The sequence below is a fragment of the Roseibium litorale genome, assembly GCF_014842915.1.
In the GTDB taxonomy this organism is placed as follows: Bacteria; Pseudomonadota; Alphaproteobacteria; order Rhizobiales; family Stappiaceae; genus Roseibium; species Roseibium litorale.
This window is the reverse complement of record NZ_JACYXI010000001.1, coordinates 735543-791965: the sequence shown is the minus strand read 5'-3', so window position 1 is coordinate 791965 and position 56423 is coordinate 735543. Positions and strand designations below refer to the sequence as shown.

The 56423-nt window shown below is 58.6% G+C and carries 53 protein-coding genes and 1 tRNA gene (2 of these 54 cut by a window edge); 29 read left to right on the top strand and 25 right to left on the bottom strand.

Annotation, left to right across the window (positions count from 1 at the left end):
• The 3 genes from dnaG to IG616_RS03870 all read left to right on the top strand — a co-directional run.
• Positions 1–597 carry the final stretch of a DNA primase gene (gene dnaG / locus IG616_RS03880; protein ID WP_192146539.1) on the top strand. It extends 1419 nt beyond the left edge of the window, so the window shows 597 of its 2016 coding nt (coding positions 1420–2016); its start codon lies beyond the left edge, outside the window; its stop codon occupies positions 595–597.
• Positions 598–1018: 421 nt separating this feature from the next.
• Positions 1019–3019 (top strand): RNA polymerase sigma factor RpoD, encoded by a 2001-nt coding sequence (gene rpoD, locus IG616_RS03875; protein ID WP_192146537.1) that lies wholly within the window; start codon positions 1019–1021, stop codon positions 3017–3019.
• A gap of 192 nt (positions 3020–3211) precedes the next feature.
• Positions 3212–4342, top strand: coding sequence for a DUF930 domain-containing protein (locus IG616_RS03870; RefSeq protein WP_192146535.1), 1131 nt, complete (start codon positions 3212–3214; stop codon positions 4340–4342).
• A gap of 17 nt (positions 4343–4359) precedes the next feature.
• Here the strand turns inward: IG616_RS03870 and IG616_RS03865 are convergent, their stop codons facing one another.
• Positions 4360–5508 carry an amidohydrolase gene (locus IG616_RS03865; RefSeq protein ID WP_192146533.1) on the bottom strand — a complete coding sequence of 383 codons (1149 nt, stop codon included), beginning with the start codon at positions 5506–5508 and terminating at the stop codon, positions 4360–4362.
• Between the two features lie 184 nt (positions 5509–5692).
• Between IG616_RS03865 and IG616_RS03860 the strand changes: the two genes are divergently transcribed.
• On the top strand, positions 5693–6082 hold the full coding sequence (locus tag IG616_RS03860) for a DoxX family protein (RefSeq protein ID WP_192146531.1): 390 nt from the start codon (positions 5693–5695) through the stop codon (positions 6080–6082).
• Positions 6083–6170: 88 nt separating this feature from the next.
• Here IG616_RS03860 and IG616_RS03855 read toward each other — a convergent pair whose 3' ends face one another.
• Entirely contained in the window at positions 6171–6773 is a 603-nt protein-coding gene (locus IG616_RS03855; RefSeq protein WP_192146529.1) for a LysE family transporter, read from the bottom strand.
• An 89-nt stretch (positions 6774–6862) separates the two neighbouring features.
• On the opposite strand from IG616_RS03855, the gene IG616_RS03850 reads away from it, so the two are divergent.
• The 3 genes from IG616_RS03850 (at position 6863) to IG616_RS03840 (ending at position 9452) form a co-directional block, all read left to right on the top strand.
• A complete protein-coding gene (locus IG616_RS03850; protein WP_192146527.1) occupies positions 6863–7750 on the top strand; it encodes a LysR family transcriptional regulator ArgP in 888 nt (295 codons plus the stop codon).
• A 102-nt stretch (positions 7751–7852) separates the two neighbouring features.
• A complete protein-coding gene (locus IG616_RS03845; RefSeq protein WP_192146525.1) occupies positions 7853–8263 on the top strand; it encodes a ketosteroid isomerase-related protein in 411 nt (136 codons plus the stop codon).
• 91 nt (positions 8264–8354) lie between these two features.
• Positions 8355–9452, top strand: coding sequence for an NAD(P)/FAD-dependent oxidoreductase (locus IG616_RS03840; protein ID WP_192146523.1), 1098 nt, complete (start codon positions 8355–8357; stop codon positions 9450–9452).
• A gap of 402 nt (positions 9453–9854) precedes the next feature.
• On the opposite strand, the gene IG616_RS03835 is transcribed toward IG616_RS03840, so the two are convergent.
• Positions 9855–11114: a hypothetical protein gene (locus IG616_RS03835; RefSeq protein ID WP_192146521.1), complete on the bottom strand. Its 1260-nt coding sequence runs from the start codon at positions 11112–11114 to the stop codon at positions 9855–9857.
• 309 nt (positions 11115–11423) lie between these two features.
• Positions 11424–11912 carry a cytochrome b gene (locus tag IG616_RS03830; RefSeq protein ID WP_192146519.1) on the bottom strand — a complete coding sequence of 163 codons (489 nt, stop codon included), beginning with the start codon at positions 11910–11912 and terminating at the stop codon, positions 11424–11426.
• Positions 11913–12147: 235 nt separating this feature from the next.
• On the opposite strand from IG616_RS03830, the gene IG616_RS03825 reads away from it, so the two are divergent.
• Positions 12148–12735: a GNAT family N-acetyltransferase gene (locus IG616_RS03825; protein ID WP_192146517.1), complete on the top strand. Its 588-nt coding sequence runs from the start codon at positions 12148–12150 to the stop codon at positions 12733–12735.
• A 69-nt stretch (positions 12736–12804) separates the two neighbouring features.
• Here IG616_RS03825 and IG616_RS03820 read toward each other — a convergent pair whose 3' ends face one another.
• Entirely contained in the window at positions 12805–13593 is a 789-nt protein-coding gene (locus IG616_RS03820) for an SIMPL domain-containing protein (protein WP_246476075.1), read from the bottom strand.
• 116 nt (positions 13594–13709) lie between these two features.
• Complete coding sequence (locus tag IG616_RS03815; RefSeq protein WP_192146515.1) at positions 13710–14801, bottom strand: AI-2E family transporter; 1092 nt, start codon at positions 14799–14801, stop codon at positions 13710–13712.
• A 475-nt stretch (positions 14802–15276) separates the two neighbouring features.
• Here IG616_RS03815 and IG616_RS03810 point away from each other — a divergent pair.
• Positions 15277–15352 (top strand) — tRNA-Ile (locus IG616_RS03810).
• A gap of 91 nt (positions 15353–15443) precedes the next feature.
• Here the strand turns inward: IG616_RS03810 and IG616_RS03805 are convergent.
• The 4 genes from IG616_RS03805 to IG616_RS03790 form a co-directional block, all read right to left on the bottom strand.
• Positions 15444–15917, bottom strand: coding sequence for a GNAT family N-acetyltransferase (locus IG616_RS03805; protein WP_192146513.1), 474 nt, complete (start codon positions 15915–15917; stop codon positions 15444–15446).
• Between the two features lie 170 nt (positions 15918–16087).
• The gene (locus IG616_RS03800; RefSeq protein WP_192146511.1) at positions 16088–18451 is read right to left on the bottom strand and encodes a glycoside hydrolase family 31 protein; all 2364 of its coding nucleotides are present in this window, start codon (positions 18449–18451) and stop codon (positions 16088–16090) included.
• Positions 18448–19749 carry a TRAP transporter large permease gene (locus tag IG616_RS03795; protein ID WP_192146509.1) on the bottom strand — a complete coding sequence of 434 codons (1302 nt, stop codon included), beginning with the start codon at positions 19747–19749 and terminating at the stop codon, positions 18448–18450. The genes IG616_RS03800 and IG616_RS03795 overlap by 4 nt, the downstream gene beginning before the upstream one ends.
• Positions 19750–19779: 30 nt before the next feature.
• Positions 19780–20283: a TRAP transporter small permease gene (locus IG616_RS03790; protein ID WP_192146507.1), complete on the bottom strand. Its 504-nt coding sequence runs from the start codon at positions 20281–20283 to the stop codon at positions 19780–19782.
• 257 nt (positions 20284–20540) lie between these two features.
• Between IG616_RS03790 and IG616_RS03785 the strand changes: the two genes are divergently transcribed.
• From IG616_RS03785 to uxuA, 4 genes are read left to right on the top strand one after another with little or no spacing between them, the layout of a single operon-like run.
• A complete protein-coding gene (locus IG616_RS03785) occupies positions 20541–21521 on the top strand; it encodes a TRAP transporter substrate-binding protein (protein ID WP_192146505.1) in 981 nt (326 codons plus the stop codon).
• 46 nt (positions 21522–21567) lie between these two features.
• A complete protein-coding gene (locus tag IG616_RS03780) occupies positions 21568–23358 on the top strand; it encodes a glycoside hydrolase family 2 protein (protein WP_192146503.1) in 1791 nt (596 codons plus the stop codon).
• Complete coding sequence (locus tag IG616_RS03775) at positions 23355–24086, top strand: FCD domain-containing protein (protein ID WP_192146501.1); 732 nt, start codon at positions 23355–23357, stop codon at positions 24084–24086. Before IG616_RS03780 ends, IG616_RS03775 begins: the two co-directional genes overlap by 4 nt.
• Positions 24087–24121: 35 nt before the next feature.
• Entirely contained in the window at positions 24122–25276 is a 1155-nt protein-coding gene (uxuA, locus tag IG616_RS03770; RefSeq protein ID WP_192146499.1) for a mannonate dehydratase, read from the top strand.
• Between the two features lie 94 nt (positions 25277–25370).
• Here the strand turns inward: uxuA and IG616_RS03765 are convergent, their stop codons facing one another.
• The gene (locus IG616_RS03765; protein ID WP_192146497.1) at positions 25371–26207 is read right to left on the bottom strand and encodes an amidohydrolase family protein; all 837 of its coding nucleotides are present in this window, start codon (positions 26205–26207) and stop codon (positions 25371–25373) included.
• Positions 26208–26557: 350 nt separating this feature from the next.
• On the opposite strand from IG616_RS03765, the gene IG616_RS03760 reads away from it, so the two are divergent.
• From IG616_RS03760 to IG616_RS03740, 5 genes are all read left to right on the top strand, one after another.
• Positions 26558–26887 (top strand): L-rhamnose mutarotase, encoded by a 330-nt coding sequence (locus tag IG616_RS03760; protein WP_192146495.1) that lies wholly within the window; start codon positions 26558–26560, stop codon positions 26885–26887.
• Positions 26877–27950, top strand: a complete 1074-nt coding sequence (locus tag IG616_RS03755) for a Gfo/Idh/MocA family protein (RefSeq protein WP_192146725.1) — start codon at positions 26877–26879, stop codon at positions 27948–27950. The genes IG616_RS03760 and IG616_RS03755 overlap by 11 nt, the downstream gene beginning before the upstream one ends.
• Before the next feature lie 354 nt (positions 27951–28304).
• Complete coding sequence (locus tag IG616_RS03750) at positions 28305–29045, top strand: SDR family oxidoreductase (RefSeq protein ID WP_192146493.1); 741 nt, start codon at positions 28305–28307, stop codon at positions 29043–29045.
• Positions 29046–29069: 24 nt separating this feature from the next.
• Positions 29070–29909 carry a fumarylacetoacetate hydrolase family protein gene (locus IG616_RS03745; protein ID WP_192146491.1) on the top strand — a complete coding sequence of 280 codons (840 nt, stop codon included), beginning with the start codon at positions 29070–29072 and terminating at the stop codon, positions 29907–29909.
• A gap of 79 nt (positions 29910–29988) precedes the next feature.
• Complete coding sequence (locus IG616_RS03740) at positions 29989–30447, top strand: IclR family transcriptional regulator domain-containing protein (protein WP_192146489.1); 459 nt, start codon at positions 29989–29991, stop codon at positions 30445–30447.
• Positions 30448–30725: 278 nt separating this feature from the next.
• Here the strand turns inward: IG616_RS03740 and IG616_RS03735 are convergent, their stop codons facing one another.
• From IG616_RS03735 to IG616_RS03725, 3 genes are read right to left on the bottom strand one after another with little or no spacing between them, the layout of a single operon-like run.
• Positions 30726–31250, bottom strand: a complete 525-nt coding sequence (locus tag IG616_RS03735; protein WP_192146487.1) for a flavin reductase family protein — start codon at positions 31248–31250, stop codon at positions 30726–30728.
• Positions 31250–32140 (bottom strand): aldo/keto reductase, encoded by an 891-nt coding sequence (locus IG616_RS03730; protein ID WP_192146485.1) that lies wholly within the window; start codon positions 32138–32140, stop codon positions 31250–31252. The genes IG616_RS03735 and IG616_RS03730 overlap by 1 nt, the downstream gene beginning before the upstream one ends.
• Complete coding sequence (locus IG616_RS03725; RefSeq protein WP_192146483.1) at positions 32140–33294, bottom strand: LLM class flavin-dependent oxidoreductase; 1155 nt, start codon at positions 33292–33294, stop codon at positions 32140–32142. Before IG616_RS03725 ends, IG616_RS03730 begins: the two co-directional genes overlap by 1 nt.
• A gap of 103 nt (positions 33295–33397) precedes the next feature.
• Here IG616_RS03725 and IG616_RS03720 point away from each other — a divergent pair, with 103 nt between their 5' ends.
• The 4 genes from IG616_RS03720 (at position 33398) to IG616_RS03705 (ending at position 36295) form a co-directional block, all read left to right on the top strand.
• Positions 33398–34108, top strand: a complete 711-nt coding sequence (locus tag IG616_RS03720; protein WP_192146481.1) for a GntR family transcriptional regulator — start codon at positions 33398–33400, stop codon at positions 34106–34108.
• Positions 34109–34118: 10 nt separating this feature from the next.
• Positions 34119–35243 (top strand): Gfo/Idh/MocA family protein, encoded by a 1125-nt coding sequence (locus IG616_RS03715; protein ID WP_192146479.1) that lies wholly within the window; start codon positions 34119–34121, stop codon positions 35241–35243.
• A 246-nt stretch (positions 35244–35489) separates the two neighbouring features.
• Positions 35490–35885, top strand: a complete 396-nt coding sequence (cueR, locus tag IG616_RS03710) for a Cu(I)-responsive transcriptional regulator (RefSeq protein ID WP_192146477.1) — start codon at positions 35490–35492, stop codon at positions 35883–35885.
• A gap of 92 nt (positions 35886–35977) precedes the next feature.
• The gene (locus IG616_RS03705) at positions 35978–36295 is read left to right on the top strand and encodes a c-type cytochrome (protein WP_343072333.1); all 318 of its coding nucleotides are present in this window, start codon (positions 35978–35980) and stop codon (positions 36293–36295) included.
• 31 nt (positions 36296–36326) lie between these two features.
• On the opposite strand, the gene IG616_RS03700 is transcribed toward IG616_RS03705, so the two are convergent.
• Positions 36327–36551, bottom strand: coding sequence for a hypothetical protein (locus tag IG616_RS03700; RefSeq protein ID WP_192146473.1), 225 nt, complete (start codon positions 36549–36551; stop codon positions 36327–36329).
• Positions 36552–36797: 246 nt separating this feature from the next.
• Here IG616_RS03700 and IG616_RS03695 point away from each other — a divergent pair, with 246 nt between their 5' ends.
• Both IG616_RS03695 and IG616_RS03690 read left to right on the top strand, forming a co-directional pair.
• On the top strand, positions 36798–38120 hold the full coding sequence (locus IG616_RS03695) for an NAD(P)/FAD-dependent oxidoreductase (RefSeq protein WP_192146471.1): 1323 nt from the start codon (positions 36798–36800) through the stop codon (positions 38118–38120).
• A gap of 31 nt (positions 38121–38151) precedes the next feature.
• A complete protein-coding gene (locus IG616_RS03690) occupies positions 38152–39447 on the top strand; it encodes an NAD(P)/FAD-dependent oxidoreductase (protein WP_209007250.1) in 1296 nt (431 codons plus the stop codon).
• Between the two features lie 4 nt (positions 39448–39451).
• Here the strand turns inward: IG616_RS03690 and IG616_RS03685 are convergent, their stop codons facing one another.
• The 4 genes from IG616_RS03685 to IG616_RS03670 form a co-directional block, all read right to left on the bottom strand.
• The gene (locus tag IG616_RS03685) at positions 39452–40147 is read right to left on the bottom strand and encodes a GNAT family N-acetyltransferase (RefSeq protein ID WP_192146467.1); all 696 of its coding nucleotides are present in this window, start codon (positions 40145–40147) and stop codon (positions 39452–39454) included.
• Entirely contained in the window at positions 40144–40647 is a 504-nt protein-coding gene (locus tag IG616_RS03680) for a MarR family winged helix-turn-helix transcriptional regulator (protein ID WP_192146465.1), read from the bottom strand. The genes IG616_RS03685 and IG616_RS03680 overlap by 4 nt, the downstream gene beginning before the upstream one ends.
• A gap of 148 nt (positions 40648–40795) precedes the next feature.
• Complete coding sequence (locus IG616_RS03675) at positions 40796–41947, bottom strand: fumarylacetoacetate hydrolase family protein (protein ID WP_192146463.1); 1152 nt, start codon at positions 41945–41947, stop codon at positions 40796–40798.
• A gap of 155 nt (positions 41948–42102) precedes the next feature.
• The gene (locus IG616_RS03670; RefSeq protein ID WP_192146461.1) at positions 42103–43455 is read right to left on the bottom strand and encodes a TadE/TadG family type IV pilus assembly protein; all 1353 of its coding nucleotides are present in this window, start codon (positions 43453–43455) and stop codon (positions 42103–42105) included.
• 175 nt (positions 43456–43630) lie between these two features.
• Between IG616_RS03670 and IG616_RS03665 the strand changes: the two genes are divergently transcribed.
• The 3 genes from IG616_RS03665 (at position 43631) to ettA (ending at position 47199) form a co-directional block, all read left to right on the top strand.
• Positions 43631–44677, top strand: a complete 1047-nt coding sequence (locus tag IG616_RS03665) for a Gfo/Idh/MocA family protein (protein ID WP_192146459.1) — start codon at positions 43631–43633, stop codon at positions 44675–44677.
• 72 nt (positions 44678–44749) lie between these two features.
• Positions 44750–45412, top strand: a complete 663-nt coding sequence (locus tag IG616_RS03660) for an FAD-binding oxidoreductase (RefSeq protein ID WP_192146457.1) — start codon at positions 44750–44752, stop codon at positions 45410–45412.
• A gap of 137 nt (positions 45413–45549) precedes the next feature.
• Positions 45550–47199, top strand: a complete 1650-nt coding sequence (ettA, locus tag IG616_RS03655) for an energy-dependent translational throttle protein EttA (RefSeq protein ID WP_192146455.1) — start codon at positions 45550–45552, stop codon at positions 47197–47199.
• 63 nt (positions 47200–47262) lie between these two features.
• Here ettA and IG616_RS03650 read toward each other — a convergent pair whose 3' ends face one another.
• A complete protein-coding gene (locus tag IG616_RS03650; protein ID WP_192146453.1) occupies positions 47263–48600 on the bottom strand; it encodes a pectate lyase family protein in 1338 nt (445 codons plus the stop codon).
• A 291-nt stretch (positions 48601–48891) separates the two neighbouring features.
• On the opposite strand from IG616_RS03650, the gene IG616_RS03645 reads away from it, so the two are divergent.
• The gene (locus IG616_RS03645) at positions 48892–49449 is read left to right on the top strand and encodes a pyridoxamine 5'-phosphate oxidase family protein (protein ID WP_192146451.1); all 558 of its coding nucleotides are present in this window, start codon (positions 48892–48894) and stop codon (positions 49447–49449) included.
• Positions 49450–49492: 43 nt separating this feature from the next.
• On the opposite strand, the gene IG616_RS03640 is transcribed toward IG616_RS03645, so the two are convergent.
• Complete coding sequence (locus IG616_RS03640; protein WP_192146449.1) at positions 49493–50257, bottom strand: hypothetical protein; 765 nt, start codon at positions 50255–50257, stop codon at positions 49493–49495.
• Positions 50258–50419: 162 nt separating this feature from the next.
• A complete protein-coding gene (locus IG616_RS03635) occupies positions 50420–51757 on the bottom strand; it encodes a hypothetical protein (RefSeq protein ID WP_192146447.1) in 1338 nt (445 codons plus the stop codon).
• Between the two features lie 207 nt (positions 51758–51964).
• On the opposite strand from IG616_RS03635, the gene IG616_RS03630 reads away from it, so the two are divergent.
• Positions 51965–52588, top strand: coding sequence for an MOSC domain-containing protein (locus IG616_RS03630; protein WP_192146445.1), 624 nt, complete (start codon positions 51965–51967; stop codon positions 52586–52588).
• Here the strand turns inward: IG616_RS03630 and IG616_RS03625 are convergent.
• From IG616_RS03625 to IG616_RS03615, 3 genes are all read right to left on the bottom strand, one after another.
• Positions 52527–53870: an alpha/beta hydrolase family protein gene (locus IG616_RS03625; protein WP_192146442.1), complete on the bottom strand. Its 1344-nt coding sequence runs from the start codon at positions 53868–53870 to the stop codon at positions 52527–52529. The two genes, IG616_RS03630 and IG616_RS03625, sit on opposite strands and share 62 nt — an antisense overlap.
• A 225-nt stretch (positions 53871–54095) precedes the next feature.
• The gene (locus IG616_RS03620) at positions 54096–54419 is read right to left on the bottom strand and encodes a DUF2293 domain-containing protein (RefSeq protein ID WP_192146440.1); all 324 of its coding nucleotides are present in this window, start codon (positions 54417–54419) and stop codon (positions 54096–54098) included.
• A gap of 111 nt (positions 54420–54530) precedes the next feature.
• Positions 54531–56423, bottom strand: partial view of a putative bifunctional diguanylate cyclase/phosphodiesterase gene (locus tag IG616_RS03615; protein WP_209007248.1) — the 3' portion only. The gene runs 96 nt beyond the window's last position; 1893 of the gene's 1989 nt are visible here — the last part of the coding sequence; its start codon lies beyond the right edge, outside the window — the gene reads right to left on this strand; it ends in the stop codon at positions 54531–54533.

Sequence of the window (56423 nt, the reverse complement as noted above, 5' to 3'; positions counted from 1 at the left end):
TACGGCATGGAGCGTTTGATCTGCGGGCTTTGCGTGCATTATCCGCAGCTTCTCGACAGGCATCTGGAACGGCTGGCAACCGTCCGTTTTTCAGACGCGCTTCATGGAAGGTTCCGGGACGCGCTCTGCCTCTTTGCCCAGAAAAGCGACGGTGCAGGAGCTGCCGCCGCTGATGTTGCGGCCAGCCTGGACGATAGTCTTCAGGCCCTCATGCGGGAGATGATGGAAGATGCCCGTCCCGGGTCCGCGCGGGGCGGGTCTTTTTCGGCGTTGACCCAGCGCTTTCCCTTGCTCCGCAGTGCGCCGCCCGAGGACTTTCTTGAAGCCGTGTTCATGCATTTTCTCGACATGCTTGAGTTGAACACATTGGAGGCCGAGCTGGAAGGGGAGATGGCTGCAGCCGAACTCGACCTGAACGAAGAGAGCTGGATGCGGGTTCAGGCGATGAGCCAGGATCTGAACCGCCGCCGCGAGGAATGCATGCGGGAAGAGGCGGAACTGGCGGAACGGGCCAAGAAGATCCGCTCTGCTCCGCAAAGGTCTGAGCCTTCCTTTGCGGAACTGCCAAGCCCCGAAGGGGCTGAGGTGCCGTTCTGAGCATCTGGAAGGCTGTTCCAGCTCAAAAAAACTTAGCCGATCTAATTGACGATTCGCGAATCACACTTGCGAATCGGCTGCGTCGAGCTAAATAGAAGCTTTACAGCGAAAAGAGCCGCGAGAGGTCATGGGACCGGCGGCAAGAAGTCTTGTTACCGCTGTGGACCCGAATTTGAAACTCTTCGGACTGCAGCAGCAATCCGGGAAGCAGCATACCCGTGGGAAGGACGCGAGGAAAACTGGCGCCGGGTCGTTTTTTTCACGGTTAATTGGGACTTAAGGGACACGGCTTACAACTCATCTCGCGATTCTTATCATCAGACGGCTGCGCGGCGTAAAAGCTTGCGCGCTGGAGATGGTGCGGGGGTAAGCAAATTCAGACGCGCCGCGAATGGGGTCATTCGCGATTGTGGAGCAGAATATGGTAGCGAAAGCGACACAGGCAGACGACACTCAGGACAACAACGCAGATGGTCCGGACGGGCCTTTGCTCGATCTGTCGGATGCTGCTGTCAAAAAGATGATCAAGACCGCAAAGAAGCGCGGTTATGTCACCTATGACGAGCTGAATGAGGTTCTCCCCTCAGACCAGAACACATCCGAGAAAATCGAAGACATTATGTCCATGCTCTCTGACATGGGCATCAATGTGATCGATGCAGAAGAAGCAGATGAGGCCAACGCCGACGACGATGTCGAAGGCGGAGATCTGGTCGCAAGCAGCGGTTCTGCTGTCACCAAGGCAACCACGGCAAAAGAGCCTACGGACCGGACCGACGATCCCGTGCGCATGTATCTGCGTGAGATGGGGTCTGTCGAGCTGCTGTCGCGCGAAGGCGAAATTGCGATCGCGAAGCGCATTGAAGCTGGCCGCGAGGCAATGATCGCGGGGCTTTGCGAGAGCCCGCTGACCTTCCAGGCCATCATCATCTGGCGTGACGAGTTGAACGAAGGCACCGTTCTGCTGCGTGACATTATCGATCTGGAAGCAACCTATGCCGGTCCGGATGCCAAGGGCGGCCCGGTCGTTGCGAATGACGATGACGAGGACGCGGCACCGAGCGGTCCACGCGCGGCCAATGATGCCGGTCCGGACGGCGAGAACAGTGCTGAAGGCGAGGAAGACGGTGACGACGAGGACGAGTTCGAGTCCAACGTCTCCCTGTCCGCCATGGAAGCCGAACTTAAGCCGCAGGTTCTGGAAACCTTCGACCGCGTTGCTGAAAGCTACAAGAAGCTGCGCCGTCTGCAGGACCAGCTGGTGGAAAACAAGCTGGCCAACAAGACGCTCAGCCCGTCCCAGGAACGCCGCTACAAGAAGATCCAGGAAGAGCTGGTCGTCGACGTCAAGAGCCTATCGCTGAACCAGAACCGTATCGACGCCCTCGTTGCCCAGCTCTACGACATCAACAAGCGCCTGATGGGCTATGAAGGCCGTCTGCTGCGCCTGGCCGACAGCTACAATGTCGACCGGACCGACTTCCTCAAGCAGTATCAGGGGGCCGAGCTCGACCCGAACTGGCTGCGCAAGGTTGCGAACCTCTCCACCCGCGGGTGGAAGAACTTCGTTGCCAAGGAAAAGGACAACATCCGCGATCTGCGTCAGGAAATTCAGACGCTGGCGACCGAAACCGGTCTCGAGATCACGGAGTTCCGCCGCATCGTCGCTATGGTGCAGAAGGGCGAGCGCGAAGCCCGCATCGCCAAGAAGGAAATGGTCGAGGCAAACCTGCGCCTCGTGATTTCCATCGCCAAGAAGTACACGAACCGCGGCCTGCAGTTCCTCGACCTCATTCAGGAAGGCAATATCGGCCTGATGAAGGCCGTGGACAAGTTCGAGTACCGCCGCGGCTACAAGTTCTCCACCTACGCGACCTGGTGGATCCGTCAGGCGATCACCCGTTCGATCGCCGACCAGGCCCGCACGATCCGTATTCCGGTGCATATGATCGAGACGATCAACAAGATCGTCCGCACCTCGCGCCAGATGCTGCACGAGATCGGCCGCGAGCCGACCCCGGAAGAGCTGGCCGAAAAGCTGCAGATGCCGCTGGAAAAGGTTCGCAAGGTTCTGAAGATCGCCAAGGAGCCGATCTCTCTGGAAACCCCGATCGGGGACGAGGAAGATTCGCACCTGGGCGATTTCATCGAGGACAAGAACGCCGTTCTTCCCATCGATGCGGCCATTCAGTCGAACCTGCGTGAAACCACGACGCGCGTTCTCGCCTCGCTCACCCCGCGTGAAGAGCGCGTGCTGCGCATGCGTTTCGGCATCGGCATGAACACCGACCACACGCTGGAAGAAGTCGGCCAGCAGTTCTCGGTGACCCGTGAACGTATCCGCCAGATCGAGGCGAAGGCGCTGCGCAAGCTGAAGCATCCGTCCCGGTCCCGCAAGCTGCGGTCGTTCCTGGACAGCTGATCCGGCACGAGCCAGTTCTGAAATGAAGAAGAGCCCGGTGGATTATCCGCCGGGCTCTTTGTCTGATGAAGGGCGTGCACTTCATAGAGCTCCCAATTTTGCCTCAATGCAGATATTCATGGTCCAATGGATGAACGCGGACCGATGATGGACAGGGACCCGGCAAACTGGGTGCGGATAGGTGGGGGAGTGATGATCTCCCTTGTCCTTCATGGTCTCGTCGTTGCAGCGCTGCTGACCAAGGTTGACTGGCAGCTTCCCGATATGCGGGAGGAACAGCAGACGGTGGACGTGGTTCTTGTGCCTGAACCTGAGCCCGAACCTCAGCCAGAGCCTGAGCCGCAGCCGGAAGAAGCAGCCGCGACCGAGCCCGAGCCTCTGCCTGAACCAGAGCCTGAACCGGAGCAGCCGCAGGCCGAAGAGGAAGCAGCCCCTCAGCCCGCCTCTGATCCCGAGCCCGCCCCCCAGGCAGAAGAGATGCAGGAGCCGGAAGCGCAGCAAGCCGAGCCGCAGCAGCCCTTGCCTGTGCTGCAACCCGTTTATGAATATGCCGACAAGGACAATGGATCCGAGCAGGCGCAGGACGGGGCGGAAGAACCAAGCGAGCAGGAAACCGAGGTTGCTCAGGAGCCTGAGGAACAGGCCGAGCCCAATGGGGAGGAGACCGCCGAGGCAGAGCAATCTGAAACCCCTGAGGTGACCGAGACCCCGGAAGAGCCTGAGACGGCAGAAACCGAAAACGTGCCAGAGGTTCCGGAAGAGGTGCAGGAGGCTGAAAGCCTTGCTGCCGGTCCGGAGGCACAGGCAGAAGCCTCGTCTGAGGCAGAAGCCATTCCGGCAGGACCGGAACCGTCAGACGTTGCGCCGAGTGACTTTGGCACTGTCGGCCCGATTGCGAGCCTGAGTGCGCCGCCACCGAAGCCTGCGAAGCCCAAGGGCATACCCAATGGGGGCTCAGGCAATCTGATCAAGGCCCGGAAGATCTATTCGGACGCTCTGTCGGACGATCCGCGTGCCTGGACGGCCATGGCGGGGATGAGCCGGGATGAGCGGGCCAACATGCTGTGCATGACCGAACTGCGTGATCAGTTGCGGCGCGCCAGCCCGCCTTGGCGGCCGGAGGCGCTGCCTGTCCTGCATCTGGATACTGGCACGGTGCTGCAAGCGGACAGGGCGGCATTTCGGTCCGCCGGGCAATGGTATGACCTTGCCGTCCGCTGTGAGGTCAACAGCCGTGTCACACGAGTTGTCGACTTCGGCTACCGGGTCGGCGCTCCCGTTCCGCGCAGCCAGTGGCGGCAGCGCAAGTTCCCGGAACTCTGACCGGTCAGTTCGCAGTCTCAGCCCAGCTGGTTCCTGATCGCTCTGAGGAAGACCCTGGCCCCGACCGGGATCAGTTGTTCCGGGAAGTCGTAATCCGGATTGTGCAGGGCGGGGTGGTCTTCGCCTGCCCCCAGGAAGAACATGGCCGCTGGGCAAAGCGTGCGGAAGCGTCCGAAATCCTCTGAAGCGCGCATCGGCAGGTCCGCCGGACCAAAGGGAACCCCTTCGTCTGAAAGTGCTTGTTCCAGAACGGCAACGGCTTCCGGCGCATTCTCGCAATGGTGAAAGACATCGTGATAGGAGAAGGAAAGCTCAAGGCCGTGCTCCCTGGCTGATTGTTCTGCCAAACGTTCGGCGGTATGGCAAAGGCTGGCCATTCCATCATCCGTGAGCGTGCGCAAGGTTGCCCAGATCTCTCCATCTCCCGGAGCAATACCGAAGGCTTCCTTGCCAAGCCAGGCATGGGTGATTGTCACCAGGGTGAAATCCGCATCTGCCTGCGTTCCCTTGGAAAGGGCCGAAAGCGCCGGCATCAAGGCTGCTATTGCAGGCATGGGAGAGATGCCGGTATCCGGCTGGGACGCGTGGGCCGTCTTGCCTTTGAAATGAAGCTTGAGACCGCGGGATGCGCAATTGACCGGGCCGGTTTTCAGCCCTGCAAATCCGAGCGGCAGGCCAGGCAGGTTATGCAAGGATAGAGCAAGGTCGGGATGCAGATCTTCAAAGGCCGGATCGGCCAGAACAGCTGCTGCGCCTGACCCATCTTCCTCAGCCGGTTGGAAAAGCAGCACCACCCTGCCTTTTGCCGGGCGCTGGCGGTGAAGGGCCAGAGCAATTCCTGCCAGAGTGGTCATGTGGCCGTCGTGGCCACACAAGTGCCCTTTGCCCGGAAATTCCGAACTGTAGGAAAGTCCTGTCTTTTCCTCGATCGGCAGGGCGTCCAGTTCGCAGCGGATGAGGAGTGCCGGGCCCGTCTCTGCGCCCTCAAAGACAGCTGCCACGCCGTGGCCTCCAAGACCGGTGACAAGCTTGTCCGGCTGGCAGGACTTCAGCGTCTCTGTCATCCGGACCGCCGTCCATTCCTCCTGACCTGACACTTCGGGATGGCGATGGAGGTTACGCCTGAGGGCGGCAAGCTGATCGAGATCTTCTTGAGAAAAAGGCATGACACCGTCTCTTCTTGGCGAAGGGGGCAGTTATCCGGAAACGGTTGCCGCGCACAAGTGCTGCCAAAACCCGCAAACAGCTGTTGGGGGAATGCTATTTTCGCTTGGAGCGGCATCAACTGCCCGCTAAATTTGGAGGCAGACGCGAACTTGTTCAAATTACAACCATGAAAGACTGTTCCTCATGACCTTTCTCGCTCCGTTTTCTCCGTTCTTGCTGAGCGCCCTGCGCATTGCGTCCGGTCTTTTGTTTCTGCAGCACGGCACGACGAAGTACCTCAGCATTCCCGCGACCAAGATGTCCGGGATCGCTCCCACGACCATGGCAGGAGCTGCCGGTTTGATCGAACTGATCTGCGGCGGTCTGATCGTGATCGGGCTTTTTACCCGCCCGGCTGCTTTCCTGGCTTCTGGCACGATGGCGGTGGCCTATTTCATGGTGCATGCGCCGGGTAATTTCTATCCGATCCTCAATGGCGGTGAGCTGGCGGCCCTCTATTGCTTCGTTTTTGTCTACCTGGCAGCTGCGGGTCCCGGACCGATCAGCGTTGACAAGGCCATCGGCCGCGCCTGATAGCGTTCCCGGCTGTTTTGCGAAAGCCCCCGTTCCGGATAGCCGGAGCGGGGGCTTTTATCTTGTTCCGGGCTTCAAACAGGTCTCATCAGTCCGAAACAAGCAGGCTTGCCGCAAGACACATCATAATGACGGAGATAATCAGGTCGAGCACCTGCCAGGCCCGGGGACGGGCAAAGATAGGCCGCAGCAGCTTTGCGCCATAGCCGAGCGTGAAAAAGAAGATGAAGGAGCCTAGCACCGCGCCAACTGCGAAGAGCGCTTCTTCCCCCGGATAACGGCTGGCGATAGAGCCGATCAGCAGAACCGTGTCCAGATAGACATGGGGGTTGAGATAGGTGAGCGACAAGACCACGAGGAGTGTCGAACCAAGGCTGGAGACGGTTGCGCCCTTCGGGTCCAGCCGTTCACCGCCCTTGATAGCCGTCCTCAGGCTGCGCAGGCCATAGATCAGGAGGAAGGCCGCGCCACCGAAGCGCAATATGGGCTCGATCCACGGCAGAAGGCGTGAAATTGCGGCAAGGCTCGTCACCCCGAGCGTGATCAGAAGCGCGTCGCTTAATGCGCAGGTCAGGCAGACCCAGAACACATGCTCGCCGCGCAGTCCCTGCCGCAGCACAAAGGCGTTCTGAGCGCCAATGGCGGCGATCAAACTGAGCGAAAGAAGAAATCCGGAAAATGCGGTGGTCACGTTTGGCTCCTTGAGAGGGACGCCTTTTGACTAGAGGAAGGAAGTGAATTAGAAAAATTCAAAATCCTTCTTCTTTATTAGAGCTTCTAATGAATCTGGATCCGGCGCAGCTACAGGCTTTTTCCGCAGTTCTGCGAACAGGCGGCTTTGAAAAGGCGGCGCAGGCTCTTGGCGTGACCCAATCGGCTATCTCTCAGCGCATACGGTTTCTGGAAGAGCGCCTCGGCTGTATTCTCATCATACGTGGACACCCTTGCACGCCAACCGAGGCAGGCGTCCGTTTGCTCCGGCACACGGAAGATCTGGAGCTGCTTGAACAAGCACTGAAGGCCGACATCGGTCTGGATGACCTTCCTGGCACATTCACCACTCTGCGGATCGCGGTGAACGCCGACAGTCTGGCCACCTGGTTCGTTGAGGCCTTGTCACAGGTCGGCGGGCTCTTGTTTGATGTCGCCATTGATGATCAGGACCACAGCGCCGGTCTTTTGCGGCGCGGTGAGGTGAGGGCAGTGGTAAGCGGAGATCCCTCGCCCGTGCAAGGATGCGATTGCTGTCCCTTGGGCTCATTGCGGTACCGGGCAACAGCCAGCCCTGCCTACATGGCCAGATGGTTTGATCAAGGCGTGACGCCCGACGCGCTTCAAAAAGCGCCGATGCTGACCTATAGCGCGAAGGATGCTCTGCAGAGCAACTGGATCCGGCAGGTTTTTGGGCTCAACATGACCCCGCCAACGCACTGGATCGCTTCCACCCACGCCTTTGTTGATGCGGCAGCCGTAGGACTGGGCTGGGGCATGAACCCGGAACCACTGGTGCGGCATCATCTGACGGAGGGAGCTCTCGTGGAGTTGTGCCCCGGCCAGGCATATGATGTTCCCCTTTTCTGGCATGCCAGCCGCGCAGCGGACAGGCTCCTGAAACCTTTGACGCAGGCGGTGCGGACCTGCGCGGCAAAGACACTTGTTCCGGGATAGCAGCCAGGAAGATGCAGACCTTTGAGGGACTTGCGGATGAGGCAAGAAGGCGGCAAATTCCGCCGAAAATTTCCTCTCCGGATCATGCTGACAGGATCACACATGTCCCAGACTACGACGCTTGCTCTCCTCGAGCGCTATTACACTGCCTTCAATGCCGGTGACACGGCCGCCATGGAGGCGCTGGTTAGCGATGACATTGCTCATGACGTGAATCAGGGAGAGCGGCGCAGCGGCAAGGCCCTGTTTGCGGAGTTCAATGCGCATATGACCCGCTGCTACAAGGAAGAGCTGACGGATCTGGTTCTCTTTGCCAATGAGGATGGCACCCGGGCTGCTGCCGAATTCATTGTCAACGGCACCTATCTTGCAACCGACGAAGGCTTGCCGGAAGCCGCAGGGCAGACCTATCGTCTGCCAGCAGGAACCTTCTTCGATGTGAAGGACGGTAAAATCGCGCGGATCACGACCTACTACAATCTTGAAGACTGGATTGCACAGGTCGGCGCCTGAGCAGATTTGAGGCTGGAAGGCACAGCGGGTTGTAACCGCTGTGCCTCCCGTTAAACTGGTGGCAGTCTTTCTCTCTTGCTCCCGGTTCATCATGAAGATCATTATTGTCGGTGCTGGCATCGCTGGCCTTTCAACCGCTTGCGCGCTTACCCGCCGGGGTGCCGAAGTCACCTTGCTGGAACAAGGGCAGATTCCGAATCCTCTGTCTGCTTCGGGGGACCAGCACCGGATCATCCGCAGGGCCTATGGGGCTCAGGGCGGATATCAGCGGCGCATTGGGGAGGCCTATGCAGCCTGGGACCGGCTTTGGGACGGCCTGGGTGCTCGTCATCTCGCGGACACGGGGTTTCTGCTTCTCTGCCGCCAGCCGGGAGACGAGGCTGAGGGGATGCGCGACGGACTGATCGCCGGCGGCTACGCCTTTGAAGATTTCAGTGCAGCTGAGACGGCACAACGGTATCCGTTTCTTGACGGGGAAAGCCTTCGTTACGGAACCTACAGCCCGGAAGGCGGTGTTCTGTTTTGCCAGAAGATCGCAGCTGGTCTGCGCGATTGGCTGGCGGCGCGCGGCGTTGACGTTCGGACGGATACCCGCGTGGCTTCGCTCGATGCAGAGGCCGGGCGTGTTCATCTCGAAAGTGGTGAAGACCTGCTGGCGGATAAGGTCGTGGTCACTGCTGGCGCGTGGGCGCTCGGGCTTATGCCGTCACTGTCGCAGAGCTTGACGACCTATCGCACAGCCGTTGCCTATCTGACCCCGCCATCAGACCTCCAGGCACATTGGGAGACCGCTCCTGTGATCCTCTCGACGGGCGGTCCGGTCGAGGGGTATGTCATTCCTCCGGTCGCCGGAACCGGACTCAAGGTCGGGGCTGGTCTTCACAAGCGGCTGGGGCAGCCGGATCAGAACCGGGTCCCGGAGCCTTGGGAAGGGCTGTCCCTGCGCAATTTGATGGCACCTCCTTTTTCGCGCATTGAGGAGTATAAGGTCGCGGATGTGGTGACCTGTGCCTACACTTTCACAGCAGATGAGCATTTCTTTGTGGAGGAGACCGGTAAGGCGGTCGTCGTGTCGGCCTGCTCCGGGCACGGCTACAAATTCGGCGCGGTTGTTGGCGAGAAGATTGCGGAGGGCCTTCTCGAAGGGACTATGGACGTTCAGCGGGTCTGGCTGGAAGCCCGTGATTGAGATTGCTGCAGGTTCTCCGTTTGGGGCCTGAGCTCGACAGGGCGAAGGACAGGTTTTTGACGTCCGGATTGGCATCAGAGGACGGCGTTCGGGCCTCACATCCTCAGTGCTGGAAGATCCTCAATACGATGCTGGCCGCTGGCTGTTTGAAACGAAAAACCCGGCGGATTGCTCCGCCGGGTTTGGACAAATTCACTGTCCGGACATGAAAAGATTTGCAAAAAAGATCTAGAAAATAATTTCTTGTGTCCGGGTAATCTGCCCATCCATGCAAGCGGTGCAAGACAAACATCTAACCCTTCAATGAGTAGATATTGCCAGACGTGTCTGGAAACAGAATGGCAAAAAACTGGCAAAAATCCGGTTGGCTGAGTTGCCTGCAGATTGTGCAATCTGTCAGTGTCAGAAGTGACCGGACCGGTCCCTGAAAGCCTGCCGGTTTGCTTTCAGTCTTCTGACCACGATCTCGTTGCCACAGCGCTGGGCGCAGTGAATGGAGTCGGTGAAAAAGCCATCAACGGTTTCGGCACCGTCTAAAGTGCGTCCACTTTGATAGAATTCCTGCTCGGCTACTCTTGCCTGCATTTCGCGCACCTTGCAGCGGGCCCAATCCATCTGGCCAATCTTGCGGTCGAGTTCGCTAATGCATCGTTCCAGAATATAGTTAGCCTGCTGGATATCGCCGCTTTCCTTGTGCCATTGGGCCAAGTAAACGCGGTAAAGAACCTGATGCTCGAGAATACCTGTAGTGTCAGCTTTTTCCGCCAAGGAACTAATGTTGTTCAGATCTGAGGTATGGGCAATGCCAAGCTCCAGCTTAAGCCTGACCTTGTTCATCTCGATCAGATTCCCAAAGTCCACCAGACATGTGTTCTGGTCCTTAAACAGTCGAGAGATTTCCAACGCGCTGTCTTGGAGACCAATAAGTTGATCGGGTGGAGCATTCAGAAACTCTTCTTGATACCGCCGGACCAAATGAAACTTCATCGCTTCTGTGGCGACGGGATAATTGTTTCGAGTTTCCGGAACGCGGACGCTGTCTAGAATGAATTTGTAGCCCAGTTTGTTGCCGGACTGATAGGCCGCATAGGCCGTTGAGGCAAGCAACTCCATCGTTGCGGTATCTGCAATATCTGGATGAAGGCTAAACAGTCCCGAATTCAGAGAGGAGATCAGAAGCTGGCCGTTTTTTTCCGCTACATCGGAATTGCCCCTGACACGCTCCCGGCGGATCGCCGAGATTATAATGGCGCCCAAGGCCTCCGCATTGTTGAGATCCTCAAGTCTTTGCCCATGCTTTGCAGCAAGCTCTTCCAGCATCTCTCTGCGGCCAGCCTTGGATTGTTTCAGAACTGGCGCCGGCTGGCTTTTGCGGCGCTCTTTTCTGTACTCATCATAAAGCTCGGTCAGGCGGTTTGTTTCCGCGCCGGACCGGCTCAATATCTTGCAAAGCAAACGGAACTTAGCCCCGGACAGACCGGCCTTGCCATTCAGGATCTTGTTCCAGTGACTGCCGTCGATTTCGGTGAGGGACTGTATATATTCCCAGCGGCCAAGTCCGCTCTCATATGCACGTTCATTGATGAGAGTATCTATCGCGGAAACGACGTCGGTAGTTAAATCAAGATCTGTACCCGCATTCGCGAAAATCTTGTTCACCATCGCCCCCTGGCAGCTCCGGCAGGGTTGCCGAAGACATCGCCACTTCCCTGAAAACGCTTCGCAAAAGTCTGCGTTTCTGCCTTGTTTTAGCTGCGCTACACGCCGTTTACCGGAAAGGGCCTTGCCGGTTTTGTTTTCCAGCAAGGGGGCCGACATCATGATTCTTTACAGCTAACTAGTTTTCACTAGAGCGAATAGCATTTCCCGTCAAGATGGTGTGAGTTTGTAGTCTATGAAGCCCAGAAGTGGTCCTACGCAATTGGAAGCCATATGCTGAGAGCGGCACGCTATTAAAGGTAAAATTTCTTGTCACATCATGCGTTTGAGGATGCCGTCCTTTAGGACAACTTGATGCCATAGAGTTGCGCCAACGTGGATCACGATGAGTAGGATGAAGACGGGCTTCATCAGCTCATGAAACTCTCCGGCCAGATGAATATCAAGAAACCATGCGGCCAGACCTGTCAGTGGTGTTATCAGCAAGAGAGCATAGAACAGGACGTGGGTCCATTTTGCGGCTTGCTCCTGCCAAGCGCTTGAGGGCAGTGGTGTTGGGACGCCTTGTCTGTGTCTGATGCCCAGGCGCAAGACTGTGAGGAGCAGGATCGCGACACCGCCGTAAATATGCGCATTGCCGAGAATGGTGTCCAAAGGCGACAACGTCCGTCCGTCACGCAAGGCGCGTCCCAACTGGCCAATCGCTTCGCCGAAAATGAGCTGGAATACCACCAGCGCCGCTATGAGCCAGTGAAGAACAATATGGAGGCGGCTATAGGCGGCTGGCTGTGTCGGCGACATGGCTTGCTTTCCCTTGAAGATCTGTTGCGTTCCGGACATTTGATCACGATGCATCGTATTCTGATCTTATCGCAGATTGATGTCGATTGAAGAATCCGTGCTCCGTAGTCTGGCAGGATCCGATCTCAGGTATGCGGAAAGCACATATCTGGTAGGTGCTGCTCAGACACCCGGAGAGGTTGATTTTTAACCCTCACACCATGATGCTATGCGCGGGCAGGAGTGGGAGTGAAATATGCCAATAAATATCAAGGTCCTGAAAGATGAGGACCTGAGAACGGCTTTGCCGGATCTGGCGCGCCTGCGCATCGAGGTTTTCAAAAGCTGGCCCTATATCTACGATGGGTCGATGGAGTATGAGCAGCGCTATCTGCAGCGCTATGCGCACACTGATGGCGCTGTGATCGTCGGTGCCTATGATGATGGCCAGCTTGTGGGGGCAGCTACTGGCGAGCCACTGGAAAAAGAAGTCATCCAGTTCCGCCGCCCTTTCGAGGAAAACCGGCTCGATCCGAAAAAGATCTTCTATATGGCGGAGTCCCTTCTCTATCCGGCTTATCGGGGCAAGGGAATCGGACACCAGTTCTTTGATCTACGTGAGGCCCACGCCCGTGACCTCGGCTATGAAACCGCTGCTTTTTGTGCCGTTGTCCGCCCGGACGTGCATCCCTTGAAGCCTGCCGACTATCTGCCGCTGGACCCGTTCTGGGCCAAGCGCGGCTACAGCAAGCTGGAAAATGGCATTGTCTATTTCCCCTGGCAGGATGTGGGTGAGAGCGAGGAAACGGAAAAGCCGATGCAGGTCTGGATCCGCCAGCTTTGATCAGAAGAAAGCAAAAAGCCGCTGGAATGCATTCCCGCGGCTCTTTCGGTTTGTCGTGTCCGGACCTGTTTAGTCCGCCAGTTCCCAAACGATGGTGACCGACGCCGAGAGGGTTTCCTGCCCGGCTTCCACCGGGATTGCACCGTCGCTTGCAAAAGCCATTTTCTCGGCACGCATATAGAGCGGTTGCGGCATGGAAGCTCCGCCCTCGGAGATCGATAGGATCTTGCCCAGTTTCACCCCTGCGGCTTGCGCATAAAGGCTGGCGCGGGATTTGGCGTTCTCCACGGCTGCCTTTCGGGCTTCATCCATCTTCTTGTCCGCATCGCTGACCTGGAACGAGATGCCGTTGACCTCGTTGGCTCCGGACTGCACCACCGCATTCAGAATTGGCCCGAGCTTCGCCAGATCCCGGATATTGACGGTTACACCGTTGGCAACCTCGTACCCGGCGATTGCCGGAGGCTGATTTTCCCGGCCCTTTTGCTGTTCATAGCGGGGAAAGATGGAGAAGCCGCTGGTCTGGATGTCCTTGGCTTCGATGCCGGCTTTCTTGATCTCGGCAATCACCTCAGAGATGGCCTTGGTGTTCTCATCAAGAGCCTCTGGGGCGGTCTTGGCAGGCGTGACGACCCTTGTCGTAACCACAGCCATGTCAGGCGCCATGGAGAGTTTGCCTTGCCCCGTGATCGATATGGTTGCGACGGGGCCTTTTCCGGACGCTTCGGCCAAAGCGGGAAGGGGGGCTGCTACTGGCACTGCCAAAGCACCCAGAAACAGCATCGCCATGGGAAAGCGCAGAAAGCGTCGTGCAGTAGACGGTGCGGGTACTAAGGCTGGTGCAAACGAACGGCTCATGATTCCTCCAGTAGAAATACAAGGTCTGATTGCATGAATTTGGAATGTGATTGCGGCGCGGCCATGACGCTCCTGTTCATCCGGTATTCAGGATACCGGATAATTTCCTTTCGGGATCAGACCTTTGCCTGAACCTCGCTGATGAGGCTGCCGCCGGATGGTCTTGCGGGGTCTCCGATGTTCCCATTGGCAGACAAAAGCACGGCAACTGGCCGTGTGCTTTCAAACTTCGAACAAATGATCATAAGGACGACGGTCAGCGGAACACAGATGACCATGCCGACCACTCCCCATATCGTTCCCCAGAACGAAAGACTGAGCATGATCACCAGGCCCGACAGGTTCAGGCTGGACCCCATCAGGCGTGGTTCGATCAAATTGCCGAGGATGAATTGGGCAAAGCCCAGACCGAGAGCGATCAATACGAATGGGCCGAGCGTGTCGTAATAGGCCAGCGCCAGCAGGCTGGGGAAAATCACGCTGATCAGTGAGCCGATGGTTGGAATGAAATTCAGCAGAAAGGCGATAAAGCCGAAGAGCGGGGCGTAGGGCAGGCCTGCAACGGACAAGAGGCCACTGGTGAATAGGCCAGTGAAGATGCTGACCGCGGTCTTGATGCCAAAGTAATGCATGATGGAGCGGTTGATCTCGGCGCGGACAGCGAAGGCCGTCTCGGCTTTCTTCCTGTCTGTGAAGACCTGCTGTAATTTCCGGTCAAAGGTTGACTGCTCCAGCAAGAGAAACAGGACATAGATGAAGACCAGAGAGGCCGATCCGGCAATTGTCGTTAGGAAACTAGCCCCTGCAGTCACCATTCCGGGAACGGTTGCGTCCGGCAGCAGATCCCTTAACTCGAGCGGATCTTCCAGCTTCAGGGGGCGGGTAAAGTCTGAGAAGACTTGTTCCAGCCGGGATTGGTAGGCAGGCGCGTCGCGGGCCAGCTGGGTCAGATTGACCGTCACCATGTCGAAGACAAGGGTCGCGGCCATAAAAATCGCAACGAGCGACAGGGGCAGCGCCACCCAACCGGGCAAACGCCAGCGCCCCAAGGGAATTTTCTGAAAAATCCCCGACAACGCGTTGATGAGATACCACGCGATCAGGGCAATCACGAAGGGAAGGAGCAGGGTGCGCCCTGCAAGCAGCAGCCAGCCGCTGAGGCAGACCAGAAACAGGCTTAGCGTGATGGTAAGCAATGTCGAGCGCATGTCCGGGTCCCCTTAAGCCCCGGGTCGTTATAACAGAATGGGGCCGCCTGATCACAAGGGGGCACCCGGCAGGGAAAGGCCATTTTAACGTTGTGCTTGAGATGGCTAAGCAACTTGATGCCGGAATAGATCAGATCAGGACTTGCGCGCAGGGTAGGCGCCATTTTCAGGCCGGAGCTTCAGCCATCAAGCTTAGAGCCACACCAAGAGCAGCCTGTGACCAACCGTTCCGGCCTCTCTGCCCGCGCCTCCTGTTTGAAGCGAATGGCGCGGGGGCGACTGACGCACGCTTTTGGTTCTCTTCTGTGCCCGGATGGCGTTGCAGGAGACCTTGAGAGCCTTTCGATCAAACGCGGCGCAGCGGCAATGGAAGATGCGGATAGTTGCGGCCAAAGCCCTTGCCCCACCGCCTTTTCTTGGTATACCAAGCAACCTTACGCGGGAATTGCCTTCTGCTTTTCGAATTTCCGCTCAAGGGCCTGTAGCTCAATGGTTAGAGCCGTCCGCTCATAACGGATTGGTTGGGGGTTCGAGTCCCTCCGGGCCCACCATATTTTTCAATGGCTTAGGTCAGATTTTCGGATTGCCTCCCGGGACAAATGAACCTCTTTTCCTTGTTCGTCGGTGATCTAGTCCCTGCCTCTAATTGTTCCGCATTTCAAAATAGGTCTTGTTGCCTGTGTTGAAGCCTGCGGTTTTGTAGAAACGTAGGGTGCTTTCCTTTTTGGAGCCGGTTGCGAGCAGCAGCTTGTAGCAGCCTTCCTGCCAGGCAAGGTCACGCGCCGCATGCAGGACAGCGTGGCCGAGACCCTTGCGGCGGTGGTCAGCGTCCGTGACGACGTTCTCGATCACCCCATAGGGCCTTGCCCCGCGAGACAGGTTTGGAATGATCGCAAGCGTGCAGCAGGCCGCTGGCAGACCGTCGACTTCTGCAACGAACATTGTGGTGAAGCCGCTTGAAAGCAGTCTTATCCAGGTTGACCGGGCCATCTCCGGATCCAAAATGGGGTCGCCCGGATTGAGCTGGCGGAAGAGAGCAAGAACACCTTCCAGATCTTCCTGACAGGCGGGGCGGACGATGGGCTTCTGGGCAGCGGAGGGGGAAGGGACCTTCAAGAAAATGTCCTTCGTGCTAGGTCGGGTCAGCGGTGCACCTGACCGTTTCCGGAAGATGACTGTGAGAACAGGCGAGGCGCAAGAGCGGTTTACCGCAAACGACAAGAAAAGCCCCGCGCACAGTTTTGCCTATGCGCGGGGCTTCTCGATTTTGATTGTTTGGGCAGAACTTAGAGCGTGATCGGAGCGCCCTGACCGAGCGCCTTGCCGCGGGCGCTGAGGGGGCGGGTTTCGCCTTTCGGCACGACCAGAGTTGCTTCGCCCAGAACCGGAGTGGCGGTGCCTTCCCTGGTCCAGTCGAGGTCGAGCGTGCCGCCCTTGGCCTTCAAGGTGAAGGTGAGGTGGCTGAACGGCGCATCAACGCTGATGCCGTCGTCTTCGAACAGCTCGCCCTTCGCTTCGCCCGTTGCCGGAACCGGGAAGAGGGCCAGGATACGGCCGGTCTCTGCTTCCGGGGCTGCGCGGCTGCTGCCTTCTGCGAGCGGCAGGATGGCTCCGGCGCGGACGAACAGCGGCATGGAGCCGAGATCGACGGACAGTTCCAGTTCCTGTCCGCCTTCGTGCCAGGTGCCGGCGTGGAAGTCCCACCAGCCCGTGCCGTTCTCAGGCAGATAGACCTTGCGGGTGGTCACGCCCTTGTCGACCACATTGGCAACCAGAAGGTCCGGGCCGAGCATGAAGTCGTCCGTGTCGTCCCAGCAGCGCAGATCGTCCGGAAACTCCACGAAGGTTGGGCGGATCATGGCCTCGTCAAAACGGGCCATGCGCCACAGCAGGGTGTAGAGATATGGCATCAGCTTGTAGCGCAGCTTGATGGCATCGCGGATGTGATGGGTCACTTCCGGATACATCCAGGGCTCGTTGACAGTGTGGTCATCGTTCCAGCTGTGAATGGTGAAGCGCGGATGGAAGATGCCGTTCTGAACCCAGCGGACGAAGAGTTCCGGTTCCGGCTTCGGACCTGCGAAACCGCCAACGTCGTGGCCGATGTTGAAGAAGCCGGACATGGATAGGCCGAGGCCCATGCGGATGTTCCAGCGGATCGTCTTCCAGTCGGTCCAGTTGTCACCGGTCCAGGTCTGAGCGTAGCGCTGCAGTCCCGGGGCTCCGGAGCGGCTGATCAGATAGGGGCGCAGATGCGGCGCATGGGCTTTCTGGGCGGTTTCCGAAGCACGGGTCATCAGGATCGGCTGGATTGGGCGGATCAGCTTGACCGGGATCTCGCTGCCAAAGCCTTCGCACCGGGCCAGATCGTCCCAGATCTCATATTCGTTGTTGTCGTTCCAGGTGGAGCCGATGCCCTTTTCCAGAAGCTGCCGTGTCACGTTCTCCTGCCACCAGCGCTGTGTTTCCGGCTTGGTGAAATCGAGATGCGAGCCTTCGTCGTCCCAGAAGATCGAGCGCTCCGGCTTGTCGGCCTCGCTGTCGCGGACGAAGAGACCGGCTGCTTCCGCCTCGCCATAGCGCGGGTGATCCTGCAGCAGGCACGGCTTGATGTTGGCGATCAGGTGGACGCCGGCTTCGCGGAACTTGGCGGTCATGGACAGGACGTCCGGCACCTTGTCCGTGTTCCAGTTGAAGACGTAACGCTTCGGGCCGATGGAGGTGTAGCCGGAGGACATCTGGAAGCTGTCACAGGGAATGCCGTGTTCTGCGATCTTGGTCAGGAAGCCTTCCAGCTGAACCTGTGCATCCGGTGCATCTGTGTAGGACATGGTCGAACCGGAATAGCCAAGGGTCCAGCGCGGCGGGAAAGCCGTGCCGCCGGTCAGTTTGGCCTGGGCCGTGGAGAGTTCACCCAGATTGTCGGCCCAGCGCATGTAGTAATCGAGGTCACCATCTTCCGCCCGGTAGCTGCGGTAAGGCTTGTGATAGTTGTCGAGCTCGTTGCCAAGATCGAACCAGGTACCTGCCAGGTTGTCGTAGAAGATCGACCAGCAGCCTGCTTCCGCCGTCTTGGTCAGCGTGAAGGGAACGTGCTTGTAAAGCGGGTCGGTCGTCTCAGCGTCATAACCCATGGCGTCCAGGTTGCGCATTTCATAGCGGCGGCCGGAACGCTCCAGAAGTCCAGCCTTCTCGCCCAAACCATAGACCTTGTCCTGAGGAGAGCGGTTGAGGAAATGGCTGTGCCGGTGGTCTCGCACGCCCAGCATCAGCGCGCCCGTGCTGCGCTCTTCGGCAAAGACCTTCCAGCCGTCTGCGGTCCTGGCTTCCCAGGCGAGGTGCAGCGGCGTTGAGACCGTCAGGCGCATCGCGTCCGTGGCGAGAACGATCTTGCCTTCGCCTTCTGACAGAGTGAAGGCCGGGCAGGGGAAGCCATCGTTGCGGTCGCGGCTTCGGCCTTCCAGCGGTGCATCGCCGTTGGGAGCAATGGTCCAGCTCCGATCCAGGCGCCAGGCGCCATCCTTCAGCAGAGAGACACGGAACAGACGGTCTTCCAGAACGGCGATCCGCAGGATGTGCCGGCCTTCAACCTCCAGTTCGACGCCGGTGGCAGTGGCAGACTTGAGACGCCAGGTGTTCAGAGTTTTCATTTGTACCCCAGAAGCAGTTGCGGCAGGGCGAGGCTGATTTCAGGCACGAAAGTCACCAGCATCAGCAGGCCGAAAAGCACGGCATAGAACGGAAGAAGCGGACGGATGACGGAACCGATGCTGGTGTTGCCCACGGAGCAGCCGATGAAAAGGGCCGAGCCGACCGGCGGTGTGCAAATGCCAATGCACAGGTTCAAGGTCATCATAATCCCAAAGTGGACCGGATCCATACCGAGATCCTGCACCACAGGCATGAAGATCGGCGTGAAGATCAGCAAGGCCGGTGTCATATCCATGAAAGTGCCGACGATCAGCAGGGCAATGTTGATGGCCAGCAGGATGATGATCGGGTTGTCGGAGATGCCAAGCAGAGCATCGGACAAGGCAAAGGGGATGTCCCCGAAGGCCATAACGCGGCTCATGCCGATGCTGGCGCCGATCATCAAGAGGACAATGGCGGTCGTGACAGCGGACTCCAGAATGATCGCCGGAACGTCTTTGATGCCGATTTCCCGGTACCAGACCAGGGCCAGAAACAGAGTGTAGACGACGGCGATGGCCGATGCCTCCGTGGCTGTGAAGACCCCGAAGATAATGCCGCCCATGACGATGACGACCAGGCTGAGCGGCAACAGGGCATCGAGGGTAACGCGCAGAACCTCACCCCAGCTGGAGCGGGGGGAAACAGGGTAGCCGCGCTTCTTTGCAATGAAGCCAGCAACCACCATGAGACCGAACCCCATGAGGATGCCCGGCACGTAGCCTGCCACGAAAAGAGCCGCGATCGAGGTGCCGCCCGTGATCAGGGAATAGACGATCAGCGTCGTGGAGGGGGGAATGAGCAGGCCTGTCGGGCTGGAGGCGATGTTGACCGCTGCGGAGAAGGCCGGGTCATAACCTTCTTTCTTTTGCAAGGGGGCCATCACGCCGCCAACGGCTGCTGCGGCGGCCACGGCAGAGCCGGAGATTGAGCCGAACATCATGTTGGCAAGCACATTGCAGTGAGCAAGCGAGCCAGGCAGGCGTCCGCCAAGCACCTTGGCAAAGGAAATGAGCCGCAGGGCGATGCCGCCCCGGTTCATGATGTTGCCTGCCAGGATGAAGAACGGAATTGCCAGCAAGGTGAAACTGTCGAGGCCCGAGGCCATCTGCTGGGCGACGATGAACATGGACTGGTCGAAGCCCATGAACAGGAGGAAGGTGACGGCGGCGGACAGTCCAATCGCGAAGGCGATCGGAACGCCAAGCAGGGTTAGAACACCGAACGTGCCGAAAAGCAGGAGTGCTGCGGTGGCCATGAAATTCTCCGGGAAACGCGGGCTTGAACGTCAGGAAAGGGGACCGGCGGAAATGCTCTCGATTTGAGGGCGTTTGCCGTTCAGAAGATCAGCCGCAAAGGTCAGGCAATAGAAGATCATCACCGCTCCTGAGAATGGGATCGCGCCATAGACATAGCCCATCGGGATCTGAAGACTTGGAGTGACCTGGCCTGAGGCGAGGGTCTTCATGACCAGAAGGCTGCCGCCGTAGATCATCACGACACCGGCGAAGGCGCAGATCAGGGCCAGAATGAGAAGCTCCAGAAGCAGTTTGCGGGTGCCTGTCAGGGTCATCGGCAGCAGGTCGATCGCCAGATGGCGGCCTTGACCGAGCGTGTAGGCCCCGCCGATCAGCGCTACCCACATGAAGAGGAAGCGTGCCAGCTCATCCGTAACGGTGCTTGGAGTTCCAAAAATGAAACGGCTGGCGACCTGCCATACAACGCAAGCCACCAGAACGGTGAAAATGGCAATGATCGCCCAGCGCAATATTGCATCAACCGATTTACGCATCGGCGTACCTCCTCGTGCTGCACGGCAGTGTCGCAGGCGTCATGCCGCCCTCCCGCGCAGGCATCTTTTATAGATTTCTTGGGCGCCAACTTCTACGACCGGAGTAAATTGGTCAACCAATTTCAGCATATTGGTTGACTCATTTTTTTAAATTGGCAAATGTGTCGCCGCAATTGGTCGACCAATGATCGGGCGGCCTGACTTTTGAATAAACAGGCCGCATTTCCGCGGCTTATGTTACCTAGGGAGGTAATGCAATGCTGAAGCTGTCCCGTCTTGGCGCTCTTGCCGCGGCTGCATTCTTGACTGCAACTGTGTCCGCGCAGGCAGTTACGCTGAAACTTAACCACAACAATCCGCCGGAGCATCCGGTGCACATTGCCATGCAGATGATGGCCGACCGTCTGGCCGAACTGACCAATGGCGAAGTCAAGATCCGCATCTACCCGAATGGCCAGCTGGGCACTCAGCGCGAGTCCATGGAACTGGTGCAGAACTGCTCCCTGGAAATGGCCCGCTCCAACGCTTCAGAGCTCGAAGCTTTTGAAGAAAGCTATTCGGCTCTGAACCTGCCCTACATCTTCCAGTCCGAAGAGCATTTCAACAAGGTCGTCTCCGGCCCGATCGGCGAAGAAATCCTGAACTCTTCCGTTGCCCAGGGGTTCCGCGGCGTGGCCTTCTACACCGAGGGTGCCCGTTCTTTCTACGGCAACAAACCGATCCAGTCTCCGGCTGACCTGAAGGGCATGAAGATCCGTGTTCAGCCCAGCCCGTCCGCGATCCGGATGGTGGAACTGCTCGGTGGTAACCCGACCCCGATTGCCTGGGGCGAGCTCTACAGCGCGCTGCAGCAGGGCGTCGTTGACGGCGCGGAAAACAACCCGACCGCTCTGACCACGGCCCGTCACGGGGAAGTTGCCAAGTACTTCTCCCTGGACGAGCACACCATGATCCCGTCTGTCGTGGTGATTTCCAACTGTGCTTATGACGCTCTGACCGATGATCAGAAGGTGGCTCTCCGCCAGGCTGCTCTGGAATCCATGGAAGCTCAGCGCGTTGCATGGAATGCCGCGTCTGACGCTGCCATCGAAACGGCGAAGTCTGAAATGGGCGTGGAAGTGAACACTGTCGACAAGGCCCCGTTCATCGAAGCCGTCATGCCGATGCATGCAGAAGTCGCGGCGAAGTCCGAGAAGCTGGCCAAGCTGATCGAAGAGATCAAGGCTGCCGCGAACTGACTGTCATCAGACAGACCCTCTGAAACGCCGTAACGGGAGGAACACCATGCTTGAACGTTCGGATCTGGCCGACAATGCGCTTCAGTGTCTGCATGACGAGGACTATGACCGTCCTTACAATCTGCAGAACCTGAACGCGGAAACGCTGATCTTCACGAAGGGCAGGGATGGTGTTTCTCTGGATGGCGACTGGAACTTCTGTGTTGACCTGCTTGACACTGGCCTGCGGCAGAAATGGTTCGCCATGCTGCCGCAGGTCCCGGAAGACCGGATCGAGCCATGGGATTACGATCCGTATCAGGGGGAGACCGTTCCGGTGCCCTCCTGCTGGCAGATGCTGAAAGAGAAGTGGTACTTCTTTGAAGGCTCCGCCTGGTACACCCGTGCCTTGGACATGGAGCCGCTGGCCGCCGGACGGCGCCGGTTCCTGCGCGTCGGCGCGGCGCAATATGACTGCAAGGTTTTTATCAATGGCCAGTTCCTCGGCAACCACTATGGCGGCTCGACCCCCTTCTGCGTTGAAGTGACCGAAGCGCTCCAGCCTGGCCGCAACTGGCTGATGCTGTGTGTGAACAACACCCGCACGCTTGACCGCGTGCCGATGCGCAACACCGACTGGTTCAATTATGGCGGCGTCTACCGCGAGGTGACGCTGTACGAAACCCCTGCGACCGTCATCAAGGGCGTCTTTGCCCGGCTGGACGGGGAACGGATTGCGATTGACGTTGAGACCGATGGACCGGCCTCCGTTGCCCGTATTCGCCTTCCCGAGCTTGGCATCGATGAAGAAGTGCTCCTTGATAAGGGCAAAGGCCGTGCAGATCTTGCTGTCCAGCCCGTTCTCTGGTCACCGCAAAACCCGAAACTTTACAAACTCTCCGTGGGCGCTGGCGGTGACACTGTTTGCGACAAGGTCGGGTTCCGCCGGATCGAACGGCGTGGAACAGATCTTTTCCTCAATGGTGAACCGCTGTTCCTGCGCGGTATCTCCGTTCACGAGGACGACGAGATCAAGGGCAAATGCACCTGCGAGGAAGACCTGCGCCAGCGTTTTGCCGATGCGCGGGAACTGGGCTGCAACTTCCTGCGTCTTGCCCATTATCCGCATCACGAGCGGGCTGCCGAGATTGCCGATGAGCTTGGCTTTCTGCTTTGGGAAGAGATTCCCGTCTATTGGGCGATCGACTTTGCCAATCCAGCAACGCGCAAGGATGCAGAGAACCAGCTGCGCGAACTGATCCGCCGTGACCGCAACCGGGCAAGCGTGATCATCTGGTCTGTCGGCAATGAGAACCCGGATACGGATGCCCGGCTGGACTTCATGCGCGGCCTGACCGAGTTGGCGCGAGCGGAAGACCCGACCCGTCTTTTGTCGGCTGCATGCCTCGTCAATCACGCCAAGCTCAAGATCGAGGACCGGCTGGCCGCTCACATCGATATCATCGGCCTCAATGAGTATTATGGCTGGTACGAGGAGAATTTCGAGGAGCTGATCGAGATCGGCCGGAATTCAAATCCTGACCGCCCTGTTGTGATTTCGGAAACCGGCGCGGATGGGGATCACACCCGGCACGGGCCGGAAAAAGGTCTCTTCAGCATCGGCTATCAGCGGCAAGTGTACGAAAAACAGATCGATACACTTAGGCGGCTATCGTATATTCGCGGAATCTCCCCGTGGATTCTTTACGATTTCCGCGTGGAGCGGAGGCAGAACGTGTTCCAGCGCGGGTTCAACCGCAAAGGACTGATCGCAGCGGATAAAAAGACCCGGAAGCCAGCTTTCGAGGTGCTGCGGGCCTTTTACGAGGCCAAAAAGGGGGAGGATGAGCCGGCATGAGCGGAACGCGTCGCTATCAGGATGTTGCCACCGAATTGCGCGGGCTGGTTCGCAGCCGTGGCATGAAGGTGGGCGAACGCCTGATGTCCGAGCGGCAGATTTCCGAGGAATTGCAGGTTTCCCGTTCCCTGGTGCGCGAAGCGCTGATCATGTTGGAGATCGAAGGACTTGTCGAAGTCCGGCAGGGATCCGGCATCTATCTGAGTTCCAGCCCGGAGGAGAAGGCTCCTCCCATGCGGGATGATATTGGCCCGTTTGAGCTGCTTCAGGCCCGTCAGCTGCTGGAGAGCAATATTGCGGCCTTTGCTGCGGAGATGGTGACCAAGAACGACATTTTACGGCTGAGGGAAGCTCTCGAAGTCGAGCGGCGCGGGATCGAGACCAGCGATCCGGACTATAGCGGCGACGAGATGTTTCATCTGCTGATTGCCGAGGCAACGCAGAACTCGGTTCTGGTGGATATGGTTCGCGAACTTTGGCGCAAGCGGGAACAGAGCCCCATGTGGGCCCGGCTTCACGAGCGCATCTTCAATGCCGACTACCGCAAGGCTTGGCTTGATGATCACCGGATCATCCTGACCGCTTTGCAGAGCAAGGATCCCGCTGCTGCCAGACGGGCGATGTGGCAGCATCTGGAGAATGTCCGGGAGACACTCATGGAACTCTCCGACGTCGAGGATCCGGCCTTCGATGGTTATCTGTTCCAGCCGATTGCCCAGATCAGCTGATACCTGAATTTCCCTTTGTCTTCCTGGAGACCAGAATGATTGAAAGTTGGCGGTGGTTTGGACCGCAAGACGCCGTAACCCTCGCGGATGTCCGCCAGACCGGGGCGACAGGCATTGTAACTGCGCTGCATGACATTCCCAATGGCGTGATCTGGACCGTCGAGCAGATTCGCGAGCGGCAGGAGATGATCCGGGCCGCAGGTCTGGAATGGGTCGTCGTCGAAAGTATCCCGGTTCATGAGGACATCAAGACCGGTGCACCCGGCTGGCAGACCTATGCCGATAACTGGGCGCAGACCTTCGAGAACCTGGCTGAGTGCGGCATCAAGACGATCTGCTACAACTTCATGCCGGTTCTCGACTGGACCCGGACGGATCTCTATCACGAGCTGGAAAACGGTGCCCGCTGCCTGCGGTATGACGCCGTGGATCTGGCGATGTTCGACATTCACATCCTGAAGCGGCCCGGGGCTGATGCGGATCATCTGCCGGAAATCTGCGAAGCCGCCAAGGCGCGGTTCGCCGTGGTGGATGTGGCCGAACATGAGCGCCTGATGCGCACGATCATTGCCGGCCTGCCGGGATCTGAGGAAAGCTATACGCTTGAGACTTTCGCCAAGCGTCTGGAAACCTACAACGGCATCGGACCCGATGAGCTGCGCGGTAATCTCGCGGGCTTCCTGCGCCATGTCCTGCCCCGGGCGGAAGCTGCGGGTGTGGTCCTTGCCATCCATCCGGATGATCCGCCCCGCTCGATGTTTGGTCTGCCGCGCGTGGTCTCCACAGCCGCCGATATGGATGCGCTGGTGGCCGCCAACCCGAGCCCGTCCAATGGCTTCACCTTCTGCACGGGCTCCTATGGTGTCCGGGCGGACAATGACCTTCCGGCGATGATCAGGGCGCATCGGGCCCGGATCTACTTTGTGCACCTCCGGGCCACCAAGCGAGAGGCTGATGGCGTCAGCTTCCACGAAGCCGATCATCTCGACGGCGACGTCGATATGGTTGCTGTCGTTCGCGAGCTTCTGGCGATGGAAAAGGCAACGGGCCTCACCGTGCCGTTCCGTCCGGATCACGGCCATGCAATGCGTGACGACATGGCCCGCAAGACCGCTCCGGGATATCCGCTGATCGGCCGCCTGCGCGGTCTGGCGGAGATCCGCGGCATTGCCAAGGCCCTTTCGGCCTGAGCGGTTTCCCGCCTGTTGAGCGAAAAACCGAACCCGCCAGCGTCCCGGGACGCTGGCGGGTTTTCCATTCCTGGGAACTTTCAGGGATTTTCTGTCAGTCCAGTTGCCAGATCCGTCTGGCATTTTCGCTGAAAAAGGCAGTGCGTTCGTCGGCACTGCAGCCAAGGGTCAGCGCATATGTCGACGCGACCCAGGTCTCCAGATTGGCACCGCCAAGGGTGCAGACCGGGCTGTCCGAGCCCCAGACAACGCGGTTCCAGCCGAAAGCACCGATCGCATATTCAACATAGGGGCGTAACCGCTCAAGCGTGAAGTCGCCACCGGTGTAGGCGACGATGCCGGATATCTTGATGTTGAGATTGGGACGCTTGGAAAGCTCCGTGATCTTGTTCTTCCAGTCCGCGAAACTGTCTGTCGTCATTTCCGGAACGCCGCAGTGGTCCAGGACGAAAACAACATCCGGAGCCGCATCAACCAGCGCCGCAGCCAAGGGCAGCTGCCTCTGCAGCATGCAAATGTCGAAAGGCAGGGACTTTGAGGCGAGCCTGCGAATGTTCTTCCGGAAAAGCCGTGCCTGCGACAGGTCATCAGGGACGACATGCAGAACCCGGCGCAGACCCTTCACGGTTTTCCTGTCCAGACTGTCCAGGTAGGCCGCGAAATCCGGGGACTCCGGACGGCCGCTGGCTATTGCGCCTTTGATCAGGCTTCCTGGCCTGTTCATCAACTGGCCGACCATTTCCGTTTCCTGGCCGATGCTGTCTTCATGGACATCAACCTCCATATGGAGGGCTCCCGATATCCCTATCCGACGAGCCACTGTCTCGTAGGAATCATAAGTCCAGTCTCGGTCAAGCGCGGGGACATCCGCCAGCCAAGGGTAGGACAACTGGTCCCGGTCAACGAGGTGGAGATGGGTGTCTATCAGCATGAAGCGGCTCCTCCCTTGGGCCCGAAATCCAGACCGCTCGCGTCTCACTGGAGTTGATAGGCGGTGCGTAATTGAGTCAAGGCTGAGCACAAGCTGCTGTTTTTCTGACGGAATTTGTCTGCAGGGAACATCGCGAGACCTCCGGGTTTCCGGATGGTTTGTGCGGGTGTGGAATGTGGTGTGATGCCGTTCCGTACTGATATTCAATCGGTTTATCTGGCGAAACAGGTTTGCTCCTGTTTATATCTGCCTGCCTGATATGTGAATCGGTGGGGCCTGGGAGGTTCCTGCAACCGGTCACATCTGGAACGGACAAGGACCCATAAGGTTCGCAGGCTGGGAGGAATGTAATGGAACGCAAGGGCGCCGTGATCGGCCTCGATGGGGCAGGTATAGAGGAATATAAACGCCTGCATGCTGCTGCCTGGCCAGGCGTGCTGGCGAAGATTTCCGACTGCAATATCCGCAACTACACGATTTTCCTGAAGGAACCTGAGAACCTGCTGTTCTCCTATTTCGAATACCACGGGACTGATTACGCTGCCGATATGGCGAAGATGGCCGCTGACCCGGAAACCCGCCGCTGGTGGGCCATTTGCGGTCCTCTGCAGCGCCCGCTCGCAACCCGGAAGGAAGGCGAGTGGTGGGCTGAGATGGAAGAGGTTTTCCATCATGAATGAGTTTGATCCAAAGAGCCTGCGCCAGAGTGTTGAGCAGCCCCGGACAAGCCGTCCAATTGTGACCTTCGGGGCAGGCTCCATCGTGTCCGATGCCCATCTGCCCGCTTATCGCCAGGCGGGGTTCCAGAGCGCTGGGATCTTTGATCCGGATTTTGACAAGACAGCCAGTGTGGCGGAAGCCTTTGGAACCCGTGCTTTTACCAGCCGCGAGGAAGCTCTGGCCGTGGAAGGGGCGGTCTTTGATCTTGCCGTGCCGCCGGTTGCTATTCCGGGCATTCTGGAAAACCTGCCGGAAGGGTCTGTTGTGCTGATCCAGAAGCCGATGGGGTCGGACCTCTCGGAGGCTAGCCGTATTCTGGATATTTGCGAGGCGCGCAATATCAAGGCGGCGGTGAATTTCCAGCTCCGCTTCGCACCGATGACCCTGGCGCTCAAGGATGCTATTGCCAAGGGCTGGCTGGGCGAGGTGGTCGACTTCGATGCCTGGCTGGCGCTCGATACGCCCTGGCACCTCTGGCAGTTCCTCATGGACCTGCCGCGGGTGGAGATCCTGCTGCACTCGATCCACTATCTCGACACGATCCGCGACATTCTGGGTGATCCACTGGGGGTTCATGCCAAAACCCTCGGACATCCGTCCTCGAAGATCTCACAAAGCCGGACCTCGGCCATTCTCGACTACGGCGATACGATCCGCTGCAGCCTGTCCATCAATCACAATCACAGCTTCGGCCGGAAATATCAGGCTTGCGAGTTCCGGATCTGCGGAACGGCAGGCGCCGCCTACATGAAGCTTGGCGTCAACCTGGACTATCCCAAGGGCGAGCCGGACGAGCTGTGGATTCATCCCAAGGGCGGATCGGACTGGGTGCAGGTGCCGTTGAAGGGCAACTGGTTTATCGAGGCCTTTGTCGGCCGGATGACGCAGGTTCAGCGCTTCGCGACAGGCGAAGATGCGGCGCTTGAGGGCTCGGTGGCTGATGCCTGGAACACGATGGCCCTGGTTGAGGCTGCTTATGAAAGCAGCGCCGCACCGGCCACGCCTTTGGCCAAGAGAAGCTGAGCGCAAGAGGATGAGCACAGCAATCTTCACTGAGTGCGTATGCTCAGCGCGCCAAGCCCGGGTACCTGCCGGTTTGAGGACCCCACCAGGAATGGGGGTTTGCGCTCGTCTTGATAATTGTCGCAATCTGCCGGGCAACATCCAATGGTTCGAAGGAGATCGCAAGGCCAGGAGCATCATCCCCGGCCAACACTTGGAGATACATCAAGGCTGTTTGCCCATCAGGCATTCCAATCAGATCACACGTCCGGAAGCTCGCCGCGTCCGGCACTTTACCCTCACCTAAAAGACCTTTGTCCCATCCGGACGGCGGCCTGCCGCATCCGGTCTCAAAGGGGTTCAGCCAAGGAAGACATGATGAAACGACTGGAAGGCAAGACGGCGCTGGTGACGGCGGCCGGGCAGGGGATCGGGCGGGCTTCGGCCCTGCGTATGGCCGCGGAAGGCGCACGCGTTATTGCCACGGATATCAACGCCGACCTTCTGAAAGAGATTGAGGACAACGCAGGGATCGAAACCCGTGTTCTCAATGTGCTCGACAAGCCTGCCATTGCACAGTTGGCCGAGGACGTTGGAACGCTCAATATCCTCTTCAACTGTGCCGGGGTCGTTCATGCCGGCACGGTTGAACAGGCTAAGGATGATGAGTGGGACTTTGCCTTCAATCTTAATGTGAAGGCTCAGTTTCATATGATCCAGGCCTTCCTGCCGGGCATGCTGGAAAATGGGGGCGGTTCGATCATCAACATGTCGTCGGTTGCAGGTCCGAAGACCGGGCCGGTCAACCGTTGCATCTATTCCGCATCGAAGGCCGCTGTTGTCGGTCTGACGCGCTCCGTTGCTGCTGACTATGTGACACGGGGCATACGGTGCAACTCGATCTGTCCGGGCACAATTGAAAGCCCGAGCCTGCATCAGCGCCTGCGTGATACGGGCGACTATGAAGGCGCGCTGAAGCAATTCACTGCGCGCCAGCCCATGGGCCGCCTTGGCCGCGTCGAGGAAGTGGCCGCGCTGGTTGCCTATCTGGCCTCTGACGAAAGCAGCTTCACCACCGGTGTCGAACATATTATCGATGGCGGCTGGACCACTTAAGTTTGATCTGAAGGAAAGAAATCCATGAAATTTCTGCGTTATGGCGAAAAGGGTGCGGAAAAGCCGGGCCTTCTTGATGACGAAGGCAAGATCCGCGACCTGTCCGGCGTTGTGCCGGATATCGCCGGCGATGTTCTGACCCGTCTGGACGAACTGAAGTCGGTCGATGTGTCCAAGCTGCCGGTGGTGGAAGGCAATCCGCGCCTCGGTCCTTGTGTTGGCGGCACGGGCAAGTTCATCTGTATCGGTCTCAACTATTCCGACCACGCTGCCGAAAGCGGCATGGAGGTTCCGCCGGAGCCGGTGATCTTCGCGAAATATACCTCGGCAATCTGCGGTCCGAATGATCCGATCATCATTCCGCGCGGTTCTGAGAAGACCGACTGGGAAGTCGAACTCGGCTTCGTCATCGGCAAGGCCGCGAAATATGTGAGCGAAGAAAATGCTCTCGATCACGTTGCCGGTTACTGCGTGATCAACGACGTCTCCGAGCGCGCCTATCAGATCGAGCGCTCTGGTCAGTGGTCCAAGGGCAAGTCCTCGGACAATTTCGGCCCGACCGGCCCCTGGCTGGTAACGCCGGATGAGGCTGGCGATCCGCAGAACATGCATATGTGGCTCGAAGTCAACGGCAAGCGCTATCAGGATGGCTCGACCAGCACGATGGTCTATGGCGTCAAGTTCCTGATTTCCTATCTGTCGCAGTTCTTTACGCTGCAGCCGGGCGACATCATTTCCACCGGTACGCCTCCGGGTGTGGGCCTCGGCATGAAGCCGCCGGTCTACCTCAGGGAAGGCGATGTGGTCGAACTGGGCATCCAGAACCTCGGCACACAGAAGCAGGTCTGCATCAAGGACGTCTGATCGTTCCAAGGACACAGAAGCTTTTTGAAAGCCCGGCGGAGACGCCGGGCGAGGTTGATGACAAAGGAGGTTTCTTCTTGTGCATCTTGCCATTCTTCATTCCGGCAAGGTTCTGGTGATTGCCCAGGTCGATTGCCAGGACAACAACATCACCTCCGTGCGGCTCGGCGCGCAGATTCCTTTGTTCGACACGGCGTCCGGCCGGGTGCTCGCTGCCTGGATGGATGGGCGGGCGCTTGCCTCTCTGCTTGATCTGGCGGATGGCCCGGACAACCGCAGGACGGAATTTATCGATGGGCTCGCCGATGTGCGTGAGAAGGGCAATTGCGGCAATGCTTCGCTCACCATCGAAGGGGTTCAGAACATTTCTGCACCGATCCGCGACTTCTCTGGCAAGGTGATTGCGGCCCTGACCATTCCCTTCATCAAACGGCTTTCGGGCACGTCGATCAAATCGGCAGATGAATGCCGCGAGGCTTTGCTGGAGGTCTGCCGCAGCATTTCCCGGCAACTTGGGGCCTCGGTCCATTCAGACTGACGTTCAAGCAACCAGCTTGCGGGACACACAGGTCCAAAGACGGCTTGACAAGCCACTAAAGAAAAGAACATATGAGGAACATTGATTGGCGGCTCACCTGCTGGCCCGCTTGTCTGGAGCTCTTGCAGAGCTGTACCGCTCACACACCTGACGGTCTTCGAGGGATGCCTCCCCTTCAGCCTGCAAACTGCCTGGTCCCTGCACCTAATCCCCCCGCCAGGGAGCAGGGACCGGGTTTTTTCCTCGGACCTTGAGCGGTCCCGGCGCTTAAGCTCCTCTCAGTTTTCTGCCCGCAGAGGCACCTGGCCCAGCTTTCCCGCAAAAAAGGTCAAGGCGTCGCCATCGCGCATTTCCGCCTTCTCGACGCGGCCCAGAACAATCAGATGATCGCCACCCTCATACGCTGCAAATCGCGCGCATTCGAACCGGGCCAGACAGTTGCTGATCAGCGGCACGCCTTGGGCGTTCAGGTCGAAGTCCAGCGCCTCGAAGGCGTGGGCATTGCGCGCAAAGCCCTCGCAAAGCGCGGCCTGCTCGTGGCTGAGCACATGGATCGCGTAATGCTCCGCCGCTTCGAAATACTGGAAGCGGCGGGACCCTTTATCCGGCGCCCACAGGACCAGCGGCGGGTCCAGTGAGACGGAGGAAAAGCTGTTGGCGGTGATACCCACCGGGCCGTCCTGAGAGGGGGCAGTCACGACGGTCACCCCGGTTGCAAACCGGCCGAAAGCGTCGCGCAACAGGCGTGTGTTTTCCTGAACCGGAGCAAAGGAAACCGGGAGATCGCGTGTCTGCATCGTCATCAGGGAACCTTTTTGCCAAGGGCTGCTTCGTAGAGCTGGTACCAGCCTTCCCGGTCGAGCTTGACCTTGAGGGCGTCCGAGATCTTGCCGATGCGCTCCAGATTGTTGGTGCCCAGGACAGGGAGAAGCCCCGCCGGATGGGCAAGGAGGAAAGCAACGGCGACTGCGGACCGGTCAACACCAAAGATGGACGCAAATTCGTCCATGACATGTCCCAGCTTGCCGTCATTGGTCATCAGGGAGCCGCCGCCAAGCGGTGACCACGCCATCAGTTTCGTGCCAAGGCGCTGATGGAAGGCAAGGTCACCATTGGTAAAGGGCTGGATTTCGGCAAGGCTGATCTCGATCTGGTTGGTCGCCAGCTTCGAGGACATGGCTGATTGCAGCAGCTCCCAATCCCATGGGCGGAAGTTGGAAACGCCAACGGAGCACACCTTGCCCGATTTTACCAGGTCATCCAGGGCGGCGCCCGTCTCATGGTGATCCATGAAAGGATCCGGGCGGTGGATCAGCAGCAGGTCGATGTGATCGATGCCCATTTCGGACAGGGACGTATTCACCGCGCTTTCGATGTGCTCACGGGACGTGTTGTAATGGGTCACGCGTGCGCCGGAGTGACGGCCGGCCTGGGTGATGATGCCACACTTCGTGACGATTTCCATGCGCTGACGCAGGGCCGGATTGGCTTTCAGCGCACCGCCCAGGACCGCTTCTGCCTGGTACCCGCCATAAATATCGGCCTGATCGAAGGTGGTAATGCCCTGATCCAGGCAGGACTGAATCTTGGCTTCCACATGAGCAGGTGACGTATCGGGGTCATCCTTCAGGCGCCACATGCCGTAGACCAGCCGGCTGAACTCCAGATCGGGTGTCAGTTTGATGCGGTCCATTAGCGGCGGTCTCCAGTTCCAAGGGGTGTTGCGGGTATTTCTGCCGGAACCCGGCCATAGGCATGGGGCAGTGAGCAGGTTTTCAGGTTGGGCAGCACGCGGCGGCCAAAATGGCGGGCTTCATCCAGATGCGGATAGCCGGAGAAGATAAAGGCCCGGATGCCCATCTTCTGGTATTCCTCAATCTTCGACATGACCTGATCGGTCGAGCCGACAAGGGCTGCGCCGCAGCCCGACCGGGCACGGCCAACACCGGTCCAAAGGTTCGGTTCGATATAGCCATACTGGTCCGCGATTTCGCGGTTCTTGGCCTGGTGGCTCACGCCAAGCGAGCCAGCATCAAGGGCCCGTTCGCGGATGGCGCGGCCATAATCGTCATCCAGCTTGGAGACGATGTAATCGGCGTAGTCCCGCGCTTCCTGCTCGGTGTCGCGGACGATCATGTGAACGCGCAGACCGTAGTCGAGGGTGCGGCCATAGCGCTCTGCAACGGCGTTGACCGCCTGCATGCGCCCTGCCAGCTCTTCCTTCTTTTCCGGCCACATCAAGTAGACGTCGCAATGCTGGCCGCACAGTTCCAGTGCATCCGGCGAGTAGCCGCCGAAATAGAGTAGGGGGCCGCCGGTCTGGTAGGGGCGGGCGGGGTCTGTGGTGAGGCTGCTGAAGTTATAGACCTTACCCTGGTAATTGATTTCGTCCTGCGTCCAGGCCTGTTTCAGGATCTCGACGACCTCACGGGACCTCTGATAGCGGTAGGCGCTGTCGGCCTTCTCTCCCGGAAAATCGGAGCTGATGATGTTGACGGTCAGGCGGCCTTTCAGCATGTGGTCGAGGGTCGCGATGGTGCGGGCCAGCATGATCGGCTGCATTTCGCCGCAGCGGACTGCTGCCAGCATGTTGATGCGGTTGGTGATGGGCGCGCAGCCAGCAACAAAGGACAGGGTGTCCTGCCCAACCTGATATGAGGATGGGCACAGGATGTTACGGAAACCCTGCTCTTCGGCAGTCTTCACGATTGTTGAACAATGCTCCCAGGACGAGCGCAGGTCACCATCGGGAATGCCCAGGAACTGGTAGTCATCCGAGCACAAGGCGGCAAACCAGGACACCTCGGCGGCATCAAGGTCCGCGGATGTTACCGGGACGATCGTCATTCCTTCCTCCCAACGCTTTTAGTGTGATTTCCACTTGCGTAGCATTCGCCTTGATGTAAATCAATAGTGTATCAATTTTGCTGGTGACAGGTTGCCGCGCCCTATGACAGGCCGAGTTCAGAACCCGAATGCACTGCCGATCTACGTCCAGATCAGCGAGCTGCTGATCCGTGATATTGCTGCTGGGCGCCTGATCGATGGTGAACGATTGCCACCCGAACGGGACATGGCTGCCAGCCTCGGTATCTCGGTCGGAACGCTGCGCAAGGCCTTGGCGGAATTGACTCACAAGGGGCTTTTGGAGCGGGTCCAAGGCTCGGGAAACTATATCCGCCAGCAACCGCAGACGGACAGTGTCTATGCGATGTTCCGGCTTGAGCTTCTGGAGGGCGGGGGCTTGCCGCGAGCGGACAATCTGGATGTGCAGTCCGTAGAGAAACCTCAAGAACTGCCTGCATTCGGCACTTCGACCAGAGGCTCGCGCGTGCGCCGTCTGCGCTATCTGAATGACACTACCATTGCCGTGGAAGAGATCTGGCTGGATGCGGGTGCTGGTGAGGTGCGGGCCGATCAGCTCTCCGATTCTCTCTATCACTATTACCGCAAGCAGCTGGGCTTCTGGATCACCCGTGCTGAGGACCGGGTGGGCATAGGTAGCGTGCCGGACTGGGCGCCGGAGGCCTTTGGCAAGAAGCCTGGCACCATCGCCGGCTATATTGAGCGCTTGAGTTGGGCGGACGGCGGCAAGCCCGTCGAGTTTTCCAAAACATGGTTCGACACGGACAAGGCGCTCTATGTGCAGCGCCTGAAATGAGGAGTGAAAAATGTCCGGACTGACGAATTACGGCATCATCGGCTGCGGCATGATGGGGCAGGAGCATCTGCGCAATATTGCGCTGCTGCCGGGCACCCGCGTCGCCGCGATCTACGAGCCGGATACCGGGATGGCGGCTGCCGCGCGTGAGCTGGCGCCCGAAGCGGTCTTCACCTCCTCGATTGCCGAGTTGCTCAAGGTCGAGGAGCTGGATTGTCTTCTGATCGCCAGCCCCAATTTCCGCCATGCCGAACAGCTTGAGGAAATCCGAGCCACCCGTCCGCTGCCGGTGCTGGTTGAAAAGCCGCTTTTTACCGATCCGGCGGATCTGGCCAAGATCGAAGCGTTCCGCGCCAGCTATCCGGCACCGGTCTGGGTGGCGATGGAATACCGCTACATGCCTCCCGTGGCGGCTCTCGTCGAGCAGGCAGAGCAAGCAACTGGTGGAATCAAGATGCTGACGATCCGCGAACACCGGTTTCCGTTCCTGGAGAAAGTCGGCAACTGGAACCGGTTCAATCGCAATACTGGCGGAACCTTCGTCGAGAAATGCTGCCACTTCTTCGACTTGATGCGCTTCATCCTGAAATCGGATCCGGTGCGGGTGATGGCTTCTGCTGGGCAGAACGCCAATCATCTGGACGAGCGCTATGACGGCGAGACGCCGGATATTCTCGATAATGGTTATGTGATCGTTGATTTTGAAAACGGTGCCCGCGCGCTTCTTGAACTTTGCATGTTCGCAGAAGGTGCAAGGTATCAGGAGGAAATCTCTGCTGTTGGGCCAGTGGGTAAGATTGAAGCACTGGTTCCCGGTCCGGGCCGGTTCTGGCCGGAGCACCTGGGTGAGCCGCCCGTGCCTCAGGTCATTGTCAGCCCCCGCAATCCGAAAGGCCCGCGCGTGTTGGAAATTCCGGTTGATCCGAAATTGCTGGCCGCAGGCGACCACAACGGTTCTACCTTCTATCAGCACGAAGGGTTCCTGGCTGTGGTGCGAGGACAGAAGTCCGCTCCGGAAGTGACGGTTCAGGATGGAAGCATGGCCGTGCTGATGGGGATGGCAGCGCAGGAGTCCGCCCGCACAGGGCAAGCCGTTCTCCTGAAGGATCTGGCCGCCCGCGCCACGGCTGCTTGACCTTCCAGAACGGATACAGTTCTGAACGCCGCGTCCGCTTTGCTTAAACGCACGGGTACGGCGTTGGTATTTGAAGGATGGTTTGATGCGCGCCAGACTTTCTACGCCTTGACCTTCCGGTTGCTGGAACCTTTATGACTGTATGAGTTGCGCTGAGGCTGGGATGGACCCCATCGGCAACGCGCAGCTGCCGCGAGAGGCCACTCGTCCTGCCTCTCGGAAGTGGTTCTTAAAGGAGGTGGAGGGATGAACATTGGCGACGCTGCGGAGCAAGCGAAATTGCCCCGCAAGACCATCCGCTATTATGAGGAAATCGGCCTGATCAATCCTCTGCGTTCGGAGAACGGTTACCGTGACTATTCGCCAATCGACGTGCACCGCCTGCGGTTTCTGCAAAGGTCCCGCAGCCTCGGGTTCACCATTGAGGAGTGCCGCCTGCTGCTGTCTCTTTATGACGACAAGCACCGGGCCAGTGCAGATGTGAAAGCCATCGCCGAGGCGAAGGTTCACGAGATCGATCAGAAGATCAAGGAACTGACGGAGCTGAAAGCGACCTTGAGCGCTCTTGCGCATTCCTGCCACGGAGACCGGCGTCCGGACTGCCCGATTATCAACGATCTTGCGGGGGGACCATGCGCCTGAACCGATTGGTCATTGTATCTGCGTTGATTGTTGCTGCCGGTGCTGCTTGGTATCTGGTCAAACCTCAGCCGCAGGAGGGAGGGAAGACAGGGGTGCCGATCGTCTCCGTCAAAGTGCCGGAGCTTTCAGGTCCCGCGGCTGAAGGCGAGATTGCCTTCAACGGCAATTGCGCGGTCTGTCATGGCAAGAACGCCGCCGGTCAGGATGGTGTTGCGCCCCCTCTGATTCACAAGATTTATGAACCGAACCATCATGGCGACATGGCCTTTGTTATCGCCGCAAGGCGTGGCGTCAGGGCGCATCACTGGCCATTCGGGAACATGCCGCCGGTGCCGGATGTCACCGATGATGAGCTTGTTCAGATCGTTACCTATGTGCGGACCTTGCAAAAGGCAAATGGCATCTTCTGAGACGCTGGGCTGCCGAAGAGAGAGTTGCCATTTACGGCTGGCTGCCAGGCTTTTTGTCTTCAGTGGCCGTTTCCGGCTCCTGCCAGGCGAAAAGATAGGCCCAAGCCGCATAGGCGCTGATTGCCAGCATGATGAGGGCCCAGGAGCTGTTGCCCATATAGGCCTCGAAGCCTGCCCAGAGCAGACAGGACGCAACCAGGGCAATCCGGCGCCAGAGCGGGCGGAAGAACGGATGGTAGGTGTTGCTCTTGATCATGGTTTTTCTCCCGCTTCCTTCAGGCTTTGAAATTTGCCAATTGGTTTGGGTGTAACCTATCGGCAAGCTTCGCGCACCCGCCTTGCGCAATCGTTTCCGGCTGGGAACAGGTGGGTATGTGGCCGGTAGCTGATTGGAATTTCTGGTAAAGTTGCCGCAACTTGTCCTTATGGCTTGCAAAATCGGGTCAGGCGTTTGAAGGTCTTGCCAGAGCCTGTCACATCCAAATTCAAGCCTGAAACCATCATGTCCCGATCGCTTGACCTCCTGACTGCGAACGACACCGCCGGACAGCACGCGCCCTCCTATTATGCTGCGACAGCAAACAGGCGTGAGCGGTATCCCCAGATGGCCGGAGAGATCCGCTGCGATGTCTGTGTGGTCGGAGGGGGCTATACCGGCCTGTCGGCAGCTCTCCATCTTGTCGAGCGGGGCCTTTCAGTTGTGCTGCTTGAGGCCAACAGGGTTGGTTGGGGGGCTTCCGGACGCAATGGCGGCCAGGTGGGCTCGGGTCAGCGCACGGACCAGATAACGCTCGAAAACCGGTATGGTATTGACCATGCCCGCCGGCTATGGGCGCTGGGTGAGGAATCCAAGGCCGTCGTCCAGGATCTCATCGTGCGTCATTCCATTGAGTGCGACTACGCTCCGGGGATCATCGAGGCGGTTCATCGCCCCGGCTTGGTGCCGGAAACGCGCGAATATGTGGACCACCTGCTGGAGGTTTATGGCTACGACAAGATCCGGTTTCTCGATGAAGAAAAAATGCGCCATGCGGTTGGCAGCCCGGCCTATTTCGGCGGTGCGATCGATCTTGGCGCCGGGCATCTTCATCCGCTGAATTTTGCGCTAGGTCTTGCTGCCGTGGCGGCCAGATCTGGCGCTCAGATCTTTGAGATGTCCAAGGCGGAATCCTACGAGACGACCGGTGCAGGCGTTACCGTCACGACGGCTCAAGGATCGGTTCTAGCCAGGCATCTTGTGCTGGGCTGCAACGGCTATCTCGGCAGGCTGGACCGGACAACCGCATCCCATGTCATGCCGATCAACAACTTCATCATTGCGACGGAGCCGTTTGCCGAAAGCGAGGCGGAGGACCTTATCCGGAACAATGCGGCCGTGGCCGACAGCAAGTTTGTGATCAACTACTTCCGGCTTTCAGCCGACCGGCGGCTGCTGTTCGGCGGTGGGGAGAACTACGGCTACCGTTTTCCGGAGGACATCAAGAGTTTTGTCCGCAAGCCCATGCTCGATATTTTCCCGCAGCTGAAGGATGCCCGGATCGACTATGGCTGGGGCGGCACACTTGCCATCACGACAAAGCGGATGCCCTATTTCGCGAGAGTTGCGCCGAATGTGTTGACTGCCACCGGCTATTCCGGCCATGGGGTCGCTATGGGTACGCTGGCGGGACGGATTGTTGCCGAAGCCATCAGCGGGCGCGAGGAACGGTTCGATATTTTCGAGAGCCTCCGGATTCCTGCTTTCCCTGGCGGCGACAGGCTCCGGTTCCCGCTTCTGCTTCTGGCCATGACCTGGTTTTCCCTGCGCGACAAGCTGGGGATCTGAACGGATGGGGCAGGTTGGCGAAAAAGAAGGGATGACAGCTGGCAGCTATTGGGAAGCGACCGCCGGTGCCATCAAGGAAGACCGCCAGCTTGTCGGGGATGCCCGTTTCGACGTTGCCATCATTGGTGCCGGATATACGGGGCTTTCCGCAGCGCTCAAACTCGCCGCTTGCGGCGTGTCCGTTTGTGTTCTGGATGCGCGCCGGGTGGGCTGGGGGGCTTCCGGGCGAAATGGAGGGTTCTGCTGCTTTGGTGGCACCAAACGTAATTACCCTGATCTTGTGCGCCAATATGGTCTGGACGAAACCCGGCGGTTTGTCGCTTATCAATGCGAAGCGATGGATCTGGTGGGCGAGCGGCTGGCAAGCTGGGATGTGGACGCTGCCCGCCATTCGCGCGGTGAGGTCTATCTGGCTCACAGGCCCAAGGATTTTGAAGGCTTTGCCCCTGAGGCCGAGTATCTGAACAGCAATTTCGGGCTGGGGGCGCGGGTGCTGAGCAGAGAAGAAGCGGCAAGGCGCGGCCTGTCCGGACCTGAGTTTCACGGCGCGATGCATGTGCCTCAGGGCTTTGCCCTGCATCCCTTGCGCTATGTCCTGGCGTTGGCCGGCAAGGTTCGGAATCTTGGCGCCCGCATATTTGCGCATTCGGAAGTGACTAGCATGAAACGCGAGGGCAGCGATTGGCGCTTAGTGACACGCCTTGGCAGTGTCCGTGCGCCACGGGTTCTTCTTGCCGGCAATGCTTATAGCCGCGAGGGCGCGCCCGCCTGGCTTTCTGGCAGGTTGCTGCCCGTGATGTCCTCGATTCTTGTCACGCGGCCTTTGAGCGATGACGAGTTGTCGGAGCAGGGCTGGACCTCGGGTCTCATGGCAGCGGACACCCGGACCTTGCTGCATTATTTCAGACTGATGCCGGACCGGAGGTTTTTGTTCGGCACGCGCGGCGGCATCTTCGAGACGCCAGAGGCCTTGAAGCGTATGCAGATGCGCGGGCGGGCGGATTTCGAGCGCATGTTTCCGGCCTGGGCGAATGTGGAAACCGAATATGCCTGGCACGGGCATGTTGCCCTTAACCGCAACCGGACAGCCTTCACCGGGCCTGTGCCGGGAATGGACGGCGTATTCGCGTCACTTGCGTATCATGGCAGCGGTGTTGCCATGGCGTCTCTTTGCGGGGAAAAGGTGGGAGGGATGATCCTGGGTCAGGTGAAGCCCCAGGATTTGCCTCTTGTTCTTGGCTCAGCTCCCCGCAAGTTTCCCTTGCCTGCCTTGCGCCAGCTGTATCTCCTCGGAGCCTATGGCTGGTATGGAATCAGGGACCGCTGACGCCTTACCCGCGCAAACCAGCAATTGCCACGTTGACGCGATGCCGGACTGCAAATCCCAGCTTGCGGTAAAGCTTCAGGGCCCCCTCGTTGCTGGCGTAGGAGTGCAGGAAGGGCGTGTCCCCACGCGCGGCGATCCGTCTGCTGACTTCATCAGACAGGGCGGCAGCAAGGCCCTTGCTGCGGAAATCGGGGTGAGTGCAGACGCCGCTGACTTCCGTGTATCCTTCCAGGCTCATCCGCTCGCCCGCCATTGCGGCAAGCCTGCCATCGATCCGCACACCGATAAAGCGGCCGAGTTCCCGTGTTCTGAGCTTGAAGGGGCCAGGTTTGGTCAGGAGCGCAAGATCCAGCATCTCTTCCGCATCTGCCGGGCCAAGATCCTGGATCACATGACCGCATGCTAGGTCCGGAGCATCGCGCTCCCTGACCAGCAGCAACCCGTCTGCCTTCATGCGCAGTTCCATCTCATCCGGGAGACAGACCGGTTGGACCTGAATGAAGTAGACTTCGTCCTGGGAACCGGAAAGCAGGGAGGCAAGATCCTGAAGGCTCTCACGCGTGTTATCCCCTGTTGCCGCAAAGGGGGAGATGTCCGGGTTGAACCGCTTTGCCTTGTCTGTGCCAAGAGCGAAACGGGAATGGCGGCTGGAAAGGGAATTCCAGACAACTTTTTCCAGAGGATCATCAGACTGGGTCATGGTTCATTCTCTTGCGATTGCGCTTCAAGAACGCGCTGCTTCAGGGATTTTTCGTTGAGCAGGGTTTCAAGGCCAGTCAGCTGATCAAGCAGGCTGCCTTCAAGCTGCCCACAGAGCGTTGCGACACCTGCTTCGACAGCGGGCCAATGGAGGGCCTCCAGCTCCGCAATCCGCTTTTTGCCCCTCTCCGTCAGGTGAATGGTGCTCACGCGCCGGTCTGAAAGATCGGTGTGTGCGATGACGAGGCCGGCGGTTTTCATCTTGCCGATCATGCGCGTCACCCCCGGCTGGGCTTGCCCAAGGCAGACTGCGAGATCGCCGATATTCATTGGGCCGTTGCGGCTGAGCGCCCCCAGAACGGTATGGTGGGGGGAGGGGAGCTCCTCTCCTGTCAACAGACCAGTCAGCTCCTGGGCCTCTGCCTGCAGCCGCTCTCCTAGCCTTCGCAACCGGCTGCCCAGCGTCGCGTGCCCCAATGCGCGGATGACGTCTTCCACCATTGTTCCTCCAAAATAATAACAAGATATATAACTTAGTATATAAATAAGCGCAAGCGTATTTTGACGCAGACCGCTCTGGAAAGGGTCTAGCTGGAGGTGAGGTGCGCTGGTCCTTTGCCCCGATGGACCAGCGCCAACCGAGCTGAACTCAGAGCAAGCCCCGCTTTGCCAGGTTCGCCATCAGAGCGCCAATGCCGAAGGTCCAGGGAGTGATCCGGTCGGTCCGGTCCACCCAGTTGATCAGGCTGCCAAGACGCGGAGAGGAGATCTCCACCCTGTCACCCGTCTCATGGGTAAAGCCTTGCCCTGCGCCGCGCCGATCCTTGGTCGGGGCGAACATGGTGCCGAGGAACAGCATGGCACCGTCCGGATACTGGTGATTGGCGTTCAATGTCTGGGACGCAAGGGTTTCCGGCGAGCGGCTGATGGCGGACATGTGAGACACGCCGGACATTTCGAAGCCGTCATCGCCGGTCACTTTCAGCGACACGTCCAGAGTGCCGATATTCGCAACTTCAAAACTCTTATCCACAAGCCGGATGAAGGGGCCGATGGCGCAAGAGGCATTGTTGTCCTTAGCCTTACCAAGCAGAAGAGCGGAGCGGCCTTCCACATCTCGCAGATTGACGTCATTGCCGAGCGTCGCTCCCACGATCTGGCCGTCTGAACGAATGGCCAGAACCACTTCGGGTTCCGGATTGTTCCAGTCGGAAATGGGGTGGATGCCCACCTTAGCCCCACAGCCCACGGACGCCATGGCTGGAGCCTTGGTGAAGATCTCCGCATCCGGGCCAATGCCGACTTCCAGATACTGGGACCAGAGGTTCATTTCCTGCAGAAGTTTTTTCACCTCTGCAGCCTTGTCCGATCCGGCCTTTACGCCTTTCAGGTTTTCGCCGATGACGGGCGCAAGCCTTGCGCGGATTTCATCAGCGCGCTTCGGGTCTCCCTTGGCCTGTTCTTCAATCACCCGCTCCAGCATGCTGTCTGCGAAGGTGACGCCAGCGGCCTTGACCGCCTGAAGGTCGCATGGAGCGAGCAGCAGGCCTTTGCTGCCGGAAATATACTCATCCAGCTCCCCCAGGAGGGGATAGGCGGACTTGTCCTGAAGGCGGGCAATCAGATCCGGCAGCTCCAGCAGGGCTGACATCGTGGGGGCAAGCTTCGAAAGATCACGCAGGCTGGAGCCATCCACGAGCACAGGAGAGGGGCCCGCTGCGGCTTCATCCCATACCCGCCCCACGAGCAGTGCATCTGCTTCTTGTGGCAGGATATCTCCTGCGGTCAAAGCGCTTCCCATTGCTGTCCTCCCGGTTTTAATCCTGCACGCTTTGCGTGAAGATTGTTTCTTGGGCCGAACTCTAGGAGGGGAAGGCCGTCGGCCGCAAGACCGGCTGGCTGCAGGCCGGTACGTTTTGGCTCCGCACCCTAACGAAAATTCCGCAATTCACAGGGCTACTTGGTCAGGCGGATCGCCTGAATGGTCTTGGCGATATTACCAAAGGCGCTGATCAGCTCAGAGCTTGAGGAGGCCAGATAGAAGTTCGAACTGCTGCTGGCGCATGCGCTCATGTTCAAGGCTCCAGCAGAGCTGCTGTTGGTACCGAAATAGACCCCGTAAACAGTGATGCCTTTTTCCTTCATGGCCGTGCAAAGTGTCCGTGCCCGTGTCGAGGACGTGTTGTTATAGCCTTCGTTCTCGCTATATCCGGCCCAGTTGGTCGAGGTTGTACAGGTCTGGCTTGAATTCCCATGGCCAAAGCCGCCGCCGGAACGGGTGCAGGTCTTGGTTGTCTCCAGTCCGTAATAGGCATTGTTGTCGCCATCAGTCATGATGACGGCGAATTTGATCACTCCGTCCTCGTCATAGTCCGAGGGGGCGCTCTCCGACGGCCAGAGATCAGCCCAGTTGGGCGACAACGTGTACCATCCCCAAGCGACACCGGTTTGCCCAGCTGTGCCGCCGCTGGCTGCCAAGTCATCGATCTTGTCCATCAGATCGTCCCGGTCGCTCGTCAGCGGCAGAAGTGTCATCTTGCTGCTGGGGCAGCTGCTGCTGCCGCCGCCGAAATAGGTATCGCTGACCGCAGTGGCATCGTCAGGCGTGTAATCGTATGGATCGTCCGTATATTGCGCTTCGCCAAGACGCTCGGTCACGCAATTGCTGGAGGCATTGCCATTGCTGACCGTGGAGGCATAGCTGCCAAGATTGACGCCCTGGCTGTAGGGGACGATAGAGATCTTGACCTTGCTGGTGGAGCTTGTTGCGGTTTCCGAAATCAGCGTGTCGACAAGGCTCTCCGTCGCTTCCTGCAAGGTGCTGATGTCGCTTCTCATGGACCCTGTCACGTCCAGAACCAGCGCGAGTTCGACTTCATACTGTGAGAAAGCGACCTCGGTGTTGACGCTGACAGTCAGCGTTTCCGGCCCTATCCCGCCGAGTTGAATGAAGGTTGTCGGCACGGCGGCCTTTGTCGAAATGTCAACCGTGCCTTCATCCGTGTCGAGCGTGTAGCTGAGATTGGCGAGTGCTGTTTCCAAGTAGGTGTCGTCAAAAAAGTTGGCGGCGAACACCTTTCGCAGCGACGAGGTGATTTCATCATCGGTCATGGTGCTGGTCGAAAGTTCGACCGCAAGCGTCAAGGCAGAGGCGTCCAGCGCAATGCTGAGCTTTTCCCGCAGATTGACTGCGCGCGCAAAATCGATGCCCGCTCCTGCTGTGACAGTTACAAGCAGAATCATTACTGCGAATATAGGGAGAACTGATCCTTGGTCTTCCTTGATTTTTCTTCTTAATACTGGAAACATTTAGATATAATCGCTGTTGATCTAAAGTAATTTTCAAATATATGTACTAAAGTTCCGTGAATTTTGCTTTGTCTGGACCTCTGAACCTCACTGCACTTGACCCGCGCGCCGCGTGATTTCGGCCTTGCGCAGGGCGTTGGCTCCGGCCCAATCTGATGGGCGGGAGGACTTGATCATGGGTGAGGCAGTCAGGATCGCCGTCGCAGGTGCCGGGATGATCGGGCGGAAACACATCTCGGCCATAGCGCAGACCGGGGGGGCGGCCCGCCTCGCCGCAATCGCGGATCCGGGAGACGTTGCAAAAGCCTATGCGGCGGAGCTGGGCGTTCCCTGGTATCCGGGTATTTCAGAGCTTATCGAGGCTGACCGTCCAGATGGATTGGTGATAGCCACACCCAATCAGGCGCATGTGGCCAATGGCCTTCAGGCTGTTGAGGCGGGCATTCCGGCGCTGGTGGAAAAACCGGTCGCGGTCGGGTCTGACGAGGGCGAGCGGCTGGTCATGGCTGGCGAGTTGGCGGGCGTGCCGCTGCTTGCCGGGCACCACCGGCGCTACAATCCTCTGATCGAAAAGGCGAAGACCCTCATCGGTGAGGGGCGTTTTGGACAGGTCGTTTCGGTCAATGTCATGGGCTGGCTGTTCAAGCCGGAAGATTATTTTGCTCCGGACTGGCGCCGCCAGCCGGGCGCTGGGCCGGTCTATACCAATCTCATCCACGATATTGATCTGATGCAGCATCTTTGCGGGCCGGTCGAAAAGGTCAGCTGTTTTTCAAGCCGCCGTATCCGCGGGCACGCGGTGGAGGACAGCGCCGTGGTGAGCTTTGTGTTTGAAAGTGGTGCGCTGGGCACAGCCAACATTTCCGATACCGCCGTTGCGCCCTGGAGCTGGGAGCTGACGGCACGGGAAAACCCCGCCTATCCGCCCACGGGCGAGGCCTGCTATCTGATAGGCGGAACCCACGGCTCGTTGGAGCTGCCCGCCCTGAAGCTTTGGCATCAGGGACAGGCGCGCGGCTGGTGGGAGCCGATCGATGCCTCTCAGCAGGCCTATTCCTTCGAGGATCCGCTGGTCCGCCAGATGCGTCATTTTGCTGGTGTCATCCGGGGAGAGGAGGCCCCGCGCGTGACTGCCCGCGATGGGCTTCAGGCGCTCAAGGTGATAGAGGCCATTCTCCAATCGGCGCGGGAGGAAAGGCCTGTCATCATTCGCAGCAGCTGAGTTCGCCGCCACGGATTGGAACCCGATCCGGTCTTGCCTCGTTGTCTTTCCAGGGAAACAAAGAGGTGTGTCATGCAGAAAACGGAAATTCTCGCTGTCGAAACCATCACCCATGACGTGAAGCGGTTCACGCTTAAGCGCCCGCAGGGCTTTGATTATAAGGTCGGCGATGCAACGGAGCTTGCTCTCGATAAGGAGGGATGCCGGGACGACGGGCACCCCTTCACCATGACATCGCTGCCGGATGCGGAGACCCTTGAGTTCACCATCAAGGGTTATCCGGAGCACGATGGTATGACGGAAGAGCTGCACAAGCTGAATGCTGGCGACGCTCTTCTGATCGACCAGCCGTTCGAAACCTTCCGCTATGAGGGAGAGGGGGTCTTCATTGCCGGTGGCGCAGGCATTACGCCTTTCCTGGCCATCCTGCGCGAGCTGCGCCGCAAGGGCGAGCTTGCCGGCAATCAGCTGATCTTTGCCAACAAGACCGAGGACGACATCATCTGCCGGGAAGAGCTGGACGCAATGGCGGGCCTGAAGGTCGACCATGTGCTCTCCAAGGCTGACACCGCTGGCACCTACCACGGACGCGTGGATGAGGAACTCCTGCGCGAACTGGTTTCTGGCCGCGACAAACGCTTCTACCTCTGCGGCCCGCCGCCCATGATGGATGCCGTGCAGGAGACCTTGGAAAAGATGGGCATCAAGGCGGATGCGCTGAATTTGAGCGAGTGATCTCTTCTGAGGAGCGAGGCGATGGGGAGATAGTACCAACCCGGGCTTGCCCCATTGCCCCCGCATCCAATCTCCCGTAAAAGACCGGCAAAAGATCCCCGGATTCCACCATTCAACACGCGGAGATGCGGAGCCCCATGGCGCGCCAGTTCATCTATCATATGCATGGCCTCTCCAAGGCCTATAACGGCAAGAAGGTGCTCGACAACATCCATCTGTCGTTCTACCCGGACGCCAAGATCGGTATTCTCGGCCCGAACGGTGCCGGTAAGTCGACCCTGCTCAAGATCATGGCGGGTCTCGACAAGGAGTACACCGGCGAAGCCTGGGCCGCAGAAGGCGCCAAGGTCGGCTATTTGCCGCAGGAACCGCAGCTGGACGAGTCCAAGACGGTCAAGGAAAACTGCATGGACGGCGTGGCCCACAAGCAGGCGATCGTCGACCGCTATAACGAGCTGATGATGAACTACTCGGACGAGACGGCCGAGGAAGGCGCGAAGCTCCAGGACATCATCGACGCCGAAGATCTCTGGAATCTGGAGAGCAAGGTCGACATGGCGATGGAAGCTCTGCGCTGCCCGCCGGAAGATGCCGATGTGACCAACCTGTCTGGTGGTGAGCGCCGCCGAGTGGCGCTGTGCAAGCTGCTGCTCAGCGAGCCGGACCTGCTGCTGCTCGATGAGCCGACCAACCACCTGGACGCTGAAACCGTGCATTGGCTGGAACGCCACCTGCGCGAGTTCAAGGGCTCCGTGCTGATTATCACCCACGACCGTTACTTCCTCGACAACGTGACCGGCTGGATTCTCGAGCTGGACCGCGGCCAGGGCATTCCGTACGAAGGCAACTACTCTTCCTATCTGGAGAAGAAGTCCAAGCGCATGATCCAGGAAGGCCGTGAGGACATGGCCCGCAACCGGGCGATTGCCCGTGAGCGCGAATGGATGGGCATGTCGCCGAAGGGCCGCCAGACCAAGTCCAAGGCGCGTATCAAGGCTTACGAAGACCTGCTGTCGGCTCAGGAAGAGCGTATGCCCTCGATCGAACAGATCCTCATCCCGGTGGGTGAGCGTCTGGGGGCAAACGTCATTGAACTGAAGAACGTTTCCAAGGGCTTCGGCGACCGTCTGCTGATCGACAACCTGTCCTTCAAGCTGCCGCGCGGTGGCATTGTTGGCGTGATCGGCCCGAACGGCGCCGGTAAGTCGACCCTGTTCAAGATGCTGACCGGCCAGGAAAAGCCGGACAGCGGCGAGGTCATTGTCGGCGATACCGTGCACATGGGTTATGTGGATCAGTCGCGCGACGCCTTGAACCCGAACAATAACGTCTGGGAAGAAATCTCCGGCGGTGCCGAGGTGATCTATCTCGACGACAAGGAAATCAACTCCCGCGCCTATTGCTCGTCCTTCAACTTCAAAGGCCCGGCTCAGCAGGCGAAGGTGGGGGACCTCTCCGGTGGTCAGCGCAACCGCGTGCATCTTGCCAAGGTGCTGAAGCAGGGCGCGAACGTTCTCCTGCTCGATGAGCCGACCAACGACCTCGACACTGAGACCCTGGCCGCTCTGGAAGACGCGCTGGAAAACTACGCCGGCTGTGCCGTGGTCATCTCGCACGACCGTATGTTCCTCGACCGTCTGGCCACGCACATGCTCGCCTTTGAAGGCGACAGCCATGTGGAGTGGTTCGAAGGCAACTTCGAAGATTATGAAAAGGACAAGGTCCGCCGCCTCGGCGCCCATGCCGCCGATCCGCGCCGCATCAAGTACAAGCCTCTGACCCGCTGAGGGACAGCTCTGGTGATTGAAAATGGGAAAGGCGGGCCGTTTGGTCCGCCTTTTTTGTTTGTGTCACATGGTCAGGGTTGGTCCCGCCGTGGCACGGACAGCGGTGCTGACGGAAGCCGGGTCCGGCTTGGTGTAATCATAAGGAGGTGTCCAGCCGGTCTTGTTGCCCAGCGTTTTCTCCGGATTTGCCGTATTGAAGGCGGCAACCGGGTCCACGGGCTGTCCGTTCAAAACCGTGCCGGAAACCGTCAGCGACGTGCCCTTGTAATTGCCGACGATTGCAGCAGCATCGAGCCCTTCTGCTTCAAACACGTTGTTCTCTGCGAGGATCTTGCTCTCCTTGCCTGCACCAAAGGCGTAGAGGAACGGGTAGGGGCCATCAAGGCGCGGCGTGAACAGATTGCCAAGCATATGGACCTGGCCGAAGCGTACCCGCGGCATACGTTGGCGGACATTGTCGTACCAGTTGCCGGTAAAGGTCACTTTCAGAAGACCGCGGTTTTCCACCCGCTTGTCGGATGAGCCGATCAGGTGGGTCTTGTCATGATCGCGGAAGACGCTGTTGGAGATGGTGATAAGATCCGCGAGTTTCTTGATGTCGATCAGTCCATCGTGGTGCTGGATGTGTTCACCAAAGACCACCTGTGCGGTTTCATCGGGCCGTGCTCCGTCTGAAAAGGCTGCGTGGTCGATCCAGATGCGGCGCGCGTCCTCAATGGAAATGAGGTCGTACTCTGAATTCCAATGGCCTTTTGAACCATCCGTGCCATCCCATTGGGGGAACATGTCATAGCTGTCCTCAAAGGTGATGTTGCGGATGATCACATTGTCCACTTCCTTAAGGAGGAGCGTTCCATTGATGATCTTCGCGCCGGGCACACCAATCAGCGTCTTGTTGGATCCAATGCGGATAACAGTATGGGCGGCTTGGGCTTTTTGCGAGGCCTTGCGCGCGTCCTCCAGCGGCCCTTCCGGCTCCTTGTCGAAGCCGTAGGTCTCCGGATCATAGGCCTCTATATAGGCATCGAAGTCGAACCCGGGCTGGGCGAAATCTTCCTGCTTGAGGGGTGTGCCGTCGTCCCCAGCCGTTAGGTCAATGGTGCCGGTGATGAAGATAATGCGCGGCGTATCGTCCTTGGCATTGGTCGCGTTGCCGCCTCCCAGCGCGGCAATGAGGTCTTTCCGGTTGCGGGCAAGATAAACATTGGCTTCGTCAGCTGCAGCGCCACCCGTGGTGCCGCCATCCTGTGTGGCCCAGCCCATCGGGGCTGCCTCACGGGACAGTGAAACTGCAGCTGCAGATATACCGTCCGGCAGGGCGAAGGCTGACGAGCTGAGGGCTGATAGTGTGAGCGCGCCCATAAGGCTGCGCATGGTGCAGGAACTGCGGAACAATGTCATGTATCCCTCCCAAGATACGGGCTTCGACCAGTCTGCCTTAGGCGCTTGCTGTGTGAATCTCTTCACTTCACTTCACTTCACTTCAATTCACGGCGCGGTGCGCTCCTTCCTGCGCAGGCCGTGTCACATCAGCGCCGAAGGCAGGCCTCAGACTACTCTAGATTACTAATATTCTAATATTCAATATAACCAATGATTGTGCTGTTGGGTTTTTTATCCTGTGTTGAGTTTTGCTAAATTGACCGGACCGCCGGCCCGCGGCAGCCTTGGGCTGCCAGAGGGAGAAAACGCATGGCCAAGCAATTTCCATCCATCGACAGCCGCCTGTCGGATTTCATTTCGCGGCAGCATATCTTTTTCACCGGCTCCGCCGCTCCAGCCGGCCGGGTCAATGTCTCGCCGAAACCTGCCACGGCCCTGCGGATTCTCGGGCCGAACCAGGTGGTCTATCTGGATCAGACCGGCTCCAGCAACGAGACGGCGGCCCATCTTGGCCAGCTCAACCGGCTGACCATCATGTTTTGCGCTGTTGAAGGGCCACCCCAGATCCTGCGTCTTTATGGAAGCGGGCGGGTGATCCGGCGGGAGAGTGCGGAATATGCGGAGCTTCTGGCCGGTCCCTTTGAGGGAAATGAGCCTCCGGGGGCGCGGCAGATGATCCTGATCGATATTGATCTGGTCCAGACCTCCTGCGGTTTCGGTGTGCCTCTGTTCGACTACAGGGGCGAGCGTGGGTCGCTTGACCGCTGGGCAGACAACAAGTCGCCGGAGGAGCTGGAAGCCTATCAGCGCGAAAAGAACCAGGTCAGTCTGGATGGCTATCCGACCGGTCTCTTCGCGGCTGAGTGAGGGCGCGGCAGATCCGGAGACCTGCCGCACTCGGGGGGGCTGCTCAGTTGCCGGGATTTTCGGCTGCGGACCAGACGTTGGGGGAGATATCGCAGCTTAAGGGAGGCAGCTTGCCGAGTTGAAGGCCGACCTGATAAGGCCCGTTGTAGATCGGGCATTTGCAGGTGGTTTCGCCGTTTTCCGCCGCCGTGCAGGGGGCGGTCATGCAGCCGGCATAGGGGCCGGGCGTTGCGCTGCAGTCGGTCGAGCCGAACGGGTGATCGCCCGCATAGGCAAAGCTGAAAGTGGAGATCAGTTTCGCATTGCCGCCCGGATAAAGCGTCGGCAGCTTGTTGCCTGCGATCGAGCCCAGGTGGCTGCAGACCGGCGCCACGGTGCAGCCGGGCATATTCTTGCTGGTGTTGCACAGAGCCAGGTTCTTCATGTTTCTGCAGTTTTCGCCCTCTGCTCCGCAGGTGCTGATTGTTTCCTCGCGGATCTTCGGATCGAGGATCGAGCCGATCAGGACAAAATTATAGGTCTGCTTCACCTGATCGTCTTCGGTGATAGCGTAACAGGTGCAGTCAGCGCTTTTGCCGTCCGGTGATACCACGCAAGGCATTGACGGAGAGCCGTTTCTCACCTGGGTCGCCTGTTCGGGGCCGGAATAGTAGCAAAGGGCATAAGGATTGCCCTTGCAGGCGAGAAAATTGGTCACCTGCCCGATCTCGTCTGCCCAGGGCGGAACCTCGTCCTGGCTGAGAGCCGTGCCGGTCAAGCCGCTCAGAGCAAGCAAGAGTGATACGAAAAGCCGTATACAGGATGTCATGCAGGTTCCTCCGTGCCGGAGCCGCCAGCATTATCGACCCGTGCTGGCGACCCTCTGACTGTATTTTCCTGACTTAAATCACCTTAAGGTTGTTTTTATTTCAGATGCAATTAATTTGATCGTGCCTGGTCTCGCCTGGGCTCGGTTCCTTGGGGCGGGAAGTCAGACTGGAGTTGCCAGCGGCGGCAGTAACTCGACGGTCCAGGACAGGACATCCTGGTTTTCAAAGGAGACGCTGTTGACCAGAGGACCGTCTCCGAGCCGGTCGCTATAAGGAATGGAATAGGCCTCATTGCCTGAAGCTGAATAGATCACCTGCGCGTAGGTGTTGTAGTAGGGGTGATCCGGCTGAACGTCCTCGAAGGCGATGACAGGTGTGATCGTCCACCAGTCACGGCTCGTCATGTCCTTGATGGGAATGGTGCCGCCCTTGGGCGTCACCTGGCTGTTGACAAAGCCCATGAGCAGGCCGGAGGTAATCTCTCCAACCGCGAGCCGCTGGGTTGTGCCATAGGCGTCCTGCGGGTCGAGGCCGAGGGAGGTGATATAGGCTTTCAGCTCGCTCCAGCCGCCGGAAAAGCTGACGGCGGAATTGCCGGCAAAGGCCTGGCCGTAGATGACGCCATTATAGAGGTTCTCATCCGCAGCGGAGATGGTGAGCTTGCATCCGCTGAAGGATTTGCCAGGTGAAGGCGCCTGTCCGGCGGGGGTGATTTCGGTCGATATCGTTCCATCCAGCACGATGCTGCCGTCGGCCTGGGCTGTGGCGGTCATGTCGAGAATAAAGTTGTAGTTCGTCGATCCATTTGTGCCGGCAGGCGGATAGACAAAGGCATTGTTGTTGGCGATCTTCGTTTGCTGGCCAGCCTTGTAGACCGCCTGCAGATAGGGAACGAACGTCGGGAACGGGATCGTTGCATCTTGCGGATTGAAGGACGACGGGCCGATGTAGCGCACGAGATAGCCGCCGGTATTGGTGATCCGCGACAGGGGATTTGCGCCGGTCAGCTTTGAAATCTCGTTTCCGATCTGATTTGCGCCGGTCAGATAGCCCACCGATTGCAGCGGTTTGCTGGCGTCCTGCCCATAGCTGGAAATCTTCATCGGAGCGGCAAAGTAATTGATTGCCGTCATGTCGCCCTGATCGCCGGGATTGCCGGTCCGGGTCAGCTCGAAAGGCTGGAACAGGGTGCCATAATCGGTGCCGCCTCCAATGTAGGCTGGCGCTGACGTGGTGGAGGTGAGCGGTGCCCCATAGGACACATAAATGACGACGCCTTCTGCGCGGGTCACCTCAAAGCCCGCTGGTCCAATGTCCTTGAGGCTCAGGGATTCCGATATGATGCAATCGGCTGCTTTGAAGGAAACTGCTTTCCCGGAGCCATAGGTGACGTCGAAGTCCGGCTGGCCTCCGGGGATGATCTGAAACGTGATGAAGACCTTGCTGTCTTCAAGGGTCGTGGAATTCACGAACTTCAGTTCGAGACATTGACTGGTCATTGCTGGCTCCCTTTATGATTTTATATCTGACCAATAAAATCATAAGTTGTGAAACTGTGCAGGTAATTTTTGAGATTGAAGTGCCGCCGCAAGAGAGGCTGGAGCAATTTGGCTTCTTGTTTGCCGCTGGCGGGATTGGTAAGGACGTGGCCTTTGCTCCTGAGAACTGCTGTTCCGTGCTTCCCGCATCTTTCCGGAGATTCTTGCGTGACCAATGCAACTGCTCTGAACGCGACTCTTGATGCCTTGAGGGTGATCCGTGGACGCAAGCTCAAGGGCCGGGTGGAAGAGGTTCTCAAGACAAGAACTCACGAGGACTTCAATACTTTCTCCTGCGAAGCCCTGACGCTCGGCATGGAGGGCATTCCAGGCGACCTGCACAGCGGCTTCAGCAGGTGCTCGGGTGGCCGTGAGCCCTGGTATCCGCGCGGTACGGAAATGTGCAACGAGCGGCAGATTTCGGTTCTCAGCATCGAGGAACTGGCGGTGATCGCCGGGCGCATGGAGATTTCACAGCTTCACGCGGGCTGGATTGGCGGCAATATCTCCGTTTCCGGTATACCCAGCCTGTCCCTGATCCCACCGAGAACCCGTCTCGTTTTCGAAGGCGGCGCGGTGGTCCGGGTCGACGGCGACAATGCGCCCTGCCGCTATGCAGGCAAATCAATTGCGAAGCATTTCCGAGAGCGCGAAGGGCTGGACCTCCTGTTTCCGAAGGTCGCCCGGCGGCTGCGCGGGCTTGTCGGCTTTGTCGAAAGGCCAGGCGTCGTCAAAGCTGGCGAAGAAGTGACGGCTCACGTGCCGGAGCAGTGGATTTATGATCCGGCCTGAAGACCGGACCGGAGCCCGGCTGAAGGGGCAGAGTGCACTTTGCCGCCGGCAGATGCTCGAACATTAGACCCTTGGCCGTCCGGTTGCCAAACCCCTTCCAGTAGGTGTGTTCCTGTTTCGGTGTGCCGTCCTCGTTCATGGCATAGACGCCGTCGTTCGAAGAGGGGATGAGATCGAGATACGCCGCCTTGTCCAGATCCTGCTTCAGGTGCAGGTCGAGGAAGGCCGTGGAAAAGTGCTGCAGCACGTTGTTCATCCGCACTGTGTCCCATACCGGGTCGGCATAATGGTCGAACGGTGCAAAGCCGAGCTTTTCGCTGTAAGAAAAGCTTTCCTCCGGCGCGGGCATTGGCGCGGCAGCGTTGTGGTTGGCATACTCGAAGCTCAGCAGGTAACGGCTGGTGTTGACGCTTTCTTCCCAGATCTTGCGAATGCCGTTTTCGTAGCCGGAAATGTCGTCGTGGCTGCCTGCGACGTAGAGCATCGGCAACCTTACGCCCTTCAGGGTTTCTTCCGTGAAGTAGTCTTTGGTACGGCCCCAGGGAGCGATGGCGACGACTGCCTTGAAACGGTCGTCCAGCATGTCTGCATAGGACTGGCTCCCCGCTTCGTGAATGGCAAGCAGATCACCGATTTTCTTGCGGTTGCCGTCAACTGCAACCTTGGAAAGGCCACCACCAGAGGTGATCACTGCGCCATAGGCTCCCATGGAGAAGCCAACCAGACCGGTGCGGTCTGTCGAGACCAGGCCTCCTAGAAGCGTATCTGTTTCCCGCGATAGCCGGTCCATCTCGTTCAGGACAAATTTCTGGTCCAGCGGGCGGTTGACGAGCGTGGCCTCAAAAGCTGCCTTATTGTCGTAGGTGCTGTCCGCGTGGTCGATGGCGGCGACAACATAGCCTTTGGAGGCGAAGTTCTCCAAGAGATGACTCATCAGGAACCTGTTGCCAGGATACCCATGGGACACGATGACGAGCGGGTATGGGGCGCCGGAGCGATCCGCTTCCACATCCGGTGCGGACCTCCCGGACAGCTTGATCATTGATCCGTCCCGCATCATCGCGTCAATCGGAACCGGCTGCGTCTCCGCTGCCGCGGGATAGAAAACTTCGACAGTCAGCGGACGATCGTAGCGCTTGTCCTTTTCCCCGGCAATGACGGCAAGGACATCTACCTGATCTGGATTGGTGAGGCTCAAGGTGGTCCTGCCAACACCGAAAACTCCGTGAGCGGCAAGCTCAGGAGCGTCGGGGCGGATCATGTCGATGCGGTTTTCAGCCATGGAGAGACTCGGCAAGGAGAGCAGGAGACAGGTCACAATCGCCAAATGGCGCAGGTCTGTCAAAGCCGGACGGAGAGATTTTGCCGTTGCTTGCAATAGATCTTCGCTTGGGACAAAGAATAGACTTGTCAAATGCTTCTGGGCATAAACATCGCTCTGCCCATTGGCCTGTCCGTTGTAGGGATCACTGCAAGCGATTGCCTCCCCTGGAAGTGAGGGGGGCCGTTAGAGCGTGTCTTCGTCATCCTTGTCGATACGCCGCGCGCAACCCCAGTCCTCAAGGACTTCGTTCATTCCGTCGGCAACGAAGTATCGGGCCGCGTCCCGATCGTAGCCGTCTGCAAGCAGTGCGTCATAGTCACTGTGAGCATGGCGGACGCGGGAGGCAAGCGCTTGCCATAAGGCAATTGATAAAGGGAGACAGCGGAGGTGCTGCGAGCCTGCAAGGTCCAGGACGCTCTCCGCGTCCGCCATGGGAATACGAGGGGCCAAGGCTCTCAGGGCCTTGCGGAGGTCTTTTTGCCTGCGGGTGCCGCCGGACCGGTTCATGGCTGCCACTGTCAGGTGCTTTCGATCTGAAGGCAACTCATACTGTCGCGTTTCCGGGGCTGCCGTTGCGATGGCTTTTGCCGGCTGCTCTAAGCGATAGGGAACATGGCATTATTGGTCTGCTCCCAGTACTCTCCGGAGTGTTTCCTCGTCGCTTGTATAGCTGCTTTTCCTGAGCCAGTCCCCAATTTCTCCGGCGGGCATTGGCTCGGCAATGAGATGGCCTTGAATGTATCGGCAGCCGAGGCCCTTCAGGTGCATTCGCTGTTCGTTTGTCTCGATACCTTCCACAACGCAGTCCAAGGACATGGAGCGGCAGAGGGCGATGATGGAGGTAATGACCTTCCAGCTGGTTTCATCTTCGCCTTCCGCAATGAAACTCTTGTCGATTTTCACCCGGTCGATTGGCAGCCGGTGCAGATAGCTGAGACTTGAGTAGCCGGTTCCGAAGTCATCCAGCGCGATGACCGCTCCCGTGCTGCGCAGCAGCCGTATCGATTTCTCGGCCAGTTCGTAACTATCCATGACCGATGTCTCGGTGATCTCGAACATGATCCGGGAAGCGGCCACCTTGCTTTGGGTGATTGCTGCCAGAAGCAATAGAACGGTTTCGCTGCAGGTAATGTCATGTGCGGACAAATTGAACGAGAGATAATGCCGGCTTGGAAGAGATGCCATTCCGGCAAGAGCCTTGCCAAACAGCGTCAGGGTAAGGTTGCGCATGAGGCCGGTGCGTTCGGCCAAGGGGATGAACTTGTCCGGAGGGACAACGCCCAGCTGAGGGCTGGACCATTGGGCGAGCGCCTCGTAGCCCGCAATTTCATTGCGCTGCAGGTCCAGGATTGGCTGCATGTACACATTTAATTCACTGTCCAGATCCGCTGCCTGGAGAGCGCTTTCGATTGCCCGGTCAGAGCGGATCTGCTGCTCATGCTTGGAGGAATAGAGCGTAGTTTGGCCGCGGCTCTCTGTTTTGGAATTGTAGAGGGCGTAGTCGGAACGGTCGAACAGCTCATGGGCCGTACGTCCCGCATCGGGGAAACTCGCAAGGCCGATCGAGCAGCCGATGGTGACCTGAATGCCTTCGATATTGTAAGGGCAGGAAACAAGTTCGTTTATGGATTGCCCGAGCGCAAGCAATCCGTCCTGTTCCCCTTGAACAATCATACCAAACTCGTCACCCCCGAGCCTGCTGATCTCCAGTCCGGGTGTTTTGCCGGAAAGGCCGTTTAGGCGGTCTCCAACCTGCTGCAGGAGCAGGTCTCCGAAGTGATGGCCATAAGTGTCATTGACTGCCTTGAAGCGGTCCAGATCCACAACACCAATGGTGAAAGCTCCGTTTTCCCTGCTGGCGCCCGCCAGTGTGCTCTCCAGCCTTGAGAAAAAGTGCCGCCGGTTTGGCAGGCCGGTGAGGGCATCCGTATGGGCCAGGCGGGCATTCTCCTCGCTCAGGATCTCGGTCTCATGCTGTTTTTCGGCAAGAGCCATCCGGGAGAAAATGACATCGCGGAATGCCGAATAGCCGTTGAGCAGGACCTGGATGAGCACAAGGCTGACAAGAAAGATGTTCAGTGCAATGGCATGAAAGACATTCTGATCAATGCTGATGTAGTACGCGATATAGGGAACCGTCACCACACTCATAACCAAGAGCGCGGCCTGAGGCAGATTGATCAGGCAAAAGATGCAGCCGATCACGGTGATCGCTATGAAAAGAGAGACATGACCGCGTTCCATGTCTCCGCCGTATCCGTCCAGAGCGAGAGACCAGATAATAAACCCGCCTGCAAGGATGCCGCTAAGAAAAACAGTCTGACGGAGCTGTTTCAGCGCACGTGTATAGGTGACATTTTCAATTGAGGTTCGCAGCCACAGAAAGCTGCGCAGGCCGCAAATGGTCACAAGAGGCCCAAGCAGCCAGATCGTCAGATAGTTAGGAGCATATCCGTAATGCGTATAGGAGACTGCTATGGCGTTCACCATGAGCAATGCATACAGCAACGG

Excerpts from the sequence above, each read along its gene's own strand:
- IG616_RS03645 (WP_192146451.1), top strand. The coding sequence starts at position 48,892 with ATGGCCAAGCAATTTCCATCCATCGACAGCCGCCTGTCGGATTTCATT.
- IG616_RS03720 (WP_192146481.1), top strand. The coding sequence starts at position 33,398 with ATGACAGGCCGAGTTCAGAACCCGAATGCACTGCCGATCTACGTCCAG.
- IG616_RS03675 (WP_192146463.1), bottom strand. The coding sequence starts at position 41,947 with ATGGGAAGCGCTTTGACCGCAGGAGATATCCTGCCACAAGAAGCAGAT.
- IG616_RS03850 (WP_192146527.1), top strand. The coding sequence starts at position 6,863 with ATGAATCTGGATCCGGCGCAGCTACAGGCTTTTTCCGCAGTTCTGCGA.
- rpoD (WP_192146537.1), top strand. The coding sequence starts at position 1,019 with ATGGTAGCGAAAGCGACACAGGCAGACGACACTCAGGACAACAACGCA.
- IG616_RS03670 (WP_192146461.1), bottom strand. The coding sequence starts at position 43,455 with ATGTTTCCAGTATTAAGAAGAAAAATCAAGGAAGACCAAGGATCAGTT.
- IG616_RS03760 (WP_192146495.1), top strand. The coding sequence starts at position 26,558 with ATGGAACGCAAGGGCGCCGTGATCGGCCTCGATGGGGCAGGTATAGAG.
- IG616_RS03745 (WP_192146491.1), top strand. The coding sequence starts at position 29,070 with ATGAAATTTCTGCGTTATGGCGAAAAGGGTGCGGAAAAGCCGGGCCTT.
- IG616_RS03860 (WP_192146531.1), top strand. The coding sequence starts at position 5,693 with ATGACCTTTCTCGCTCCGTTTTCTCCGTTCTTGCTGAGCGCCCTGCGC.
- IG616_RS03640 (WP_192146449.1), bottom strand. The coding sequence starts at position 50,257 with ATGACATCCTGTATACGGCTTTTCGTATCACTCTTGCTTGCTCTGAGC.
- IG616_RS03635 (WP_192146447.1), bottom strand. The coding sequence starts at position 51,757 with ATGACCAGTCAATGTCTCGAACTGAAGTTCGTGAATTCCACGACCCTT.
- IG616_RS03830 (WP_192146519.1), bottom strand. The coding sequence starts at position 11,912 with ATGTCGCCGACACAGCCAGCCGCCTATAGCCGCCTCCATATTGTTCTT.
- IG616_RS03695 (WP_192146471.1), top strand. The coding sequence starts at position 36,798 with ATGTCCCGATCGCTTGACCTCCTGACTGCGAACGACACCGCCGGACAG.
- IG616_RS03620 (WP_192146440.1), bottom strand. The coding sequence starts at position 54,419 with ATGAACCGGTCCGGCGGCACCCGCAGGCAAAAAGACCTCCGCAAGGCC.
- IG616_RS03650 (WP_192146453.1), bottom strand. The coding sequence starts at position 48,600 with ATGACATTGTTCCGCAGTTCCTGCACCATGCGCAGCCTTATGGGCGCG.
- ettA (WP_192146455.1), top strand. The coding sequence starts at position 45,550 with ATGGCGCGCCAGTTCATCTATCATATGCATGGCCTCTCCAAGGCCTAT.
- IG616_RS03700 (WP_192146473.1), bottom strand. The coding sequence starts at position 36,551 with ATGATCAAGAGCAACACCTACCATCCGTTCTTCCGCCCGCTCTGGCGC.
- IG616_RS03780 (WP_192146503.1), top strand. The coding sequence starts at position 21,568 with ATGCTTGAACGTTCGGATCTGGCCGACAATGCGCTTCAGTGTCTGCAT.
- IG616_RS03685 (WP_192146467.1), bottom strand. The coding sequence starts at position 40,147 with ATGACCCAGTCTGATGATCCTCTGGAAAAAGTTGTCTGGAATTCCCTT.
- IG616_RS03800 (WP_192146511.1), bottom strand. The coding sequence starts at position 18,451 with ATGAAAACTCTGAACACCTGGCGTCTCAAGTCTGCCACTGCCACCGGC.
- IG616_RS03820 (WP_246476075.1), bottom strand. The coding sequence starts at position 13,593 with ATGAGCCGTTCGTTTGCACCAGCCTTAGTACCCGCACCGTCTACTGCA.
- IG616_RS03750 (WP_192146493.1), top strand. The coding sequence starts at position 28,305 with ATGATGAAACGACTGGAAGGCAAGACGGCGCTGGTGACGGCGGCCGGG.
- IG616_RS03795 (WP_192146509.1), bottom strand. The coding sequence starts at position 19,749 with ATGGCCACCGCAGCACTCCTGCTTTTCGGCACGTTCGGTGTTCTAACC.
- IG616_RS03665 (WP_192146459.1), top strand. The coding sequence starts at position 43,631 with ATGGGTGAGGCAGTCAGGATCGCCGTCGCAGGTGCCGGGATGATCGGG.
- IG616_RS03765 (WP_192146497.1), bottom strand. The coding sequence starts at position 26,207 with ATGCTGATAGACACCCATCTCCACCTCGTTGACCGGGACCAGTTGTCC.
- IG616_RS03865 (WP_192146533.1), bottom strand. The coding sequence starts at position 5,508 with ATGCCTTTTTCTCAAGAAGATCTCGATCAGCTTGCCGCCCTCAGGCGT.
- IG616_RS03870 (WP_192146535.1), top strand. The coding sequence starts at position 3,212 with ATGATCTCCCTTGTCCTTCATGGTCTCGTCGTTGCAGCGCTGCTGACC.
- IG616_RS03775 (WP_192146501.1), top strand. The coding sequence starts at position 23,355 with ATGAGCGGAACGCGTCGCTATCAGGATGTTGCCACCGAATTGCGCGGG.
- IG616_RS03815 (WP_192146515.1), bottom strand. The coding sequence starts at position 14,801 with ATGCGCTCGACATTGCTTACCATCACGCTAAGCCTGTTTCTGGTCTGC.
- uxuA (WP_192146499.1), top strand. The coding sequence starts at position 24,122 with ATGATTGAAAGTTGGCGGTGGTTTGGACCGCAAGACGCCGTAACCCTC.
- IG616_RS03790 (WP_192146507.1), bottom strand. The coding sequence starts at position 20,283 with ATGCGTAAATCGGTTGATGCAATATTGCGCTGGGCGATCATTGCCATT.
- IG616_RS03660 (WP_192146457.1), top strand. The coding sequence starts at position 44,750 with ATGCAGAAAACGGAAATTCTCGCTGTCGAAACCATCACCCATGACGTG.
- IG616_RS03785 (WP_192146505.1), top strand. The coding sequence starts at position 20,541 with ATGCTGAAGCTGTCCCGTCTTGGCGCTCTTGCCGCGGCTGCATTCTTG.
- IG616_RS03845 (WP_192146525.1), top strand. The coding sequence starts at position 7,853 with ATGTCCCAGACTACGACGCTTGCTCTCCTCGAGCGCTATTACACTGCC.
- IG616_RS03690 (WP_209007250.1), top strand. The coding sequence starts at position 38,152 with ATGACAGCTGGCAGCTATTGGGAAGCGACCGCCGGTGCCATCAAGGAA.
- IG616_RS03825 (WP_192146517.1), top strand. The coding sequence starts at position 12,148 with ATGCCAATAAATATCAAGGTCCTGAAAGATGAGGACCTGAGAACGGCT.
- IG616_RS03715 (WP_192146479.1), top strand. The coding sequence starts at position 34,119 with ATGTCCGGACTGACGAATTACGGCATCATCGGCTGCGGCATGATGGGG.
- IG616_RS03730 (WP_192146485.1), bottom strand. The coding sequence starts at position 32,140 with ATGGACCGCATCAAACTGACACCCGATCTGGAGTTCAGCCGGCTGGTC.
- IG616_RS03680 (WP_192146465.1), bottom strand. The coding sequence starts at position 40,647 with ATGGTGGAAGACGTCATCCGCGCATTGGGGCACGCGACGCTGGGCAGC.
- IG616_RS03840 (WP_192146523.1), top strand. The coding sequence starts at position 8,355 with ATGAAGATCATTATTGTCGGTGCTGGCATCGCTGGCCTTTCAACCGCT.
- IG616_RS03735 (WP_192146487.1), bottom strand. The coding sequence starts at position 31,250 with ATGACGATGCAGACACGCGATCTCCCGGTTTCCTTTGCTCCGGTTCAG.
- IG616_RS03625 (WP_192146442.1), bottom strand. The coding sequence starts at position 53,870 with ATGGCTGAAAACCGCATCGACATGATCCGCCCCGACGCTCCTGAGCTT.
- cueR (WP_192146477.1), top strand. The coding sequence starts at position 35,490 with ATGAACATTGGCGACGCTGCGGAGCAAGCGAAATTGCCCCGCAAGACC.
- IG616_RS03725 (WP_192146483.1), bottom strand. The coding sequence starts at position 33,294 with ATGACGATCGTCCCGGTAACATCCGCGGACCTTGATGCCGCCGAGGTG.
- IG616_RS03835 (WP_192146521.1), bottom strand. The coding sequence starts at position 11,114 with ATGGTGAACAAGATTTTCGCGAATGCGGGTACAGATCTTGATTTAACT.